This window comes from Mycolicibacter engbaekii (assembly GCF_002101585.1).
GTDB lineage: Bacteria > Actinomycetota > Actinomycetes > Mycobacteriales > Mycobacteriaceae > Mycobacterium > Mycobacterium engbaekii.
Genome location: NZ_LQOT01000024.1, coordinates 168,564 through 217,952, shown reverse-complemented (window position 1 = coordinate 217,952; position 49,389 = coordinate 168,564). Strand labels below are relative to the sequence as shown.

The 49,389-nt window shown below is 65.5% G+C and carries 49 protein-coding genes (1 of these 49 cut by a window edge); 26 read left to right on the top strand and 23 right to left on the bottom strand.

Annotated elements, in window-relative coordinates:
* Nucleotides 1-136 precede the first annotated feature (136 nt).
* The 3 genes from AWC02_RS07150 to AWC02_RS07140 are packed head-to-tail and all read right to left on the bottom strand — an operon-like array spanning nucleotide 137 to nucleotide 3,398.
* Complete coding sequence (locus AWC02_RS07150; protein WP_109560900.1) at nucleotides 137-982, bottom strand: mycofactocin-coupled SDR family oxidoreductase; 846 nt, start codon at nucleotides 980-982, stop codon at nucleotides 137-139.
* Nucleotides 979-1,776, bottom strand: coding sequence for a mycofactocin-coupled SDR family oxidoreductase (locus AWC02_RS07145; RefSeq protein WP_085128070.1), 798 nt, complete (start codon nucleotides 1,774-1,776; stop codon nucleotides 979-981). The genes AWC02_RS07150 and AWC02_RS07145 overlap by 4 nt, the downstream gene beginning before the upstream one ends.
* Nucleotides 1,776-3,398 (bottom strand): flavin-containing monooxygenase, encoded by a 1,623-nt coding sequence (locus AWC02_RS07140; RefSeq protein WP_085128069.1) that lies wholly within the window; start codon nucleotides 3,396-3,398, stop codon nucleotides 1,776-1,778. The genes AWC02_RS07145 and AWC02_RS07140 overlap by 1 nt, the downstream gene beginning before the upstream one ends.
* Nucleotides 3,399-3,518: 120 nt before the next feature.
* Between AWC02_RS07140 and AWC02_RS07135 the strand changes: the two genes are divergently transcribed.
* The 6 genes from AWC02_RS07135 to AWC02_RS07115 all read left to right on the top strand — a co-directional run bounded on the left by AWC02_RS07135 (nucleotide 3,519) and on the right by AWC02_RS07115 (nucleotide 9,032).
* The gene (locus AWC02_RS07135) at nucleotides 3,519-4,580 is read left to right on the top strand and encodes a ferredoxin--NADP reductase (protein WP_085128097.1); all 1,062 of its coding nucleotides are present in this window, start codon (nucleotides 3,519-3,521) and stop codon (nucleotides 4,578-4,580) included.
* 75 nt (nucleotides 4,581-4,655) lie between these two features.
* Nucleotides 4,656-5,837, top strand: a complete 1,182-nt coding sequence (locus AWC02_RS07130) for an acyl-CoA dehydrogenase family protein (RefSeq protein ID WP_085128068.1) — start codon at nucleotides 4,656-4,658, stop codon at nucleotides 5,835-5,837.
* A gap of 10 nt (nucleotides 5,838-5,847) precedes the next feature.
* The gene (gene bphC, locus AWC02_RS07125) at nucleotides 5,848-6,756 is read left to right on the top strand and encodes a biphenyl-2,3-diol 1,2-dioxygenase (RefSeq protein WP_085128067.1); all 909 of its coding nucleotides are present in this window, start codon (nucleotides 5,848-5,850) and stop codon (nucleotides 6,754-6,756) included.
* Nucleotides 6,757-6,853: 97 nt separating this feature from the next.
* Nucleotides 6,854-6,994 (top strand): hypothetical protein, encoded by a 141-nt coding sequence (locus AWC02_RS21870; RefSeq protein ID WP_165757860.1) that lies wholly within the window; start codon nucleotides 6,854-6,856, stop codon nucleotides 6,992-6,994.
* A 212-nt stretch (nucleotides 6,995-7,206) separates the two neighbouring features.
* Nucleotides 7,207-8,088 carry an IclR family transcriptional regulator gene (locus tag AWC02_RS07120; RefSeq protein ID WP_085128066.1) on the top strand — a complete coding sequence of 294 codons (882 nt, stop codon included), beginning with the start codon at nucleotides 7,207-7,209 and terminating at the stop codon, nucleotides 8,086-8,088.
* On the top strand, nucleotides 8,085-9,032 hold the full coding sequence (locus AWC02_RS07115) for an alpha/beta hydrolase (protein ID WP_085128065.1): 948 nt from the start codon (nucleotides 8,085-8,087) through the stop codon (nucleotides 9,030-9,032). Before AWC02_RS07120 ends, AWC02_RS07115 begins: the two co-directional genes overlap by 4 nt.
* On the opposite strand, the gene AWC02_RS07110 is transcribed toward AWC02_RS07115, so the two are convergent.
* Complete coding sequence (locus tag AWC02_RS07110) at nucleotides 9,022-10,260, bottom strand: NADH:flavin oxidoreductase (protein ID WP_085128064.1); 1,239 nt, start codon at nucleotides 10,258-10,260, stop codon at nucleotides 9,022-9,024. The genes AWC02_RS07115 and AWC02_RS07110 overlap by 11 nt on opposite strands.
* Before the next feature lie 101 nt (nucleotides 10,261-10,361).
* On the opposite strand from AWC02_RS07110, the gene AWC02_RS07105 reads away from it, so the two are divergent.
* On the top strand, nucleotides 10,362-10,727 hold the full coding sequence (locus AWC02_RS07105) for a hypothetical protein (protein ID WP_085128063.1): 366 nt from the start codon (nucleotides 10,362-10,364) through the stop codon (nucleotides 10,725-10,727).
* Nucleotides 10,720-11,346: a Dabb family protein gene (locus AWC02_RS07100; RefSeq protein ID WP_085128062.1), complete on the top strand. Its 627-nt coding sequence runs from the start codon at nucleotides 10,720-10,722 to the stop codon at nucleotides 11,344-11,346. The genes AWC02_RS07105 and AWC02_RS07100 overlap by 8 nt, the downstream gene beginning before the upstream one ends.
* 5 nt (nucleotides 11,347-11,351) lie before the next feature.
* Here AWC02_RS07100 and AWC02_RS07095 read toward each other — a convergent pair whose 3' ends face one another.
* Both AWC02_RS07095 and AWC02_RS07090 read right to left on the bottom strand, forming a co-directional pair.
* Nucleotides 11,352-12,239 (bottom strand): SDR family NAD(P)-dependent oxidoreductase, encoded by an 888-nt coding sequence (locus AWC02_RS07095; protein ID WP_085128061.1) that lies wholly within the window; start codon nucleotides 12,237-12,239, stop codon nucleotides 11,352-11,354.
* Nucleotides 12,236-14,158 carry a flavin-containing monooxygenase gene (locus tag AWC02_RS07090; protein WP_085128060.1) on the bottom strand — a complete coding sequence of 641 codons (1,923 nt, stop codon included), beginning with the start codon at nucleotides 14,156-14,158 and terminating at the stop codon, nucleotides 12,236-12,238. Before AWC02_RS07090 ends, AWC02_RS07095 begins: the two co-directional genes overlap by 4 nt.
* Nucleotides 14,159-14,276: 118 nt before the next feature.
* On the opposite strand from AWC02_RS07090, the gene AWC02_RS07085 reads away from it, so the two are divergent.
* The 10 genes from AWC02_RS07085 to AWC02_RS07040 all read left to right on the top strand — a co-directional run bounded on the left by AWC02_RS07085 (nucleotide 14,277) and on the right by AWC02_RS07040 (nucleotide 25,321).
* On the top strand, nucleotides 14,277-15,860 hold the full coding sequence (locus AWC02_RS07085) for an acyl-CoA synthetase (protein ID WP_085128059.1): 1,584 nt from the start codon (nucleotides 14,277-14,279) through the stop codon (nucleotides 15,858-15,860).
* Between the two features lie 173 nt (nucleotides 15,861-16,033).
* Nucleotides 16,034-17,152: a zinc-binding dehydrogenase gene (locus AWC02_RS07080; RefSeq protein ID WP_085128058.1), complete on the top strand. Its 1,119-nt coding sequence runs from the start codon at nucleotides 16,034-16,036 to the stop codon at nucleotides 17,150-17,152.
* Nucleotides 17,153-17,177: 25 nt separating this feature from the next.
* Nucleotides 17,178-18,602: an aldehyde dehydrogenase family protein gene (locus AWC02_RS07075; RefSeq protein WP_085128057.1), complete on the top strand. Its 1,425-nt coding sequence runs from the start codon at nucleotides 17,178-17,180 to the stop codon at nucleotides 18,600-18,602.
* Between the two features lie 58 nt (nucleotides 18,603-18,660).
* Nucleotides 18,661-19,446, top strand: coding sequence for a crotonase/enoyl-CoA hydratase family protein (locus AWC02_RS07070; RefSeq protein WP_085128056.1), 786 nt, complete (start codon nucleotides 18,661-18,663; stop codon nucleotides 19,444-19,446).
* Nucleotides 19,446-20,597: an acyl-CoA dehydrogenase family protein gene (locus AWC02_RS07065; protein WP_085128096.1), complete on the top strand. Its 1,152-nt coding sequence runs from the start codon at nucleotides 19,446-19,448 to the stop codon at nucleotides 20,595-20,597. Before AWC02_RS07070 ends, AWC02_RS07065 begins: the two co-directional genes overlap by 1 nt.
* On the top strand, nucleotides 20,594-21,631 hold the full coding sequence (locus AWC02_RS07060) for an acyl-CoA dehydrogenase family protein (protein ID WP_237160351.1): 1,038 nt from the start codon (nucleotides 20,594-20,596) through the stop codon (nucleotides 21,629-21,631). Before AWC02_RS07065 ends, AWC02_RS07060 begins: the two co-directional genes overlap by 4 nt.
* Before the next feature lie 109 nt (nucleotides 21,632-21,740).
* On the top strand, nucleotides 21,741-22,247 hold the full coding sequence (locus tag AWC02_RS07055; protein ID WP_085128055.1) for a nuclear transport factor 2 family protein: 507 nt from the start codon (nucleotides 21,741-21,743) through the stop codon (nucleotides 22,245-22,247).
* A 3-nt stretch (nucleotides 22,248-22,250) separates the two neighbouring features.
* On the top strand, nucleotides 22,251-23,141 hold the full coding sequence (locus tag AWC02_RS07050; protein WP_085128054.1) for an SDR family NAD(P)-dependent oxidoreductase: 891 nt from the start codon (nucleotides 22,251-22,253) through the stop codon (nucleotides 23,139-23,141).
* A gap of 10 nt (nucleotides 23,142-23,151) precedes the next feature.
* Nucleotides 23,152-24,108, top strand: a complete 957-nt coding sequence (locus AWC02_RS07045; protein WP_109560899.1) for an alpha/beta hydrolase fold domain-containing protein — start codon at nucleotides 23,152-23,154, stop codon at nucleotides 24,106-24,108.
* A gap of 136 nt (nucleotides 24,109-24,244) precedes the next feature.
* Nucleotides 24,245-25,321 carry a hypothetical protein gene (locus AWC02_RS07040; RefSeq protein WP_085128094.1) on the top strand — a complete coding sequence of 359 codons (1,077 nt, stop codon included), beginning with the start codon at nucleotides 24,245-24,247 and terminating at the stop codon, nucleotides 25,319-25,321.
* 64 nt (nucleotides 25,322-25,385) lie between these two features.
* Here AWC02_RS07040 and AWC02_RS23010 read toward each other — a convergent pair whose 3' ends face one another.
* A complete protein-coding gene (locus AWC02_RS23010; RefSeq protein ID WP_085128052.1) occupies nucleotides 25,386-25,676 on the bottom strand; it encodes a hypothetical protein in 291 nt (96 codons plus the stop codon).
* Nucleotides 25,666-26,847, bottom strand: a complete 1,182-nt coding sequence (locus tag AWC02_RS07030; protein ID WP_419179210.1) for a 3-ketosteroid-9-alpha-monooxygenase, oxygenase component — start codon at nucleotides 26,845-26,847, stop codon at nucleotides 25,666-25,668. The genes AWC02_RS23010 and AWC02_RS07030 overlap by 11 nt, the downstream gene beginning before the upstream one ends.
* Nucleotides 26,848-26,973: 126 nt before the next feature.
* Here AWC02_RS07030 and AWC02_RS07025 point away from each other — a divergent pair, with 126 nt between their 5' ends.
* Together AWC02_RS07025 and AWC02_RS07020 are read left to right on the top strand one after the other, a co-directional pair.
* Nucleotides 26,974-28,653, top strand: a complete 1,680-nt coding sequence (locus tag AWC02_RS07025) for a 3-ketosteroid-delta-1-dehydrogenase (protein WP_085128050.1) — start codon at nucleotides 26,974-26,976, stop codon at nucleotides 28,651-28,653.
* 40 nt (nucleotides 28,654-28,693) lie between these two features.
* Nucleotides 28,694-30,322 (top strand): FAD-binding protein, encoded by a 1,629-nt coding sequence (locus tag AWC02_RS07020; protein ID WP_085128049.1) that lies wholly within the window; start codon nucleotides 28,694-28,696, stop codon nucleotides 30,320-30,322.
* A gap of 58 nt (nucleotides 30,323-30,380) precedes the next feature.
* Here the strand turns inward: AWC02_RS07020 and AWC02_RS07015 are convergent, their stop codons facing one another.
* Complete coding sequence (locus AWC02_RS07015; protein WP_419179214.1) at nucleotides 30,381-30,980, bottom strand: PadR family transcriptional regulator; 600 nt, start codon at nucleotides 30,978-30,980, stop codon at nucleotides 30,381-30,383.
* A gap of 198 nt (nucleotides 30,981-31,178) precedes the next feature.
* Here AWC02_RS07015 and AWC02_RS07010 point away from each other — a divergent pair, with 198 nt between their 5' ends.
* The 3 genes from AWC02_RS07010 to AWC02_RS07000 are packed head-to-tail and all read left to right on the top strand — an operon-like array spanning nucleotide 31,179 to nucleotide 33,866.
* Nucleotides 31,179-31,715, top strand: a complete 537-nt coding sequence (locus tag AWC02_RS07010; protein WP_085128047.1) for a flavin reductase family protein — start codon at nucleotides 31,179-31,181, stop codon at nucleotides 31,713-31,715.
* Entirely contained in the window at nucleotides 31,708-33,255 is a 1,548-nt protein-coding gene (locus AWC02_RS07005) for an FAD-binding protein (protein ID WP_085128046.1), read from the top strand. The genes AWC02_RS07010 and AWC02_RS07005 overlap by 8 nt, the downstream gene beginning before the upstream one ends.
* Complete coding sequence (locus AWC02_RS07000) at nucleotides 33,252-33,866, top strand: PaaI family thioesterase (protein WP_085128093.1); 615 nt, start codon at nucleotides 33,252-33,254, stop codon at nucleotides 33,864-33,866. Before AWC02_RS07005 ends, AWC02_RS07000 begins: the two co-directional genes overlap by 4 nt.
* Before the next feature lie 8 nt (nucleotides 33,867-33,874).
* On the opposite strand, the gene AWC02_RS06995 is transcribed toward AWC02_RS07000, so the two are convergent.
* The 4 genes from AWC02_RS06995 to AWC02_RS06980 all read right to left on the bottom strand — a co-directional run bounded on the left by AWC02_RS06995 (nucleotide 33,875) and on the right by AWC02_RS06980 (nucleotide 36,132).
* Complete coding sequence (locus AWC02_RS06995; protein ID WP_419179209.1) at nucleotides 33,875-34,423, bottom strand: hypothetical protein; 549 nt, start codon at nucleotides 34,421-34,423, stop codon at nucleotides 33,875-33,877.
* Nucleotides 34,420-35,202 (bottom strand): hypothetical protein, encoded by a 783-nt coding sequence (locus tag AWC02_RS06990; protein ID WP_237160350.1) that lies wholly within the window; start codon nucleotides 35,200-35,202, stop codon nucleotides 34,420-34,422. Before AWC02_RS06990 ends, AWC02_RS06995 begins: the two co-directional genes overlap by 4 nt.
* Before the next feature lie 140 nt (nucleotides 35,203-35,342).
* Nucleotides 35,343-35,744 carry a hypothetical protein gene (locus tag AWC02_RS06985; RefSeq protein WP_085128045.1) on the bottom strand — a complete coding sequence of 134 codons (402 nt, stop codon included), beginning with the start codon at nucleotides 35,742-35,744 and terminating at the stop codon, nucleotides 35,343-35,345.
* On the bottom strand, nucleotides 35,737-36,132 hold the full coding sequence (locus tag AWC02_RS06980; protein ID WP_085128044.1) for a hypothetical protein: 396 nt from the start codon (nucleotides 36,130-36,132) through the stop codon (nucleotides 35,737-35,739). Before AWC02_RS06980 ends, AWC02_RS06985 begins: the two co-directional genes overlap by 8 nt.
* Before the next feature lie 142 nt (nucleotides 36,133-36,274).
* Between AWC02_RS06980 and AWC02_RS06975 the strand changes: the two genes are divergently transcribed.
* On the top strand, nucleotides 36,275-36,787 hold the full coding sequence (locus AWC02_RS06975; protein ID WP_085128043.1) for an Rv2253/PknI dimerization domain-containing protein: 513 nt from the start codon (nucleotides 36,275-36,277) through the stop codon (nucleotides 36,785-36,787).
* 42 nt (nucleotides 36,788-36,829) lie between these two features.
* Here the strand turns inward: AWC02_RS06975 and AWC02_RS06970 are convergent, their stop codons facing one another.
* The 8 genes from AWC02_RS06970 to AWC02_RS06935 are packed head-to-tail and all read right to left on the bottom strand — an operon-like array spanning nucleotide 36,830 to nucleotide 46,060.
* Nucleotides 36,830-38,368, bottom strand: a complete 1,539-nt coding sequence (locus AWC02_RS06970; RefSeq protein ID WP_085128042.1) for an MCE family protein — start codon at nucleotides 38,366-38,368, stop codon at nucleotides 36,830-36,832.
* Nucleotides 38,368-39,600 carry an MCE family protein gene (locus AWC02_RS06965; protein ID WP_237160358.1) on the bottom strand — a complete coding sequence of 411 codons (1,233 nt, stop codon included), beginning with the start codon at nucleotides 39,598-39,600 and terminating at the stop codon, nucleotides 38,368-38,370. Before AWC02_RS06965 ends, AWC02_RS06970 begins: the two co-directional genes overlap by 1 nt.
* A 5-nt stretch (nucleotides 39,601-39,605) precedes the next feature.
* A complete protein-coding gene (locus AWC02_RS06960; protein WP_085128041.1) occupies nucleotides 39,606-41,069 on the bottom strand; it encodes an MCE family protein in 1,464 nt (487 codons plus the stop codon).
* Complete coding sequence (locus AWC02_RS06955; protein ID WP_085128040.1) at nucleotides 41,066-42,148, bottom strand: MCE family protein; 1,083 nt, start codon at nucleotides 42,146-42,148, stop codon at nucleotides 41,066-41,068. Before AWC02_RS06955 ends, AWC02_RS06960 begins: the two co-directional genes overlap by 4 nt.
* Entirely contained in the window at nucleotides 42,148-43,179 is a 1,032-nt protein-coding gene (locus AWC02_RS06950; protein WP_085128039.1) for an MCE family protein, read from the bottom strand. Before AWC02_RS06950 ends, AWC02_RS06955 begins: the two co-directional genes overlap by 1 nt.
* Complete coding sequence (locus tag AWC02_RS06945; protein ID WP_085128038.1) at nucleotides 43,176-44,369, bottom strand: MCE family protein; 1,194 nt, start codon at nucleotides 44,367-44,369, stop codon at nucleotides 43,176-43,178. Before AWC02_RS06945 ends, AWC02_RS06950 begins: the two co-directional genes overlap by 4 nt.
* A 16-nt stretch (nucleotides 44,370-44,385) precedes the next feature.
* Complete coding sequence (locus tag AWC02_RS06940) at nucleotides 44,386-45,234, bottom strand: MlaE family ABC transporter permease (protein ID WP_085128037.1); 849 nt, start codon at nucleotides 45,232-45,234, stop codon at nucleotides 44,386-44,388.
* A gap of 13 nt (nucleotides 45,235-45,247) precedes the next feature.
* On the bottom strand, nucleotides 45,248-46,060 hold the full coding sequence (locus AWC02_RS06935; protein ID WP_085128036.1) for an MlaE family ABC transporter permease: 813 nt from the start codon (nucleotides 46,058-46,060) through the stop codon (nucleotides 45,248-45,250).
* A gap of 225 nt (nucleotides 46,061-46,285) precedes the next feature.
* Between AWC02_RS06935 and AWC02_RS06930 the strand changes: the two genes are divergently transcribed.
* Nucleotides 46,286-46,699 (top strand): hypothetical protein, encoded by a 414-nt coding sequence (locus tag AWC02_RS06930; protein WP_085128035.1) that lies wholly within the window; start codon nucleotides 46,286-46,288, stop codon nucleotides 46,697-46,699.
* 19 nt (nucleotides 46,700-46,718) lie between these two features.
* Here the strand turns inward: AWC02_RS06930 and ppk2 are convergent, their stop codons facing one another.
* Nucleotides 46,719-47,549: a polyphosphate kinase 2 gene (gene ppk2, locus AWC02_RS06925; RefSeq protein WP_085128034.1), complete on the bottom strand. Its 831-nt coding sequence runs from the start codon at nucleotides 47,547-47,549 to the stop codon at nucleotides 46,719-46,721.
* The gene (locus tag AWC02_RS06920) at nucleotides 47,546-48,940 is read right to left on the bottom strand and encodes a WS/DGAT/MGAT family O-acyltransferase (RefSeq protein ID WP_085128033.1); all 1,395 of its coding nucleotides are present in this window, start codon (nucleotides 48,938-48,940) and stop codon (nucleotides 47,546-47,548) included. Before AWC02_RS06920 ends, ppk2 begins: the two co-directional genes overlap by 4 nt.
* Nucleotides 48,941-49,142: 202 nt before the next feature.
* On the opposite strand from AWC02_RS06920, the gene AWC02_RS22480 reads away from it, so the two are divergent.
* Nucleotides 49,143-49,389, top strand: partial view of an Rv3235 family protein gene (locus AWC02_RS22480; protein WP_237160349.1) — the start only. Its footprint extends 287 nt past the window's final position; 247 of the gene's 534 nt are visible here — the first part of the coding sequence; it begins with the start codon at nucleotides 49,143-49,145; the stop codon falls past the right edge of the window.

Below are 49,389 nucleotides of genomic sequence, written 5' to 3'. Positions count from 1 at the left end.
CGCGACTGAGGCCTTGGCAGCCATGAACGCTCCTCTATTCGAAAACCAGCCGGACTGAACCCAGCCCGGAAAACTCGCTGCACTGTTTGCCGATCCGCCGGCGGACGGGACGCCATCGTCTGTTCACCGGAGGTCTTCATCTCCCCTGTCGCTGGGTGGCCCCGGCATCCACCGGAAGGGCGACGGCCGTGATGTAACGGGCCTCGTCAGACACCAGGAACAGAGACGCGTTGGCCACGTCCACCGGCTGCACCCACGGGACGTCGAGCATGTTCATCGCCTTGGCCGCGTCGGCGAACTCACTTCGCGTTGGCGGATGTTGCAGGTCGGGGCGAAAGGCGCACCGCACGGAGTCGTTCTGAATGAGCGGAGTGTCGACATTCGTCGGATGGATCGTGTTGACCCGAACGCGGTGCGGGGCCAGTTCATTGGCGAGACTGCGCATCAGCCCGACCACGCCGTGTTTGGCAGCGCTGTAATGGGCGACGCCCGCCAATCCTCGCAGGCCCGCGATGGAGCTCACCAGAACCATTGCACCGCCCCCGCGGGCGATCAGGTGAGGTGCGCTCACCTGACAGGTGTGGAATACCCCGGTGAGATTGACGTCCAGCATCGTGCGCCAGGTCTCTTCCGACAGTTCGACCGCAGGACCACGGGAGGTGATTCCCGCTGTGGCGCACACGATATCGAGTCCCCCGTGTTGACTGACCGCCTGGCCGACGGCTGCACACAGCGCCGCTTTGTCGCGTACATCGGCGACCGCCGATGTCATCCTGCCACCAACAGCGCCTACCTGCCGGGCGGTCTCCGCAAGATCGTCGAGAGTCGCGTGCGGTACCCGGACCGTATCCACCGGACCACACAGATCGACACCGATGATCTCAGCGCCCTCCTGAGCAAAGCGCACCGCCTGCGCGCGCCCGATTCCACGTGCCGCGCCGGTGATCAGCGCGACCTTTCCCGCCAGCCGAGGAATGCTCATGATTTCTGGGTCAATCCGGCATCGACCACCAGTTGGGCTCCGGTGATGTAGCGGGCGTTGTCGGAAGCCAGGAACACCGAGGCGTTGGCGACGTCGTGCGGCTGCACCCACGGCACACCCAGGAGATTGCGTGCCGCGAGAACTTTGATCGCGTCCGCTTCGGTCGGAATGTCGAGATCAGGGCAGAGTCGTCGGTAGGTCGCTTCGTTGCGGACCATGGGCGTGGCCACCGCTCCGGGGTGCACGGTGTTCACCCGGATCCCGCGCGGTCCCAGTTCGTTGGCGAGTGCGCGGGCCAGACCTACCGCGGCATGCTTGCTGGCAGTGTAGTGCGCCGTATCGCCAGGGCCGCGAATTCCGCTGGTGGAATTGATGATCACGATCGAGGCGCCCGGCAGCAGGTGTGGTGCGGCAGCCTTGACGGTATGCCACACGCCGGTGAGGTTGATGTCGAGCGCGTCCTGCCAGACCTCGCCGGGCAGTTCCCACACCGGAGCTCCGGGAGCGTGGACTCCGGCATTGGCGATCACGATGTCCAGGCCGCCCAGCGCTTTCACGCCCGCACCGACGGCGACCGACACCGAACAGAGATCCCGGACGTCGGCGATGGCGGTAAAGCATCTGCGGTCCTTGTCGGCCAGTACCGTCGCCATGGTCGACAGATCGTCTGCCGCGCTGGATCGGTCAATGGCGATGATGTCTGCACCGGCCTGCGCCAGCTGCTCACAGTGCGCACGCCCCGTACCGCGCGCAGCGCCGGTGACCACGGCGACTTTGCCGGCGAGGTTCGGCATCAGGATGCCTTGATCAGGGTGAACCCCTTGTACCCCGCGTCGGCGACCTCGGTGCAGATATCGAGGTAGGTGGCGAAGCCGCCGATGAAGAGCATGAACACGCGGGGCTTTCCGGGCACGTTGGCCCCCACATACCAAGAGTTCGCCTTGGGGAAGAGGGTGGCATCGGCCAGGCGATTGCATTCCGCAACCCAGGCGTCGACGGCACCGGGGGTGGCCTCGATCGCCGCGTAGCCATGCTGGTCCAGATAGGCGATGGCCGCGGAGATCCACTGGATGTGCGCCTCGGCGTGCAGCACCATATTGGCCAGCACTGCCGGTGCGCCGGGACCGGATACCAAGAACAGATTGGGAAATCCGTCGACACCGAGCCCGAGGTAGGTGCGAGGACCATGTGACCAATCATCGGCCAGCTTCTGACCGCCCCGACCGACGATATCGATCTTGGCCAGTGTGCCGGTCATGGCGTCGAAACCGGTCGCCAGGACGATGGCGTCGAGGTCGTAGTGCATCTCCGACGTCGCGATGCCCGATTCGTCGATCGCCTCGATCGGGGTCCTGCGAACACTGACCAATGTGACGTTGGGGCGATTGAAGGTTTGGAAATAGTTGGTGTCGGTGCAGATTCGCTTCGTGCCGATCGGATGGTCCTTGGGGATCAGCAGGTCGGCGACTTCGGGGTCATCGATCACGGCGCGAATCTTGCCTTCGTAGAACTTTCGGGCCTCCTCGTTGGCCTCGATGTCGATCATCTGGTCAGCGAAGGTCTTGGAGAACAACACCCCACCCAGCTGCCAGCGTTCCTCGAAGGCCGCACGACGCTCTTCGGGCGTGGCCTGCATGGTCAGCTTCGGATGTGGCACATGCGGCGACCCACCGCCACTGCGCCAGGACATCTGGCGCCGTTCGTCGTAGGTGGCCTTGGCGTGAGCGATCTCCTCGGCGGTCAACGGACGGTTGCCCGCGGGCACGCTGTAGTTCGGGCTGCGCTGGAAGACGACCAGCTGTGCGGCCTGCTCGGCGATGATCGGAATCGATTGCACACCAGAAGAACCGGTCCCGATGACGCCGACCCGCTTTCCGGTGAAATCCACGTCTTCGTGCGGCCAGTGCGCGGTGTGATAGATCTCGCCGCCGAAGGTCTGCAGCCCCGGGATGTCCGGAGTCAACGGTGAGGACAGCGGCCCGGTGGCCATCACCACGAAGCGCGCGTCGACGGTTTCTCCGGTGTCGGTCGCGATCGTCCATCGCATCGTGTCCTCGTCGAGAACAGCCGATACCACCCTGGCGTTGAAGGTGATCCCCTGCCGCAGATCCAGCTTGTCGGCGACCCAGTTGATGTAGTCGAGGATCTCGGACTGGGTGGCGTACTTCTCTGTCCAGGTCCACTCCTGCTGCAGCTCGTCGGAGAACGAGTAGCAGTAGTCCAGGCTCTCGACGTCGCAGCGCGCTCCCGGATACCGATTGAAGTACCAGGTTCCGCCGACCTCGGGTGCCGCTTCGAAGACGCGCACCGACAGCCCCTGTTGCCGGAACTTGTGCAGGGCATACAGGCCACCGAACCCGGCACCCACCACGATGACGTCGACATTGCTTTCGGTCGCGCTGTTCACGGCGGCCACCGTAGGCAGTCACCGAGCGTTCCGGCGCCGACACTTCCCGGTCAACGGGCATCGGGAAATTTCTCCCGGCCACCGGTGAGGCATCCGGCGGAAGTCGCGCGCTCCCTCACAATGTCGGCCATGACCGATGCAGAATCTGCCGAACGAGCCGGGGGCGGCACACGCGGCGTAGCACTGACCGTCACAGCCGTCATCGAGGAGAGCCACGACGCGAAGTCGGTGGTGCTGGCGATTCCCGACGAGCACCGCGCCCGATTCGACTACCGGCCGGGACAGTTCCTGACGATGCGCGTACCAAGCGACCTGACCGGGTCGGCCGCCCGCTGCTACTCGCTGGCAAGTTCTCCGCACACCGATGATGCGCACAAGGTCACCGTCAAGCGGACGAACGGCGGCTATGTGTCGAACTGGCTGTGCGACAACGTTTCCGTTGGCGACACGATCGATGCCCTCCCGCCGTCAGGGCAGTTCACACCCGCGGACCTGGACGCGGACTTTCTGTTATGGGCAGCAGGCAGCGGGGTCACGCCGGTGATGTCGATTCTCAAGTCGGCGCTGGCTGCGGGCACCGGACGGGTGGTGCTGTGCTACGCCAACCGTGACGAGCGTTCGGTCATCTTCGCCGCCGAGTTGCGAGACCTGGCCGCGCGGTACGCTGGTCGGCTCACAGTTCTGCACTGGCTCGAGTCGATCCAGGGTCTGCCTACGCGCGCCCAGTTGGGCGGCTTCGCCCGGTTGTTCACCAGCTACCAGTCCTTCGTATGCGGCCCCGAGCCGTTTATGGCTGCGGTGAAAGAGGCGTTGGGCGAGGCCGGCGTGCCACGCGGCAACATCCACCTCGAAGTGTTCCAGTCGCTCACCGGTGATCCCTTTGCCGAAGTCCCGATCGAAAACATCGCCGGCGACTCGGAGGCGGCCGACGCGGAGGTCAGCATCGACGGGCAGACCCATCACCTCTGCTGGCCCAAGTCCCGCAACCTGGTTGACGTGATGCTCACCCAGGGGATTGACGTTCCGTTCTCCTGCCGGGAGGGCAACTGCGGCTCGTGTGCGGCAACGGTGCTCGACGGGCAGGTCGATTTGGGCAATGCCGCGATCCTCGAACCAGAAGACATCGCCGAGGGGTTGTTCCTGGCCTGCCAGGCACGCCCGCTGTCGAGCAGGCTGACAGTCGAGTTTTGATGTCGACGCCTGAATGTCGTCCGCTCACCGGGACGAGGCCGGCAACCGCGGACTCGCCGCGTCCACCATCGTGCCATGACTAAACGGGTGATCGACCGCGTCGCGGAGCTGGCCGACCAGCTGCGCGGGCAAGCCGAAGAAGCCGAGAAGATCGGCAAGCTGACCGACAACACAGTCAAGTCGATGAAGGAGATCGGCAGCATTCGGCTGTTGCAGTCGAAGAAGCACGGCGGGCTGGAGGTGCACCCACGTGAGTTCGCCGAAACGGTGATGGCGACCGCCGCGCTGGATCCGTCCGCGGGGTGGATCAACGGTGTGGTCGGCGTTCACCCCTACCAGCTCGCCTACGCCGATCCTCGCGTCGGCGACGAGATCTGGGCCGACGACGTCGACACCTGGGTGGCTTCGCCCTACGCTCCACAAGGTGTCGCCAGGCCGGTTGACGGTGGTTACCTCTTCAACGGCCGTTGGCAGTTCAGTTCCGGCACCGACCACTGTGACTGGATCATTCTGGGCGCCATGATCGGTGATTCCGAGGGCAAGCCGTTGATGCCCCCGCAGATGCTGCACATGATCCTGCCGCGCAAGGACTACCAGATCGTCGAGGATTCCTGGGACGTCGTGGGATTGCGAGGCACCGGCTCCAAGGACGTCATCGTCTCCGATGCCTTCGTGCCGACCTACCGCACGATGAACGCACTGGAAGTAATGGACGGCACCGCCCAACGCGAGGCCGGGATGACCGAGCCGCTCTATTTGATGCCGTGGTCGACGATGTTCCCGCTCGGCATCTCTTCGGCGACGATCGGCATCGCCGAGGGTGCGTTGGCCGCCGCGCTGGACTACCAGCGCTCGCGGGTCAACTCCAGCGGTGTGGCGATCAAAGACGACCCCTACGTGATGTTCGCGATCGGCGAAGCCGCCGCCGACATCAACGCCGCTCGCCAGGAACTCCTGGCCAACGCCGACCGGATCTATGACATGGTCGACGCCGGCAAGGAGGTCTCGTTCGAGGATCGAGCGGCCGGGCGCCGCACGCAGATTCGCGCGGTATGGCGTGCCGTCTCCGCGGTCGACGAACTGTTCGCCCGGTGTGGCGGCAACGCGACGCGGATGGACAAGCCACTGCAGCGATACTGGCGTGACGTTCACGTCGGACAGGTGCATGCCATCCACGCCCCGGGAACGGTCTATCACGCCTCGGCGCTGAGCTCGCTCGGCGTGGACCCGCAGGGCCCCCTGCGGGCGATGATCTAGGGGCCGACCTGTGAGCCCGATCAAGAGCCTCGGTTACGTGACGGTACAAGCCACCGACATCGAGAAGTGGCGCCACTTCGCCTTCGGCGTGCTGGGTTTCGCCCAGGGCAGCGGACCCGATCCGGATTCGCTGTACCTGCGGATGGACGAACGCGCCGCCCGGGTCGTAGTGTCCCCGGGCGAAACCGACAAGATCGTGACCGTCGGCTGGGAAGTGCGTGACCATGCAGAACTGCAGACGCTCGCGCAGACGCTCGAGGCCGCCGGCGTCCCGTACAGGCAACTGTCACTGGCCGAAGCAGACGCCCGCCGTGTCGAAGCGGTCATCGCATTCGAAGACCCGGCCGGCACTTCGCTGGAAGTCTTTCACGGACCGGTACTCGATCACAGCCCGATCATCACGCCGTTCGGCGCACGATTCGTGACGGGCGACCAGGGCCTCGGACATGTGGTGCTGCCCGCCCTCGACGTCGAGGGCTCAGCTCAGTTCTACACCGAGGTTTTGGGGTTCCGGTCACGCGGCGCCTTCCGGGTGCCCGTCCCGCCGGAGTTCGGACCGGTACGCGTGCGCTTCCTCGGTGTCAACGAGCGTCATCACAGCCTGGCGCTGTGCCCCGCAGCGACGCTGCGCGATCCCGGGCTGATCCACCTCATGGTCGAAGTCGACAGCCTCGACAGCGTCGGCCAGGCGCTTGACCGCGTCGCCAAGGACGGCTTCCAGCTGTCTTCCACACTGGGTCGGCACACCAACGACAAGATGGTGTCGTTCTACGTCCGTGCACCCGGGGATTGGGACATCGAGTTCGGCACCGACGGCATGCGGGTCGACGACAACTACTACACCGCCGAAGAAATCACGGCAGACAGCTACTGGGGACACCAGTGGGTGGACGACCTGCCTGCGGCGATGCGCCCCTGACCCCTGACTTCACTCCCCGGCCGGCCATCGACGTGGCCCGCTGAGACGGCAACGTCGACGTCACCGACGCAGGCCCGGCGCGACCAGCGCCGGCTTCATGGCCCACATGGACGCCGCCGACGTGCCCACATTCATCGATCCGGAGCACTGGGGCGTCGACAACATCGCCGACCTGGAATCTCTGTTGAGGACAGCTGCTTCGACCGGCCCGGCGGGGTTCGGTGCGGGTTGCGCCTGACCAAAGCCGCGCCAGCTACACGTTTGCCGGTGCGCACCTAAGTCCAGCCCCGGCCCGTCAATCGGGATTGCTGGCTGGGCCCCTGGCGTAGCGGATCGCGGGTGTGCGGGCGCACCAATTCAGCCGGAAGTGTGACAGCAGCAACACCGATGTGGTAGGTATATGACCATTAGTCATATGCCTATTAGGACTATGTCCGGGAGGATCTCTCAATGCCCGCGTCAGCCGCATTGCCCATGACCGCCGCCAAGGATGCGCCGAACGAAACCCCCAGCGCCGTCATCGACCGGGTATCCCTGGTCCTCGACGCGTTCGACGGGCCCGGCCGCCTGACTCTGGCGCAGATCGTGCGCCGGACCGGGCTTCCCCGATCGTCGGCGCATCGCATGCTCGAGCGTCTGGTTCAGCTGCGCTGGCTGCGCCGCAGCGGCCGGGACTACGAACTGGGCATGCGCCTGGTCGAACTGGGATCCCTGGCGGTACACCAGGACCGCCTGCACAAGGCCGCGCTCCGCAAACTGCACGAACTTCACGCCGCGACCGGCCTGGTGGTTCACCTCGCCGTCCTCGACGGACCCGACGTGGTCTACATGGACAAGGTCGGCGACCGCATGGCGGCGGCAATTCCGACCCGTGTCGGTGGCCGCCAATTGGCGCACTGCACAGCAGTGGGGAAGGCGATGCTGGCGTTTGCCGACGAGGGCGACATCGACGCCTTGAGCTCCGCGCCGCTGCACCGTCGGACCAAGTATTCGATCTCCACGCACGCCCAACTCCGCAACGAACTGCTCAAAGTCCGCTCTCACGGCTTCGCGTTCGACCGGGAAGAGTCGCTGCCCGGCTTCGGCTGCGTCGCCGCCCCCATCGGCGACCCGGGCGAGGCGGTCGCCGCCATCTCGGTCTGCGGGCCGATGAACCGGATAAAGCTGGACCAGCGGTTGGTCGCTCCGGTGCGCATCGCCGCGATGGGCATCTGGCAGGCGGTCGACTGCGGGGCCGTTCGAGTGTCTCCCACCCTGCAGCAGATGCGGCCGCTGCGCGGCGGTCCGACCGCGCGATCGGCGGCCGGCGCCGGGACCCTGCACCTCGCATGATCCTGGATTCGCAGATCGCACGGATCATCGAAGTGCTCAACGCGGGGTTCCCGCCGGTGCACACGATGACCGGCGCCGAGGCCCGAGCCGTCATCCGCTCACGATTCACTCCGGTGGCCGATCCCCGACCGGTGGCGCAGGTAGCTGACCGAACCATCGCCGGACCGGAAGGTCCGATCGACGTCCGGATCTACCGCCCGCGCGCCGCAGACACCGACGCGGTCCCGACTCTGGTGTGGGCTCATGGCGGCGGGTGGGTGTTCTGCGACTTGGACAGCCATGACGACCTATGCCGTGACTTTGCGAATCAGATTCCTGCCGTGGTGGTTTCCGTGCACTACCGGCGTGCGCCCGAAGAAGGACGGTGGCCCGCCGCGGCCGAGGACGTGTATGCGGCCACCGTTTGGGCGGCAGAGCACATCACCGAACTCGGCGGCGACCCGAACAGGCTGCTGGTCGGCGGCGACAGCGCCGGGGGCAACCTTGCCGCCGTCACCGCTTTGATGGCACGCGACCGCGGCCAGCCGCTGCTGAGCGGTCAACTGCTGCTGTACCCGGTCATCGCTGCCGACTTCGACACGCCCTCCTACCGTCAGTTCGGCCGCGGCTACTACAACCCGAAGCCCGCATTGCAGTGGTACTGGGATCAATACGTGCCCACCGTCGCCGATCGGTCCAACCCCTATGCGTCTCCCCTACAGTCCACGGACCTGTCCGGACTGCCGCCGGCGGTCGTGGTGATAGCGGGCCATGACCCGCTACGCGACGAGGGACGCGCCTACTGCGAGGCGCTGCGCGGCGCGGATGTTCCCACCGTGGTGCGCTACTTCGAAGGCGGCGTGCACGGCTTCATGACCATGCCCAGCCTCGACATCTGCCACCGGGCCCGAGCCCAGGCGTGCGCATCACTGATCGAGCTCCTGGGCCCGTCCGTCACGACGTAACCGACGGGTCTTCGGACGGCACGCTCATGGGCACCGCTTGGCCGTAGCGCTGTTGCGGATCGAGGACGCAGTGTGTGCGCGTGAAAACGGTCACCATGCACTTGTTGTTGTGGTCGCAGCGGCTGCGCACCTTTGGATCGCCGATCATCTTGTTGACCAGATCCGGTTCCCGTAGCAGTGCCCTGCCCATCGCCATGAAGTCGAAACCCTCACGCATGCCGGTCTCCAGATGGTCACGGTTGGTGATGCCACCGAGAAGAATCAGCTTGGTGTTACCCATGATCGGCACGAACTGACGTGCTGCGGGCAGCATGTAAAGGTCTTCATAGGGATAGTCGCCCATCGCCCACTTGCCCATCACACGTACGCCGGGGCGCAGCGCAGGTGGCATCACCCGGGCGAACTCGCGCACCGGCACGTCACCGCGAAACAGGTACATCGGTTTGAACACCGATGAGCCCTGGGTCAATTCGATGGCATCCAGTGTCCGATCGGCGTCCAGAAGCTGTGCTGTGCGCAGCGCCTCGTCGATCCAGATGCTGCCGGGCAACCCGTCGTCCATGTCCAACTTCGCGATGACGGCGATCCGCTCGCCGACGACCTCGCGGACGCGACGCGCGATCTCCCGCACGAACCGCGACCGGTTGTCGATATCGCCCCCGTACTCGTCCTTGCGCCGGTTGATCAGGGGCGAAAGAAACGAGCTGGGCAGGTACAGGTGGCCGAAATGCAGCTCGACGGCGTCGAAGCCTGCATCGACTGCCACCTGCGCCGCAGCGCCGAACTGATCTATGACGGCGACGATCTCATCGCGCCGTATCTCCCGGCAATAGGCGAATGAGGTGGGATTGACAAAGCGGCTCGGCGCGACTGCGGTGACGCCGGTCAGCTTCTTCTGAGCGACCACACCGGCATGGCCGAGTTGAGCGGAGATGGCGGCGCCCGCCTCATGCACCGCGTCGGTGAGCTTCTTGAGGCCCGGCAGAGCCTTGGCGTCCATCACGATCTGCCCCGGCGCGCTGGCCCCCTGCTTGGACACGCAGCAGTAGGCGACCGTGGTCATGCCAACCCCACCGGTGGCAAAGCTCAGGTGGAAATCGATCAGATCGTCGGTGACCAACCCGTCGGGTGAACGGCCTTCGGATGTCGCGGCCTTGATGACGCGATTGCGCAATCGGACCGGGCCGAGCTGAGCCGGGGCGAACGGATTCGGGCTGAGATCGTTCATCGCCCAACCGTCCTCGCTGCCGAGGGCGTCCGTCAACGCCTGTCTCCCGATGTCCGGGACTGCAGCCGGTCTCACGACTGGCCCGCCCCTAGCCTGGTCGCATGGCTGACGGTGAAGTCTTCGTCATCGACCGGGTGCTGACCAAACCGGGGCAGGCGCGAACGTTCGTCGATCGCTACCTCGCCGAGTACGCGCCCGGGGCCACGCATCGCGGGATGACACTGCGAAGTGTGCTGGTCAGTCCGCCCATCTGGTTCGACGACGAGTCGAACACCGTCACGATCACGTGGGCGTTGCCCGGCCCGCTGGCCTGGTGGCAGATGACCTGGCAGGGCCGCAATGATCCGCAGCTGGGTCAATGGTGGTCGGAGATCGATGAATTGGTGGCCGAGCGCACCCGCTCGGTTGCGGCCGCGGCACCCGATGTCGACACGCTGTGTGCGCTCGAGAAAGAAGCCGATGTTTAACGTCACCAGACTCCTCGACGTCGAGCCGGGCGAACTCGACCGGGTGCTGGCCGGCCTGCGAGCGTTGGCCGAACACAGCGGGGCCTTGCGTTGGGTCATCGAACCCACCGAGCCCGGCTCGCGAAACGGTGGCGACATCGTGGTGCACCTGCGCTTCACCGAAGAGCAGGTATGGCGCAGGGTCGAGTCGCGGCTTGCCGCGGCGCTGGAGGATGCCGCGATCACGCGAGTCAACGGCGCCACGTACCGAGGCGGCCCGACCAGAACGGGCCGGACCGGTGCGGTCTATCGGACCCTCCTGCTGAAAGTACAGCCGGAGACACCACCGCAGACCGTGGCCCGATTCGAGGCGGAGCTGAAGTCGATGGCCGACTATGTCAGCACCATCTGCGCATGGCAGCTGAGCACAGTGAGTGAGGCGACGGGCACCACCGCCTGGACGCATGTGTTCGAGCAGGAGTTCACCGATGTGGCCGGGCTGGTGGGCCCGTATCTGATGCACCCGATCCACTGGGCGGTGGTGGACCGCTGGTTCGATCCTGAGACCACCGACGTGATCGTTCGCGAGCGCGTCTGCCACAGCTTCTGCACAACAGACCGTGGCGTCCTACAGCCGTGACGGCATCACAGCCCGGCGGGCAGGATGTTCGGATTGGCGGTCTGCGGAGGTTCCAGGGGCGGAAGCACCGTTGCCCCATCGAGGCTGTGCACTGCCAGCTTCTGCGACCACGGGTAGTGCAGGCTGAAGGCCACCAGTCCGGTGCGCTCCGCCGCCGGAAGGTGGCACATCGCCAAGACCGTCTCGGCCAGGTACTCCACCGGCTCGGTGGGAAACGAATCAGGTATCAAGGCGGCCGCACCGGGGGTGCGCACGGCGCTTGACGGTCCGACGGCGTTGACGGAGATGTTGGAGTCCAGCAATTCGGCTGCCACCCCCTGGGTGAATCGGTGCAAGGCGGACTTCATCGACGCGTACACGACGTCACCGGCTGACTTGTTGTATTCGCGGTAGGGCCGGGCCGGGGCAAGCCCGGTGACAGAGCCGATGTTCACGATCCAACCCGCGCCCTGTCGCCGCATGTGCGGGATGGCCGCCTGGGTCAGCGCGAACGGCGTGCGCAGGTAGTGTTCGACAGTGCGGTCGAAGGTATCCATCGACATGTTCTCGACCACGTCGTAGTCGGCATATCCGGCGTTGTTGACCAAGATGTCGATTCGACCGGTTCGCTCGACCACCTTGTCGACCAACCCGGCTCGCTGCTGTCGATCCTCCAAGTCCGCGGCAATGCCAAATGCCGTACCGCCGGCCGCCTCTATGAGCGCGACGGTCTCGTTGATCGTGCCCGGCAAGGCCTCGGTCTGACCCGCGCGTGTCGACAGCGAAGTCTGATGGGAGCGCGCGGTCACCGCGACCGTCGCCCCTTCCGCGGCCAGCCGCTGCGCGATCGCCCGTCCGATCCCGCGACTGCTGCCGGTCACCAATGCTGTTCTTCCACTGAGCAGTCGCGTCATCGAAGGATGAGGTCTTCCTCGATCGGCGCACGGTGACTCTGCCACACATCGATCAGCCGGAACGGGAACGCGGTGACGATCCGCCCACCGCCGGAGCGATAGTAGGTGTGCGCGGTGGGTGTGTGGCACCAGACGGTGTCTGCCATCGCTTGGTCGATCTGTCCGACGTAGCTGGTGAACGCCTCCGGCGTCACCTCAATGGTCGCGACGCCGCGCAACGCCATGAGCTGCAGGCATTCCATCACGTAGTGGACCATCACCTCCACGCCGAAGTTATGTCCGGCGCCATGACCCGGACTGTAGTTGGGTGCCGACGAGATGAACAGGTTGGGGAAACCGGGCACCATGCCACCCCGGTATGCGCTCGGACTGTCGCCCCAGACCTCACTGAGCCTGATGCCGTCGCGGCCCCGGATATCCACTGTCGACAAGAAGTCCAGGTGGTAGCCGGTGGCGTAGACGATGACGTCCAGGTCTATCTGTCGACCGTCTTGAGTGACGATTCCGCGCTCGTTGACCCGAGCCGGCTCACTGGCCTCCACATCGACATGCGACTTGGTCAACGCTTGGTAGTAGCCACCGGGGTCGCGGATGATGCGTTTGCCGTACGGCGCAAAGTCGGGGGTGACCTTCTTCGCCAGCTCCGACCCGGCGCCGAAGACCCGATCGATGTAATCCAGGCACATCTGCAGCAGCCGGTCGTTGGCCGGTGAGATCGACAGGTGGTCTGCCGCCCACTCGGGGTCCCGCACGATGACCGGATAGTTGTTGTCAGCGGTTCCCCAGAACGACTTGAGGCGAGTCCAATTGGCGTAGAACGGGATATTCGTGTTGAGCCACCTGCGGTATTCGGGCACGTCATCGGTCAGGCGCTTGCGGGGCGCCACCCAATGCGGCTGCCGCTGGAACACCGTCAGATGCTCAACGTCGCCGACGCAGGCATCGACGATCTGTACCGCGGTACAGCCCGCCCCGATGATCGCCACCTTCTTGCCGCGCAGGTCAAGGTTCGGGTCCCATTCGGCGGAATGGATGCTCACGCCGGCGAAGGAGGCTGCCCCGTCGATGTCGGGCAGTCGCGGACGGTTGAGGTAACCGGCCGCTGGGATCACCACGTTGGCATAACTGATATCCCGACCGCCGTCGGGACCGACAGTGTGCACCTGCCACTTGCTGAGCTGCTCGTCCCACCACAGCGCCTCGACCTCGGTGCTGAACCTGGTATGGCTGCGCAGATCGTTGTCCGTGGCGACCGATTCCAGATACTTCTGATACTCAGCGCCTTGCGGGTAGTAGCTCGACCACCCTGCGTTGATGTCACGCGACAGCGAGTAGTAGGCCGACGGAGTGTCGACACCGATCCCCGGGTAAACGGTGGTGTACCAGGTTCCGCCCACCTCGTCGTTGCGGTCGATGATCTCGTATTCGATTCCTGCGGCGGCGCATTCCAGGGCAGCGGCCATGCCGGCGATTCCGGCGCCGACAATGACGACGTTGAACTCCTTCGGGAGCTCAGCGGTACGCGGCAACACCGGCTGCGACGGGTGAAACCCGCCCTGCTCCAACAACAGCCCCACATACTCCGCACCCACCTCGGTGCCCAGTGCCAGTGGCGCGATCCGGGCAAAAAGTCCGGGATCATCGCTGGGCAGCACGCCGGCACGGCGCGGTCGGCTCAGTGCTCCGATCACCGACTCCACCAGCTCTTCGCGGGTCTCGGGGTCGGTGACACCGACCTGCTCCGGGGGGTCGGGCTCGAACGAGATCTTGTCGGCGAACCGTTCGACCACGGCGGGATCTCCGGTCAGTTGCGCCAGTACCGCAACCAGGACTCCGGCGTCGGCTTGGCCCAGATATTCGCGCATTTCGCCGGGATCCGAACCCCCGTGGTCGGCTGATACGGTCGCGTCCGTCGTCATCGAACCTCCTTGCTCGAAGCCTGAGTATGTGTTCGCCCGCTGCTGTCCGCCCACGTCCTGTCTACTCAGCGGGACGTGGCTTGGCGGGGGCCCACCCGCCGGCCCTACAGTCCAGGCCATGAACGAGCCGGATGACATGCTCGCCGCGGCACGCAGTCACGCACTCGGTGACATCCCGCGACGCTCGGCGCGCAAACAGCCGGACAAGATCGCGGTGATCGACGGCGATGTCTGCCTGACTTTCGCCGAGTTCGAGCACCTGGTCGATCGCACCACGGCGGCGTTGCAGGACAACGGGTTCAGCTGTGGTGACCGCGTCGCGGTGCTGGCGCACAACTCTTGGCAGTATGCGGTGCTGGCGTTCGCCACCGCTCGGGCGGGTGTGGTGTTGGTACCGATCAACTTCATGCTGACCGCCGAGGAGATCTCGTTCATCCTCGAACACAGCCGAGTGGTCGGTCTGATCGCCGAAGCCGACCTGGCGTCCACCGCCGCCGACGCGATGCGGCTCGGCGGCAACGTGCGAACTACGGCCGCGTTTGCCCTCCCCGGACAGACCCTGCCATCGGGCTGGGACGACTTCAGCCGATGGGTGCAGACCACATCCACCGCGCCCCGAACACCCGTCGCCGACGATCAGCTCATTCGGCTGATGTACACCAGCGGTACGGAGTCGCACCCCAAGGGCGCGATGCATTCCAGCCGAAGTCTGATGGGCAACTACATCAGTACGATCATCGCCGGGTCGATGACGGGTACCGACATCGTGGTGCACTCACTGCCGCTGTATCACTGCGCGCAACTGGACAATTTCTTGATGCCCGCCGTCTACCTCGGTGCCACGAGTGTCATTCTGCCGCGACCGGAACCCGAGTTGGTGCTCCGGTCGATCGAAACATACAGAGCTACCAGCTATTTTGCGCCGCCAACAGTGTGGATCTCGCTGCTTCGATCCCCGCTCCTCGAACAGGTGGACCTGTCCAGTCTGCGTAAGGGGTACTACGGCGCGTCGGCGATGCCTGCGGAAATCCTTGCCGAGATGCGCGAGCGGCTGCCCGAGCTGCGGTTGTGGAACTTCTACGGCCAGACCGAGATGGCCCCGTTGGCATCGGCTCTGGGACCCGAGGAACAGGACACCCGAGCCGGCGCTGCGGGGAGACCGGTGATCAATGTGGAAACGGCGATCGTCGACGATGACAACATCTCCGTCGACCCCGGCGTCGTCGGCGAGATCGTCCATCGAAGTCCGCATCTGATGCTCGGCTACCTCGACGACGAGGAGAAGACGGCGGATGCGTTCCGCGGCGGCTGGTTCCACTCCGGCGATCTCGGCTACTACGACACGCACGGACTGCTGCATGTCGTGGACCGCAAGAAGGACATGATCAAGACCGGCGGCGAGAATGTCGCCAGCCGCGAAGTCGAAGAGGTCATCTACCGTCATCCCGGCGTTCAGGAAGTCGCCGTATTCGGGCTGCCTCACCCGCGTTGGGTGGAAGCGGTGGTCGCCGCTGTGGTGGTACGCGACGGAATCGTGATCACCGAAGACGAACTCTTGGGACACTGCCGGACACACCTGGCCGGGTTCAAGACGCCCAAGCAGTTGTTCTTCGTCGACTCGTTGCCCAAGAACCCCAGCGGAAAATTGTTGAAACGCCAGTTACGGGAGCGGTTCAGCCTGACCCGGGCCTCAGCCGGCTGATCGATCCAGGGTCGCTCACGCGATGACCGCTGGACGGGAAGCGTGAATCCGCATCCTTGGCAACACACATAGTCTGCCCGACGGGGTCGCGCTCGGTCGCTTCCGGACTTCGATGATCTCGCCGCAACCGGCGCCCGAGGTCGAGTCCGAGTTCAAGGGAAAGGAACTCAGCTGTGAGTCCACGCCAACAAACGGGTCGCATCGCCCGGTTCGACGAACCCGGAAAGCCGTTCGAGATCGACACGGTCCCGTTGCCCGAAGTCGGCCCTGGCCAGATCCTGATCAAAGTGACCCGGGCCAACATCTGCGGTTCCGATGTGCACGCCTGGCACGGAACTTTCGCCACCCGCGGCCTGGGCGGGCAGCTTCCCACGGTTCTCGGCCACGAGATGGTCGGATCGGTGGCCGAACTCGGCGAGGGCGTCACCGCTGACTCCAACGGCAGGCAACTCGGTGTCGGCACGCGAGTGGTCTTCCCGTACTTCTTCTGCTGCCACACCTGCCGCAACTGTCTGGCCGGGCGCCGCAACGCCTGCCTGAACCTGAAGATGGCGATGCTGGGCCGCGCCGACGAACCGCCGTACTTCGTAGGCGGCTATGGCGACTACTTCCTGCTACCGGCCGGCGCGGTGGTCTACACCGTCCCGGACTCCGTCTCCGACGAGATCGCTGCCGGCGCCAACTGCGCTCTGTCGCAGGTGATGTACGGGCTGGAACGGGTTGAGCAGCAACTGGGCGAGTACGTGGTCATCCAGGGCGCGGGCGCGCTCGGCCTGTATGCCGTCGCAGTGGCCAAGGCCCGCGGCGCCGCCAAGGTGATCGCCATCGACGGCATCCCGGAGCGACTCGAACTGGCCAAGGCGTTCGGCGCTGACTTCGTCATCGACATCACCGAAGTCACCACCGAGAAGGAACGCGCCAAGCTCGTCCGCAAGCTCACCGACGGGCAGGGCGCCGACGTGGTGGTCGAAGTGGTCGGTCATCCCTCGGCGATCGACGAGGGCCTCAAGCTGCTCGGCCAGTTCGGCCGTTATGTCGAGATCGGCAACATCAACATCGGCAAGTCCTTCGAGTTCGATCCGTCTCGTTTCGTCTTCGCGAACAAGACCATGGTCGGGGTCTCGCTCTATGACCCGGCCGTGCTGTCTCGGGCCCTGGACTTCCTGGCGGAGCATCAGCACAGATTGCCCTTCGAACGGCTCGCCGCCGCCTGCTACTCGCTCGACGACATCAACGATGCCTTCGCCGCCGCCGAAGGCAGACGCGATGTCCGCGCCAGCATCGTCCCCTAGAAACGCAGATGAGCGGAGAGCAACCATGAGCAACAACCACGACTACGCGCGCACCAAGCTCTTCATCGACGGGCAATGGGTGGACCCCGAGGGCACGGGCACCGTCGAGGTGATCGACCCGGCGACGGAGAAGGTCTGCGGCCACGTCCCCAGCGGTACCGAAGGCGACGTCGACGCCGCGGTCACTGCGGCACGCGCCGCGTTCGATCCGCTGATCAGCGTCACCGAACGGCGAGAGCGTCTCGATGCGGTGATCACTGCAATGGAACGGCGGCTGCCCGACATCGCCGAGACGATCACGCGCGAAATGGGCGCCCCGATCCGCATCGCGCAGGGCGTGCAGACGCAGGTTCCGCTTGCCGTCGCTCGCGGATTCGCCGAGGCCCTGGCCACGTTCGAATTCGAGGAGAGGATCGGCAATTCACTGGTGGTGCGGGAGCCCTACGGTGTGGTCGCGGCGATCACCCCGTGGAACTACCCGCTGTATCAAGTGGTCGCCAAAGTCCTGCCCGCCATCGCAGCCGGTTGCACTGTCGTGCTCAAACCCAGCAACGAGGCTCCCCTGTCGGTATTCGAGTTCGTCGACGCGATCGCGGATGCGGGTCTGCCTCCGGGGGTGGTGAACCTGGTATCGGGACCCGGCCGGATCATCGGCGAGCGGATGTCGAGCCATCCCGATGTGGACTTCGTCTCGTTCACCGGATCCACCGCGGTGGGAAGCCGAGTCGGGGAACTGGCCGGCAAGTCCATCAAGAAGGTGGCGCTGGAGCTCGGCGGCAAATCGGCCAATGTGATCCTCGACGGCGCCGACTTAGCCACCGCGGTCAAGGTCGGCGTCGGAAATGCCTTCCTCAACGGCGGCCAGACCTGCATGGCCTGGACTCGGATGCTGGTGCCGCTGTCCCGATACAGTGAAGCCTTGGAGCTGGTGGAGGCTGCGGTGTCGAAGTACTCCGTCGGGGACCCGTGGGATCCGGGCACCCGGCTCGGTCCGTCGGCGTCGGAAGCTCAATATCAATCGGTGCTCGGCTTTATCGAGCGGGCGCCGCAGGATGGCGCCCGCCTCCTGACCGGGGGCGGCCACAAGCTGCCCGATGTGGGCTACTACATCGCTCCCACCGTCTTCGCCGACGTCCACCCGGACTCCGAACTGGGCCAGGAGGAGGTGTTCGGGCCGGTGCTGGCTGTCATTCCGTTCCGCGACACCGACGAGGCGCTGAGCATCGCCAACGGCACGCCCTACGGGCTGTCCGGTGCGGTCTGGGCGGCCGACGATGACACCGCGATCGCCTTTGCCCGCCAGGTAGAGTCCGGTCAGATCGATGTCAACGGCGGCAAATACAACCCCGCGGCACCCTTCGGCGGCTACAAGAAATCCGGGATCGGACGGGAGCTGGGACGTATCGGATTCGAAGAGTACCTGCAGATCAAGTCATTGCAGCTGCCCTGATCGGCACTGCCCGCACCGCGACGACCCGCTCCGCCGCCCGAATCGAGGTATTCCCATCATGAGCACAACTACCGGTCCGCTGGCCATCGCGTCCGAAGGCGCCGTGCAGGTGTGGACCATCAACCTGCCGCACCTGGGCAATGCCATCACCGACCAGGACTTCATCACCGCTTTCGAGGGCGCGGTCGACGCCGCCAATTCCGACACCGGCGTGCGGGCGGTGATCCTCACCGGTGCAGGAAAGATCTTCTCAGCCGGCGGCAACGTCAAAGACATGGCCAACCGAGAGGGCATGTTCGGGCTGGAAGCGATCGAGCAGCGTTACGCCTACGTCGACGGCATACAGCGCCTGCCACGAGCGCTGGCGCGTCTCGAGGTTCCGATCATCGCGGCGGTCAACGGCGCGGCGGTCGGAGCCGGCTGCGATCTGGCCACCATGTGCGATATCAGGGTCGCCTCCGAACGTGCCTCCTTCGCCGAGAGCTTCGTACAGATCGGGCTTGTCCCCGGCGACGGCGGCACCTGGTTTCTGCAACGGGCTATCGGCTACGAGCGGGCCGCCGAGATGACCCTGACCGGCGACCGCATCGATGCGACCACCGCCCACGCGTGGGGGCTGGTCAGCCGAGTGGTTCCCCATGAAGATCTCATGAGCGCAGCGATGGAGCTCGCGGAGCGGATCGTCAAGAATCCCCCGCATGCGCTGCGCATGGCCAAGCGTCTGCTGCAGGAATCACGAACCGGTCTGCTGGAGTCCACGCTGGCCATGGCCGCAGCGATGCAGCCCCTGGCGCACCGCGACGCCGAGCATGAGCGGCGCATCGCCCAGTGGCGGAGCGTCTGATGGCCCTCCCCCGCCTGGTCCCCGCGGCGACCGCGGAGTCGGCGGACACCGCTGCACTGCGAGCCGAAGTCCGGGCGTTTGTCGCCGAACAGCTCTGCGCGGGCAGTTTCACCCCGTCGGTGGATGCCTGGTTGTGCGGTTGGGACGAAGACTTCACCTTGGCGCTGGCCGCCCGGGGCTGGTTGGGCATGACTGTGCCGAAAGAATATGGCGGACACGGGCGTTCCTTTCTGGAGCGATTCGTCGTCACCGAGGAGCTGCTGGCGGCCGGCGCGCCGGTGGCGGCGCACTGGATCGCCGATCGCCAGATCGTCCCCGCACTGCTGAAGTACGGCACCGAAGCACAGAAGCGCGAGTTCCTACCGAAGATCACGGCCGGTGAGTGCTTCTTCGGTATCGGCATGAGCGAGCCGGACTCCGGTTCGGATCTCGCCAGCGTGCGGACCCGTGCGGTTCAGACCGACGGCGGTTGGAACTTGACCGGCACAAAGGTCTGGACGTCGGGAGCACACCGCGCCCACGCGTTCATCGTGCTCGCTCGCACCGCGCCGGTCGATCCCGCTCACCGGCACGCCGGACTCAGCCAGTTCATCGTGCGGTTCACCGACCCCGGCGTCGAAGTACGGCCCATCGTCTCGATGAACGGCGGCCACCACTTCAACGAAGTCATCCTCGATGACGCATTCGTACCCGACACCATGGTGTTCGGTGCGATCGGCGATGGGTGGCACCAGGTCACGTCCGAACTGGCCTTCGAGCGAAGCGGGCCCGAGCGAGTACTCTCCACCTTCGCGCTGCTGGCCGCTTCCGCGGAAAGTATGGCCGGCCAGGCGATCGGCCACGATGCCGATCTGGGTCGTCTGGTGGCCAGGGTCGCGGGGCTGCACCGGATGTCCACCGCTGTGGCCGGTGCCCTGGAGCGACGTGAGCCCGCCGACGTCGCGGCCGCTGTGGTCAAGGTGCTCGGCACGACTACCGAGGGCGACATCGCCGATTTCGCCGACCTGTACGTCGGCGACGACTCGACCATCGGATCCCGGTACCGCGAGCTGCTCGGGTCCGCGGTGGATCAACGCCCCGGCTTCACGCTGCGTGGCGGCACGAACGAGGTGCTGCGCGGCGTGATCGCGCGCGGATTGGGACTGCGATGACCAACACTGCGGCCACCGACGCCACCGTCGACCTCGATCTGGTCAAGATGATCGATGCGGTGCTGGCGGAACACCGCGCAACCCGGCCCAGCAGCGCACCGGTCACTCGCGACATCGACTTATGGTCGCGCCTGGATCAATTGGGACTGGTCCGACTGTCGGGTTCGGAGCGATCCGGGGGAAGCGGTGCGGGCTGGTATGAGGCGGCCGAGCTGATCGCCGCGGCGGTCCGCCACGGCGTACGCGCTCCGTTGGCCGAACATGACGTGTTGGCCTGCTGGCTGCTCGAAGCCGTCGGCGCCCCGGTCGACGGGGTCGCACGCACCGTCTGCATCCTCGATGCGGCCGGCACCGCAACGGCGGTGCCGTGGGCCTCGACGGCTGACCGGATCGTGGTCGTCTGGCCGGACGGGCCGGACTACCTGATGGCTGACGTGGATCGCACGGACCTGCGAATCACCCCGGGCGCCAACCTTATCGGAGAGCCCCGCGACACCGTCACCGCCGATATCGCTGCGCTGCGCGGGAGGGCGGTCTCCGCGGATCTGGTCACGCAGCTGCGGCGCAAGTGTGCGTTGGTGCGAGCGATCCAGGTCTGCGCGGCATTGGACAGCATCCTCGAGTTGTCCGTCGAATTCGCGGCGGCACGCGTTCAATTCGGCCGGCCGCTGTCGAAGTTCCAGGCGATCCAGCATCTGATCTCCGATATAGCCGCAGAAGCAGCACTCGCGCGCGCGGCCACCGAAGCTGCCCTGGCAGCGGCTGTCGCCAGCGACTGGTCGGCATCCAGCTTGGGATTCCTCGTCGCCGTGGCGCGCTCCTGCGCCGGGCACGCCACCTCAGTCGCGGTCCGAAACGGCCATCAGATCTTCGGCGCCATCGGTACCACCGTCGAACATCGACTGCACGAGTACACCCGTGCCGCACTGGCCTGGCGTTCGGAGTACGGATCCGTCCGGCACTGGGACGAGGAGGTCACGCGTGCCGCACTGGTCGCCGGGGCGTCGGGTCTGTGGAGCCTGATAGCCGACTGACCCGATGTTCCACTGATCGGTTACCTGCCTGCCATCGGCCCCGGGTTCCCGGTTGACTCCCAAGAGCCCACCTTCGGGTTCCGCACGATCGACACCGGGAGACGACTTCGTGAGTACTGACGCTGCTATCTCGCTGGCCGAGCTGCAAAGCTTTATCGGCCGGTTCTGGTACCACTACGATCAGGCCGACTACGCGCAGATGGGTGCAGCGTTTGCCGGCGATGCCGTCTACCTCAGCCGCAGCGACTCCGGGTCGTGCCCGTTCGAAGAGTCCCTCGCCGCGGACCTGAGCACCGCAGCGGAGATCGTTCCCTGGTTGACCGAGCACCGTCAGGCCAGCCCGTACCCGCTGCGGCATCACACCACCAACCTGCACATCACCGGCACCGACGGCGACATCACGTCAGCCCGCTTCTACATCTTCGTCAATCAGGTGACGAACTTCGTGCCGTTCGCCGTGTCCAGCGGGGTCGCCGAGGTCGATGTGCGCCGCAGGGGCAGCGGCTCCGGCGAGCTGGAGTTCACCAAGATGTCGGTCATCCTCGACGTGACCAACTCCGAACCGCTCTCCGGCGCGGGGCTGCAGGGCGCCGCGGATACGTCGGCGAACAGCTGACCGGTGGGTACCACTGAGACGAGCCCAGCCGAGATCTTCGGCGGTGGTGTCGCCGTCATCACCGGGGCCGGCGCCGGAATCGGCGCCGGTCTGGCCCGTCACGCTCACCGCCTGGGGATGTCGGTGGTCCTGGCCGATGTCGACGGCGCTGCCATTGCGGCGATGCGCGACGAAATCGTCGCCGACGGCGGTGCGGCAGTCGACGTGGTCTGCGACGTACGCGACCCCGAGGCGGTGGCCGCCCTGGCGGAGCGCACCCAGCGCGAGATCGGACCGGTACGGCTGCTGGTCAACAATGCCGGCGTGGAGCAGTTCGGGTATCTGTGGGATACGCCGGTAGCCAACTGGAACCGCGTGATGGACATCAACGTCAGCGGTGTATTCCACGGCGTCCGCGCCTTTCTGCCCAGGATGATCGCCGCCGGCGAACCGGCCTGGATCTGGAACCTGTCGTCGATCGGGGGCGTGGCAGCCGTTCCGCTGCAGACCCCCTACATCGTCAGCAAACACGCAGTCCTGGCTCTGACCGAATGTCTGCGCCTGGAGGTCCAGTTGGCCGGTCATGATGACCACATCCATGTCCAGGCGGTGCTGCCCGGTGCGGTGAAGTCCAACATCTTCGAGGCGGCGGGCGGCGTGAGTGCCGACCTCGACGGCGCGGACGTCGATGCCGCAGACTCACAACGCGACGCGATGTTGGCGATCAAAGCGGGGGCGATGGATCCTCTCGAAGCCGCCGAAGTGATTTTCGAGCAGTCCGCTCAAGGCGCGTTCTATGTGTTGACGCAGCCCGAGTATGTGCGATCGGCGATGGCCGAGCGTGCTGAGGTACTGCGAACCCTCGTCCCGCCGCAGTTGCGCAACAAGAGCCGCTTCAATCCTGCCGAACACTAGGAGCCCCAACGTGAACGGGCCGTACCGTCCTGCGCTGGACCCCGACGCCGCCGCCAGGGTCGCGGCCTTCGGTCCACCGACTCCGATCCGGGAACGCGGACTCGACCAGGTACGCGCCGCCCTGGAATCCGCGCCCCTGCCGCCCGACATGCCCGAAATGGCCGATGTCGCAGACCTGGCGATACCCGGGCCGGGCGGGCACATTCCCGTTCGGATCTACCGCCCTTCGCCCGACGCCGGACCGTCACCGGCGATCGTTCACCTGCATGGCGGTGGACTGGTCATGGGTTCCAACCACTCTTTCGAGCCGATGGCCCGTGCGCTGGCGGCCGCCAGCGGTGCCGTGGTGATCGCCGTCGACTATCGACTGGCGCCGGAGAATCCGCCGCCGGCACAGTTCGAAGATGCGATGGCAGTCACCGAATGGGCAGCTGCCCACGCCGGCGATCTCGGTCTGGATCCACAACGACTGGTCGTCGCCGGCGACAGCGCCGGTGGCGGCGTGGCCGCGGCGATCGCTTTGGCGGCGAGCGACCAGGGCGGTCCCCCGCTCTTCGCCCAGCTCCTGATGTACCCGGGAGTGGACCGCGACATGGCTGCGGCCTCGGTGCTCCGCAACCTCGATGCACCGATGCTCTCCCACGACGACATCGTCTATCTGCATGAGGTTGCCGATATCGGGGCGGTCTGCGCCCACGACATCCGCCGGGTTCCCGCCTATGCCACCGACTTGCGTGACTTACCACAAGCCGTCGTCGTCACCGCCGAGCTCGATCCGATCAGCGACTGGGGCGAACGCTACGCCGGTCGCCTGCGCGATGCCGGTGTGCAGACGACGATCACGCGCTACCCCGGCATCTACCACGGCTTCCTGATGCGCTCAGAGGCGACTGCGCGAGGACGGCTGGCGATGGCCGAGATCGGGGCGCTGATGCGCGCCAAGTTTGCTCATCCGTTGCCGTTCTAGACGATCGGGCTTCACCCCACGGCGACTGGCGTCCCGATGGTTGGACACCTGGGTTCGCGATTCCCGTGGCGCGGCACACAATCGAGTCCAGCAATGGCGTAGTTCAACGCCGGAACCGAGTAAAGGAGTACGGGTGATACTCACCGAAGAGCGGCGAATGGAGCTGTCCGACATCCTGCGCCCCGCTTCGCCCCCGCGCGAGATCGCCGACGTCTACACCGACGATCAGCGAGAGCGTCTTCTCGACGTGGTCCGCAGGGACGGTCCCTGGAGCTTGATCATCGCCCAGCACTTCGCATCTCCGGAAGAGCTGATCGCCACGATGAGCGGCAGGTTCCCGGAGGGGTTCACGCCGACCCTGGACTTGTTCTTGACGCCCACTTTTCGCGGCTTCCTGGCCAATCACGGCACAGTGCTCTACCCCGAGCTACACGACTGCTTCTACAACGCCGGGTTTTTGGACATGGCCAAGTCGTACTGGAACGCCGAGTACGCCAAGCCTCAGATGATGTTGTTCAACATCAACGGCCCGTGCGCCAATCGTGACCCGGGGCATCTCGATTCGCCGAGTTTTCGCGGTGTGCGTTACGAAAACGCCCCGACCTGGCTGGTCAGCGTCATGGGCAAGTCCGGCCTGTTCGCCGACTACATGATCAAGATGGCACAGGTCATCACGTGGTTCTCCTTGGACCAAGGCAGCGGGTTCACCTACTGGCCCAACGGTCCGCTGCGTGCACCCGAACGCATTCGCCCGCCGGTCTACAACCGTGGCGTGGTGGTGCAGAACGAGATGCTCGTGCACCGGGGCGAGGCAAACGGTCCGCTCGAACAACAGGTTCCCGCCGGACTGGCATTCGACACGGTGTTCGCCGGCGACTCGGAGTCCCGCGACCACTGGGTGCTCAAGAATGGCGACGACATCATCGCACGCCATCACACCGACGAACTCCGATTCCTGGTGCACTGGTCATCTGAGGTCTACCAGGACTACGACGAGCTCAAGAAGAACATGGATCACTCCGACGATCTGACGATCGACAAAGCCATCGACATGATGGTCGATGACTTGAGCAAAAGAGGTTACAAACTCGACATCCCGAGCGAACCGCTGCACGACCCCGCGTTCATCGGCGCACTGAACGCGGGCTACGACCTGGGCGGCCCTGCGGTGTACCCGCCAGAAGCGCCGTTGAGCGCCTTCCAGCTCGCTTAACGTCTCTCGGATTGCGGTGGGGCGCCATGGATCTGCCTTCCATGGCGCCCCATCGCTCGAGCGGTCAGGATTCGTCGAGAACAGGCAGTGAACCCGTCTGCGCGGCGTGTTCTATCGAAGCGCGCAACATCGGGCACACCAGGAAGGTCCCGGACCGGAGGAGCGCGCCGTCAGTCGCGGTGAATGCACGGTGCTCCCCCTGGCGCGGGCGCTCAAGGCAAGTGCCCATCGAGTCGCCGCTCCACTGCACACTGGTCTGTTCCCAGCTGCTCTTGCGCACCAACACCCGGGCACCGCACGATTCGCAGCTCACCGGCGTCATCGGCGCATCGCTCAACCGGTTGTCAGGACACATGCTCTGAGGTCGTCAGACCTACCAGCCGCGGCAGCCGATTGGCGGCGATGTTGTCCTGCACTTCGCTCATCCAGGCCTCACGGGGACGGGTGGTGTCGATCTCGAACTCGAATCGATCAACCATGTCATTGGTGACATCGTCGACATCGACATAGAACTGCTCGTACCACCGGCGCACCTGATAGACGGGTCCGTCCTCCTCGCACAGCAGCGGATTGTCGATGCGGGCTTTGCGTCGCCAGATGGCCACGTCCTGCTCGAAACCCATCTTCACGAAGTCACCGAGCGCGATGGCCATCTGCATCGCGGCGTCCTCAGGCAGACCCTCCGACTTCTCCACGGTGATGCCGTACTGCAGAACAAACGAATTCGCATCAATCGGGTAGTGGCAGTTGAGCAACACGGTGCGTTGATCGCCGTGCTCGTAATGGTAGGTGAGGTCGTCGATCATGAACGAGGGGCCGTAGTAGGACGCCACCGATGTCGTTCCGAGAATCGCGGCACCCTCACCGGAGCCGAGATCCGGTCGCGCTTCACTCTTGTAGTACTGCGTGGCGACGTGGCCCTCGAACACGTTCTTGAAGGCGGTCGGAAGACCGCCGTGAATGTAGAAGAAGTGCGCCATGTCGACGATGTTGTCGATGATCTCGCGGCAGTTGGTGTGCACAACCGTGCTGTACCAATGCCAGTCGGTCCAGGTGCCCGTACCGACTCCCTCGATACGGGGGATCGTCACATCGGCGGGCGGGGCATTGCGCTCCGGGTCGTTCCAGACGAACAACATGCCGTCCTGCTCCATGGTCGGCCAGGTTGCGGTGCGGGCCAGTTTGGGAACCCTACGGCTGTAGGGAATCTTTTTGCACCTGCCGTCACCTCCCCAGCGCCAGTCATGGAACGGGCAAGCGATCTCGTTGCCCTTGACCTCCCCGTCAGACAGATCACCCCCCATGTGCCGGCAGTAGGCGTCGAGGACGTTGATCCTGCCGTCCGCACCGCGGAAGACCACCAACTTGCCGCCGAAGGCATTGATCGAGTGCGGCTTTCCGTCGCCCAGATCACGGGTCAGTCCGAGGCAATGCCAGCCTCGCGCATAGCGCGCCGGGGCGGCCTGCGCCTCGATCTCACGGACCTCTACGGAGCCGTTGTGCTCTGACGGTGTCATTCCGGCCATCCTCGCTGTTCATCGCCTGCAGGAGCTGCTCTCGTTCTAGCACCGCACGAGGTGATGAACCCGGCGGTGTTCCACTGACCGGGCAGGGTGGCGATGTCTCGTAGTTGCCCGTCGGACAATCAGTCGGTGACCGATCCACACAGCATCACTGTCGACCTACTCATCGTCGGTTCTGGTACCGGAATGGCGGCGGCACTGGCTGCACACGAGGCGGGCTTGTCGACACTGATCGTGGAGAAGACCTCTTACGTCGGGGGGTCGACCGCTCGCTCGGGCGGCGCGTTCTGGATGCCGGCCAATCCCATCCTGACCGCCTCGGGATCTGACGACACCGTTGCCGCTGGACGCACCTACCTCGAATCGGTCATCGGAGAGGCCTCGGCTCACGACCGGGCGCATGCCTTCCTCCACTACGGCGGATCAACGGTGCAGATGCTGCGCCGCACCACGCCGATGAAATTCCAATGGGCCAAAGGCTATTCCGACTACCACCCGGAGAAGGCCGGGGGAAGTGCACTCGGCCGCACCTGCGAATGCCGCCCGTTCAACACCGCAGTTCTCGGCTCGGAGCTGACGCGGCTACGTCCAGGCGTGATGAAGTCGTCGTTCCCCATGCCGGTGACCGGAGCGGACTACCGTTGGCTCAACCTCATGGTCCGGGTTCCGCGGCGGTCGTTGCCTCGCATCATGCTGCGCGCCTTCCAGGGCATTGGGGGGCTGGCGTTGCGCAGGCGGTACGCCGCCGGTGGCCAAGCTTTGGCGGCAGGCATGTTCGCCGGGGTCCTACGTGCCGACATTCCGGTGTGGACCGAATCACCGGTCACAGAGCTCCTTGTCGACAGCGGCCGCGTGACCGGCGCCGTGGTGAACCGCAACGGCACCGCGGTCAGGGTGGTTGCCCGCCGCGGTGTGGTGCTGGCGACCGGCGGCTTCGACCACCGCATGGACTGGCGGCGCACGTTTCAGTCCGCGCGCCTTGAGGAGCACGCCAGCCTGGGAGCCGAGGGGAACGTCGGTGACGGCATTCGCCTGGCTCAGGACTTGTGCGGCGCCGACACCGCGCTGATGGACCAAGCCTGGTGGTTTCCGGCCTTTGCGCCGCTGCCGGGCGGCGAGCCGACCGTGATGCTCGCCGAACGCTCGCTCCCCGGTTGCCTGTTGGTCGACCAGAACGGGCAACGCTTTGTCAACGAGGCCATCGACTACATGTCCTTCGGGCAGCGGCTGCTTGAACGCGAGCGGGCCGGCAACCCGGTAGAGGTCATGTGGATGGTCTTCGATCAGAAGTACCGCAACAGCTACCTCCTTGCCGCAGAGCTGTTTCCCCGCATGCCGATACCGGCAGCGTGGTACGAGGCGGGCATTGCGCACCGGGCCGACGATCCGGCTGAATTGGCCCGTGCGATCGGAGTGGATCCGGCGGCATTCTGCGCGACGATGGATCGCTTCAACGCGTTGGCCGGCTCCGGTATCGACTCCGACTTTCACCGCGGCGCGAGCGCTTACGACCGCTATTACGGCGACCCGACCATCGCGCCGAACCCCAACCTGCGTCCACTGCGCTCGGGACCGCTGTATGCGGTGAAGATCGTTCTCAGCGACCTGGGTACCTGTGGCGGACTTCGCACCGATGTGCGCGGGCGGGTGCTCCGCGAGGACGGATCGGCGGTCGAGGGGCTCTACGCGATCGGCAACAGCGCGGCCAACGCCTTCGGCGCGAGCTATCCGGGCGCCGGGGCGACGATCGGTCAGGGCTTGGTGTTCGGGTACATCGCAGCGCAGCATGCGGCCGGCAGACTCGACTGAGTGACACGGCGATGACGCCCGCGCAGAAAGGAACTCGGACATGAAGGGCCGGACGTCACCGTCTCGTGAATACGACGTCATCGTTGTCGGATTCGGTGCCGCCGGCGCCGCCGCATCGATCGAGGCTGCGCGTTGTGGGGCGCGTGTGCTGGTGCTGGACCGTGGCTACGGCGGGGGCGCGACGGCGCTCTCGGGTGGGATCGTCTACGCCGGGGCGGGCACACATGAGCAGCGCGTGGGCGGCTATGAAGACTCGGTCGAGGACATGCTCGCCTACCTGCGCCAGGAGGTCGGAGACGCGGTATCCGAGGAGACCCTCCGCCGGTTCTGCCAGCAGAGCCCGGCGATGATCGAATGGCTCAAGGCGGCGGGCGTTGAGTTCCGGGGCGGAAAAGTCTCGTCGTATAAGACCTCCTACCCCACCGACGATTACTACCTTTACTACTCCGGAAACGAGAAGGCGCACCCTTATGCCCGGCATGCGCGCCCGGCGCCCCGCGGACACCGCGTCCTGGCGCCCGGGATGAGCTCGGGCAAAGCATTGTTCGCGCATCTGCGCAGAACCGCGCAGGAGAGCGGCGTCGACTTCATTCCACTGGCCCGCGTCCACGACCTCATCAAGGATGAGCACGGGCGGATCGCCGGGGTGCGTTACCGCAAGCTGGATCTGTCCCATCGCAACGTCCGCCAACACGCCCTGTTGACCAGACTGACCGGCAAGGTGGGCAACTGGCTACCCGGCTTGGTCAAAGGGGTGGTTGGGCGAACGGAGCGACTCTGGGCCGAGGGCGCGGCGGAAGGCGAGGCACGTGGCCGCGCCGTGGTGCTGGCGGCGGGCGGATTCGTCCACAACCGCGCATGGATGCAGCAGTTCGCCCCGGCCTTCATGAAGGTCTCGCCACTGGGTACAGCCGGCGACGACGGCTGTGGCATCGGGCTCGGTCTGGCCGCCGGCGGCAAGACCGACAAAATGGGCAACGTCACCGCGTGGCGGTTTCTCGCGCCGCCGAGCGCCTTCTTGGAAGGTCTGACCGTCGGCGCCGACGGACAGCGCATCGCCAACGAAGACCTTTACGGCGCAACCCACGGCGATGTGATGATGCGTCACTTCGGGGGCATCGGCTGGGCCATCTACGACGCCCCGACATGGAAGAAGATCCGGGACCAGATCACCGACCAGACCCAGCTGTTCCAACGACTTCAATTGCTCTACCTGCTGACCGCCGGCCACAAGAAGGCCGCCACCATCGAGGGCATCGCGCGCAAGAACGGCATAGACACCGAAGGCCTGCGGCGCACGGTCGATGCCTACACCAACGGCATCATCAGCGGTGCGGGCGATCCAGCCAGAAAGGACCCGGACCTGTGCCCGCCGATGCTGAAGGGCCCGTTCTATTCGATCAACATTTCGGCGGGCTCATCGATGTTCTATCCGATTCCCGGGCTGACGCTGGGCGGACTCGTCGTGGACGAGGCGACAGGCGAAGTGGCGCACCGCGCCGGCGGGGTCGTTCCCGGACTGTACGCTGCCGGCCGAAACGCGGTGGGCATCTGCTCCAACAGCTATGTGAGTGGGCTTTCGATCGCCGACTGCATCTTCAGCGGGAGACGCGCCGGGGTCCACGCGGCGCACCGCTCGGGGTGTCAACCGGCGCATCGCGAGCGCTGACGGCCGCGTGTCGTCGCCCGGCCGGCGGTAATCGCCTGGGCGTGCGGCGCCGAAGCCGTCAGGCCTGGCCGTCTTCGGCGGCGATACGCCGTTCGACCTCATACCAGTAGTCGCGCACCGGGAACTTCGTGCCGTCCTCGCCCCCCTCGGCGAATCTCTCTTCGACCTCGTCGAGGTCTTTGATCATCTGAAGCGCCAGCTCCCGCTCGGCCGCGTAGTACTCCTCGGACCACCGCAACGCCAGACGCGCGTACGACCACGCCGGCTCCTCGCCCGCCCAGCGCGCCTCGGTCGCCGCCGCGCGGTGCATCTGCTCGACGTGGGCGACGTGTTCAGCCAGAATCTCCCTGAGCCGGCCCGGATTCATCAGATGACCGAGGATGACCCGCATCAGCGGATTGTGTTTGAGAGTTGGCGGTTCAACGGGTTCGTCGTTGGCCCATCGCGTAACCGCGGTCAGACCCGGATCGGTGATCTTGTACATCCGCCTGCTGCGGACACCGGCGTCCACACGCGAGGTGACCAAACCCCGCTGCTCAAGCCGCTTCAACTCCGAATAGATCTGGCTGTAGGCCGGACTGGAGTAAAAGAACCGAATGGTCCAGTTGAACCACTTCTTGATGTCGTAACCGGAAAGCTCGTCGCCGCCCGAAAGCATCCCCAAAAGCGCCCACCCGGTGGGCGACACGCTCGACGCGTCGTTGGCACTGTTGGGGGCTTCGCTCACTGCACAAGGCTAACAACGAATGGTTTCGCGGAAACGTCCCAACTACCGCTGACCGGGAACTGGCGTTGCACCGGCGACTGCCAGGGCCGACAGTGTCAGGCGGAAAGTTCCCCCCGCGCGAGGAGAGCCATGTTCGACAAAGCCGCCCGAGACTCACCCGGTGACCTGCTCGTACCGCTTGCTCCCGAGATGCGGCACGTCCTGGGGCACTTCTGTACGGGTATCGCCGTCATCACCGCACACGACGGACGCCGTCCTCTGGGTTTCACCTGTCAATCGGTGACGTCGGTGTCCCTGGACCCGCCGTACGTCTCGTTCTGCGCCGCCAACACCTCGAGTAGCTGGCCCCTGATCCGCGAAGTCGGGAAGCTCTGCCTCAACATTCTCTCGGAGCATCAGACCGAGGTCTCCACGCAGTTCGCCGTCAGCGGAAGCGATAAGTTCGACAAGGTGACCTGGTCTCCGGGAGTCAACGGGGCACCCGCCCTAGACGGCACGCTCGCCTCGATCGAAGCAGATCTTCAGTTCGAGCACGAGGCCGGCGACCACACGATCGTGATAGCGCGTGTGACCGGTCTGCGGGCGCATGGGCAAAGGCGCCCCCTGCTGTTCTACCGCGGCGGATACGGCCGCTACATCGGCCTGGAGGGCGGCCGTCATGCCTGACTTCGATTCGGTCTTCGATGTGGTCGTCGCCGGCTCCGGCGGAGGCATCGCCGGTGCCTATACCGCTGCCCGCGAAGGCCTTTCTGTCCTGCTCGTGGAAGCCACCGATCAGTTCGGCGGGACCACCGCATACTCCGGCGGCGGTGGGGTGTGGTACCCGTGCAATCCCGCCCTGAAACGCGCCGGCGCCGACGACGCGATCGAGGAGGCCCTGCGCTACTTCCACGCGGTCGTGGGCGATCGCACTCCGCGTGACCTCCAGGACGCCTACGTTCGCGGTGGTGCGGGATTGATCGAATACCTGGAACAAGACCCGGGGTTCGAATTTGTGGCCTTCCCCTGGCCGGACTACTACGGGTCTGTTCCCGGCGCCCGCGCCGACGGCTACCGTCATACCGTCCCGGTGCCAGTGCCCGATCAGGAGCTCGGCAGCTACCGCGGGTCGGTGCGCGGGCCCCTGGATGCCGAACGCCTCGGCAGCCCGGCCCCGGACCTGCTGACCGGCGGCCGTGCACTGGTCGGACGCTTCCTGGCCGCACTCGACAAGTTCCCGAACGCCCTGTGCTGGCGAAATGCGCCGCTCACCGAGTTGATCGTCGAGGACGGCTCCGTGATCGGTGCGGTCGTCGAGCGCGACGGCAAGCCTGTACGCGTTCGGGCCACGCGCGGAGTGCTGCTTGCGTCAGGTGGCTTCGAACAGAACGCGGCCATGCGCGCGCGGTACCGCGTGCCCGGCAGCGCACGGGACACCATGGGCGCACCGGGCAACATCGGAACCGCCCACCTGGCGGCCATCGCGGTCGGGGCCGACATCGATCTGATGGATCAGGCCTGGTGGTCACCGGGGATGATTCACCCCGACGGAAAGGCAGCCTTCGCGCTGTGGTTCACCGGTGGCATCTTCGTCAACCACGATGGCAGCCGATTCGTCAACGAATCGGCCCCCTACGATCGGCTCGGGCGCGACGTGCTGGCGCAGATCGCCTCCGGCAAAGCGTCATTGCCATTCTGGATGATCTATGACAACCGGACCGACGGTATTCCCCCGGTCGGCGCGACCAATGTGTCGATGGTCGACGCCGCCGACTACCACCGAGCCGGCCTGTGGCATTCGGCGGACACTCTGCACGACCTCGCCGAGGCCATCGGCGTTCCGAGCGCCCAGCTGACGGCAACCGTCGAGCGATTCAACAAACAGGCAGCAGCCGGTGCGGATGAGGACTTCGGTCGAGGAAACGAAGCCTATGACCGGGTGTTCACCGAGGGCGCCTCGCCGCTGGTCCCCATCGACACCCCTCCGTATCACGCCGCCGCGTTCGGCGTCTCGGATCTGGGCACCAAGGGCGGGCTGCGAACCGATGCACGCGCTCGGGTCTTGACCGCCGATGATTCCGTCATTCCGGGGCTCTACGCCGCCGGGAACACCATGGCTGCTGTCAGCGGCACCACCTATCCCGGCGGCGGCAACCCGATCGGCGCCTCAATGCTGTTCAGTCATCTCGCGGCGCTGGACATGGCAGCACAGGAGGACCGGTGCTGAGCGAGCCGATCACGCCGGAAGACGTGCAGCGCGCACAGGCCGTCTTCGAACCGTTGACCCAGTCCCTGCGTGAACTCATCGACGTCACGATTCGCAGCCGCGTGGACGAGTCCGAGGTGCGCAGGGCGCACGCACTGATCCAACAGGCCGGCGAGATACTGGGATCGCGACTGGACCCCGTGCCCTTCGGGGTCCGCACTGCCACGGATGGGCGGACACTGCCCTGGGGCAACGTGGCGATCGGCATGCGCAACGCCATAGCACCGCCGCTGCGCGTTGACCGTGACGAAGCGGGGCAGCGCGCCGTGGCCGACCTTGTGCTGGGCGCCGCCTACGAGGGCCCTCCGGGACTCGTCCACGGCGGCGTGTGCGCGTTGATCCTCGACCACCTGCTGGGCGCCACCGCACACCGGCCCGACCGTCCCGCCTTCACGGGGACACTGACGCTTCGCTACGTGGCGCCGACTCCGCTGGGCAGATTGCGGGTGGAAGCCTGGGTGGAGCGCGAAGACGGCGGGAAAACGTTCGCCGAGGGGAACCTTCTCGATTCCCAGGGTCGCGTCACCGTCCATGCGACGGGGATCTTCATCAGGCCGGTCGCCAAAACCTGATTACCGAATCACACCGGGTCGAGCGCCGAGATCAGCCATCGGGCATCGACTTTGGCCAGACTCACCACCACGCTGCTGGCAGTGAGCGCAGGCTCTGGCCGTTCACGGCTGACCGTTTCCTGGTTGAGAAACACCAGCACCTTCGCCTCATTCGGCCGGATCTCCATCAGGCCGGCATTCACCACCTGGGCGGTCGCCTTGATTCCCTTGGTGCGCACTGCCGGTGCGACGACATCAGTGGTGAACTTGCTGTAATAGGTCAGAAAATCGCCGGACATCAGAGTCCGGGACCGTTCGATGTCCTGATCGAGAGTCTCGGGCGCATACGACAGCAATGCCACCGTCGCCGATGACGCGGCGCGGACGGCCGCGTCGCCGGCCGCATCACCGGACTGCTGAACTGGACGGTAGACGGTCACATAGAGCACCGTCGCCAACAGCGCTGCCACCGCCAGGATGAGACCGAGGAAAAGCGCCTTGCGGCGTGCCCTGAGCACTACCTTGGCTCGGCCGACCACTCCGGGTGTCGGCACGACGGCGGCTTGCTCAACCGTCACGGTACGAACTCCACTTTTGACATCTTGATCTGGTCTCCTTCCCGCCGCAGGTCAACGGTCAGACGCCAGCTGCGGGGGGATTCGTCGGCGCCGGCAGCATTGGTCACCGTGGACGAGGCCGACACCAGGACCACAGCGGAGTCCGGGGTCATCGATTCGACCGCGGCCGCCGTCGCCGTGGCTTTGGTGGTCACCTTGGCATCCTTGGCGACTCTGCTGAAGTCGTCCGCAGCGCCCAGGAATTCATCCCGGAACGGACCCGTCGAATTGTCGACGATTCGCTGCACACTGCCCTGCGGATCGTTGAAATCAATCGACATCAGGGTCACCACGGCCTGCCGCGCCGCGGCGACGAACTCAGCACGGTTGCGCTCCTGTGCCTGCGCCGTCTGCTGAGATCTGAGCATCAACGCGCTCGCCACGAGCAGTACGCACGCGCCCAGCACGATGACGGCGGTGGCCAGCTGTCCCCACCGGAGCCCAGAAAGGCGAGCCCGAGTTCGCGTAAGCCATGACCGATCACCGCCAACCGCCGCGGGCTCGTCACGTTGCTCGGAAACCGGCACGACCTCGGAGAACGAGGCGAGATTCTGCGCTTGCTGCTGCAGGCGGATGACACGGGCCCGCGCTTGGGCTGCCACGGCTTCTGCCGCAGCGGCCTCGGCCTCGGCTCGTTCCACCAGTACGCCGGCATCTTCGGCGGTCGACTCGGCAGAATCGACCGCCCGGGGCGCCGCGGGGGAAGCCACCGCGCCCGGCCTGGTCTCGGTTTTCGTCACAGCGCCCACCGGTTTCCCTTCATCGCCGGGTCGGGCCGACAACGGCCGACCTCGGCACACTAAGCCCGGCCACTGCTGCCGTGGCGACGCTCTCCCACCCAGCGGGCGGGCTCACCCGGGACCGCCCGCCGGGCGGTTGATCACCAGTGGCGCAACGCGCACAGTGCGCCCTTCGGGCCGTCTGAGGTGGCGACCACGGTTCCGTCCACCTTCAACTCACACCGAAACCCGGGCTCCGTCGGCGAACGGCCACTCGTGGCCGTCACCATCGCCCACCGCTGCGGATCGACCAACGTGGCACGCAGCACCCATGGTCGGCCAGGTCCGACGTCGGCCCGTACTTTGGGGCTGAACTCGTAGGGATTGTGGCTGTAGTCGGCCCACGTCGGCGGATCTGTGTCCCGGTAGTAGATGTCCGCGGCTACCGGGGACTGCGTGGTCACGGTGTAGACGACCTCGTGCGGACCGGGAGGGTCGGCGTGTGCGGGCGCACTCGGAAAGACCAAGACGGCCAGCGCCGCCGCCAAGGGCTTCCTAGCCATCGCCGCGGCTCCATCGCGGGGCGCCGTTCTTCGACTGACAGCTGAGAAACAGGCCATCGGGAGCCTGAGCCACCCAGTTCTCGTATCCGGCACAGCTGGAACCCAGTTCTTTGATGCCCGCCATCGACGGGGAGCGGAAGTATCGCGGCTCGTAGCGTCGCGGCGATCCGCAGAACACCAGCCTGTCCGGCTCCAGCGAGGGTCCTGCCACAGCAGTCCCGAAAACGTAGTAAGCGGTATCGTGACACGCCTGCCCCAGAACGACTCCCGTGGTCAGGCCCGGTACGCACGACGGGTCATCACACGAGACGGGATCTGCCCCGGCAGGGGCCGTCGTCACCAACGCCACCACCAAGGCCGCCCCAGCCAATAGCGCTCTTCGCCGCATACCTGGCAACTTTGTCAGGGCGCTGCCGCTCCGAGATGTTGACAGTCCACTCAGTGGACATATTGGCCTGCGGATGTCCCGGATCGGGGTTTACTGCGGACGCCGAAGGCTCGCTGTGCCAGACCGATTCGAGGAGCATGCCATGCCCCGTGGGCCCGCCATTGCGGTCACCGTCGCTGCGGTGGCGCTCACCGGCACAGCCTCCGTTCCCGTCGCGCAGGCCGATCACCCCGACTGGGGCCTCAACGGCACCTACACCGCCACCTCCAACGGCGAATGGGCGCGCAAGAACGAGGTTTTCTACGATCAGCCCAGCCATCGCAGCACCTGGACCATCAGCACCCAATGCAGCTACCCGGGCGAGTGCACCGGGACGGTGCGTAGCGACGAGACCTGGACAGCACCCATCTACCAGAGAAGTTCGGTGTGGTACGTCAAGCGGCCCATCGACAACTGGGTCCCGTGTCCGGATGGCAGCACCGCTCCGGGACTGCAGACCTTCCGATTCAAGGCGATGACCCCCGAAGGCGCGAACGCGGACCCGACGTCGACCACGCTGGTCGGCGAAGACATCACCACCGGCCCCAGCGGCGCGTGTGGGTCGAACAAGCCGGTGTACATCAACATGCCGTTCAAACTCACCAAGATCGGATGAATCGGCGGATCTGATGATCCTCTGTCCGTTGCGGACGGGCGCTCATTTCGGGAGCATGTCTTCCCAACTCCGCGGCGCCGGACGCACCAGGTCCGATTGGCTGTACACCTTGCCGTCGGGCGCCGCGTACTGTCCGGTCCGGGGGTTGTAGGTGGCAAATGCCACCGAGGGGCCGGCGGTGCCCGCGGCATAGCCACTCGGCGCAACAGCGGCGGATCCCTCAGGAGGCGACGCCTTTACCTCCGGCGACGCCGGATCACCCTCGGCGGCCCCCGGAGCCGGGTTCTCGGCGGGGCCGAAGATTTGGTCCCCGAAGGTGATCCGATCATCCGGCGGAACACCCTGAGCGATCAGTGCAGGGTCGATCGGATAGGGGCCGGTAACATGCTGGCGCATGGCCAGCGGCTCGAAAGGCTGGTCGCTCTCACAGATCTCGACCGTCGGCGCGCGCTTTCCGGGCTGATCCATGCACGGAAAGTTTCTTGCACCGCGAACCCCGATGGCAGAATCCTGCGGCAGTTTGCAGTACAAGCCGTCCGGCGTATCCACATCGCTCAGGTCCGCCGGGGACCGCCATGACGACGGCGGCAAGAACCCCACCGTGCATGCGGGCGGGTCGCCGAGAGTAAGGCTGAACTCCGAAAGCGCCATCCCCGTCGGATTGTTCAGAGAAGACCCGTAGGACTGGGTGGCGGCCAAATACGGTGGCAACAGCACCAGCAGCTGCTCGATGGATCGGTGGTAGACGAGGCCGATCTGGCCGACTGTGGTGAGATTGGCCAACAGCAGCGGCAGTGTCGGCTTGATCTCGGACAACAGGCGGGACGCCTCGTCCGCGGCGCCAGATCCGGCGCGAAGGATGGTCCGGATCTCCGAGTCGCGAGCATCCACCTGTCGGGTGATGCCGGCCAGGCTGCGCGCCCAGGTTCGGATCGCGTCAACGCTGTCTGCCTGACCCTCCAACAGCGGCCGACTGTCGTCGATCAGGCCGCGCGTACGGTCGGCGGCTCCATTGAGCCGGGCGGCCAGCTCGCTCGATGACTCGAACAGAGAGCCGAGATCGTTACCTGTTCCATTGAGCGCCTTGAACGATTCGTCGAGTAAGGCCCCCAGCTTGCCGGTGGGGATGCTGGTCACCAACTCGCTCATCTGATCGAGCATCGGGCCAACCGGCTTCGGCAGCGACACGTTGTCAGCGGTTATGGTGGAACCGTTTTCGAGGTAGGGACCGGCATCGGTGCGCGGTACCAGATCCACGTATTGCTCGCCTACCGCCGATACGCTTCGCACATCCGCCTGCAGATCTGCCGGAATCCTCGGCGAGGACTTCAACGACATCGAGACGTGGGCGCCGAGACGGGTTGGCCGGACGTCGGTGACCTTGCCCACCTCTACACCTCGGTAGGTCACGTTGGAGAACTTGTACAAGCCTCCAGTCGTCGGCAGTTGGAGCGTCACCGAGATGCGCCCGATGCCCAGCAGGACCGGCGCCTGCATGTAGACCAAGACCATCGAGCTGACGCCGATCACCGAGGCGATGGAAAAGATGATCAGTTGGCTGCGAACGAAACGAGTCAGCATCAGCTTCCGCCTTGGGCCGGTGGGGACGACACGGGGCCGTCTTGTGGTGAGCTGACGGGTCCGTCCGTGGCCGCGTCACCGTCGGTGTCGGCGGCCGTCAGCGGCGGCAGGCTTGCCACCTCGGTCGGCGGCGGTCCCAGGGGTGCGTGCAGCGGGTCCCGCGTATAGGTCGAGTACCACGGATCCCCGGGCGCCGGTACGAGTGAGGTGCTCGCGTCACCCCACCGGGTTCCGAGCAATATGCCCCTCTTCATACGGGGAATGGTGAAGTCGAACACGATGAACTGGTTCATATAGTCGCCGCGGATGCCGCGGTCGATAAACTCCTGCGTGTAAGGGTAGGTGGGCAGGTAAGAAATCGCGGTGGTCAGGTCCGGCCCGATGTCGGCGAGTGCGCGCACCGTCGGCTCGAGATTCTTCAGGTTGCGAACGATGTCGTCCTGTGAGTCGGTGATGAGTCGGTTCGCGGTAGCACTGAAGTCGCCCAGCTTGTCCAACGCAGTGATCAGTCGCGGCCGCTGTTTGTTCAACACCTCGAGGGCGGGAGGAATCCGGTTCAGTGCGCCGGTCAGTACGTCGCGTTGTCCGGCGAACGTCGCCGCCATCCGGTTCAGCGACGAGATCGTGGCGATGATGTTGTCGTGCTGACTGTCCAGCAGCGTGACCACCGTGTTCATCCGGGTCAGCAGATCCCGGATCTGAACTTGCCGGCCGTCGAGGGCCGCGTTGAAGTTATGGACGATGTCGCCGATGCGAGTGAGGCCACCGCCGTTGACCACCACCGACAGCGACGACAGAGTCTGCTCGGTCGAGGGGTATGTCGAGGACTTGGACAAGGCAATGGTCGCACCGGGAGCCAACCGCCCCGTGGGTGCCTCGCCCAGAGGCGGGTCCAAGGCGAGGTGCATCGACCCCAACAAACTGGTCTGCCCCACCGCTGCGACCGCGTTTTCCGGAATCACCACATCAGGCCGGACCGAGATCTCGACGTCGGCCCGCCAGTCCTGGACGTTCATCCGGCGAATAGCGCCGACAACCACGTCGCTGACCATCACCGGTGAATTCGATTCCAACGTGCCGATGTTGGCAATCTGCACGTGGTAGGTCACCGCGTCGGAACCGGTTCCGACCGTGCCGGGAAGCGGCAGCGAGTTGAGCCCGTCGAAGGAACAGCCCGACGCGGTCAGGGCCGCGCAGCAGGCGGCGATTGCCAGCCTCCGGATCGACATCATCCTCGTCACGGCGCACCCCCCGGGGCTGACAGGCCGGCTCCCGGCGGTAACAGCAGCTCGGTCACATCCGAGGCGGCCGGCACCGCTGGCGGCGCCACCCCGGGCGGAATCGGCGCACCCGGATACAGGCCCGGGTGCCGATGCGCGGGCATACCGTCGGGTGCGTACGCCCCCGGCGGATGTGCCGGATCGGTCCACCCCGGCGGCGGGGGCACGTCGCCGACACCGGTATAAGCCGAGACCGCCGGCGGGATCTCCTGCGGCCCGCGATCGGTTCCCCCTCCCCCTGGAGCCAGCGCGGGATCCGAATAGATCACGTTCTTCGGGGACGGACCCAGGTAGGCATTGAACGGCAGCGGAAGATAGTTGAAATTCATCAGCCGCAGCGCGGGTCCCAAGTACTGGGCGCAGGCCTTACCCGACGCTTCGGCGGTGACGTTCTCCACGGCTGCGATCGCCGAACAGATCGTCGCGACGGGATTCGCGAAATTGTTCATCGCGAACGATCCTCGGGGACCACCGGTGTCCGGGTTGTAGATGTTGTAGCCGTTGACCAAAGCATTCGGCGCCGCGTGCAGCACGTTCTTGACCACCATGCTGTTGTCGGAGAGCACCTGCGTCACATTCGCCAGTCGCTCGACCTGTTCGACGGTCTGATCACGCGAACCCGCGATGAACCGTTGAATCTTGCCGACGACGGCCGACAGCTCGGTGATGGCCGAGTCCAGATCCGAGCGGCTGCCGTCGATCACGCTCGTCACATCGGCGAGGCGACCCTGGAACTCCACGATTTGGGTATTGCTGTCACGTAGCGCGGCGACGAAGGTCTGGAGATTGGTGAGCACCCCGACGATGTCGCCGCTCCCCTTTCCCAGAACCCTGCCGACATCGGCCAGCTGAGTTATGGTCTGGCGCAGTTTGTCACCATTTCCTGCCATGGCGTCGGCGGTGGTGTCGATGAAATGTCCCAGCGAAGTGCTCGACACGCCGCTGGACGGGCCCAGGTCGGAGGCGAGCCTGGTGAGCTGCTCTTTGATCTCGTCCCACTCGACCGGTACGGCGGTCCGGTCCTCGCCGATCTCGGCACCGTCGGGCAAGGTGGCACCACTGGCCGCAGGACTCGATTCATAGGCCGGCGTCAGCTGTACATAGCGAGCCGACACCAGGTTGGGCGCCACGATGATCGCCTTCGCGTCTGCGGGAACGGGCACCGCTCGGTCCACCGCGAGGACCATCCGGGTGCGAGTTCCCAACGGCTCGATGGATTTGATCGTTCCTACCCGCACGCCCACCACGCGGACCTCGTCACCGGGATAGATAGCCGTTGCCGACGTGAAGTACGCGACGATCGTCCTGGGCCCCATCAGCTTCTGACAGCCGACGAACACGACGGCAGCGGCCATCAGCAGCGCGATACCGAGGGCGGCCAGTTTCTTTCCCCGGCTGTCGAGCACTGTCCTGACGCTCATCGCGAACCTCCGGGAATCCCGTTGTAGGGGAACGGGAATTCCGCCCGCGGACCGGCGTTGTCGGGTGGCTGGCCCGCGTCGACTCCGCGACGGAATCCGAGTGCGTAGTCGAGGAACGGCTGGATCGCCGGCCCGGGAAGCAGGTTGGAGGCAAATCCGTAGTAGTAGAACCCGTTGTTGACGGCCTCACCTTGCGTCAGCTGGTATTTGGCCAGGCCTTTGAGGGACTTCTCCAGATTGTCGCGGTTGCGTTCAAGCATCTCCGCGACCTTGTTGAGCTGCGTGAGCGTAGGAGCCAGTTCCTGCTCGTTGTCATCGACGAGCCCGGAAAGTTGCTGTGCCACGGCGGAGGTATTGGCCAGCAGGTCGACAATCGCGTGGCGACGATCCTGCAGCACCGCCAGTAGGTCGTCGGCATTGAGGATCAGCCGATTCACCTGCTCACTGCGTTCGGCCAGGACCCCGGTGACATCGGCGGCCGAGGAAAGCAGGGCGCTCAACGATTCGTTTCGGTTGTTCAGCGACTTGGACAACCGACTCACCCCTTCGAAGGTGGGGGCCAGTTGAGGCGCCAGTCGCTCGATGGTCGCCGACAACGTGTCCAGAGACTGGTTGATGGTCGCGGTGTCGGTCGCCGCGGTGTTCGAGGTGAACTCCCCGAGCGCGTCGGTCAGCGAATACGGCGAGGCGGTACGGGTCAGCGGAATGACGCCGAGAGCGCCGATACTGCCGGGACCGCGCGGTTCGATGACCAGGACCCGCTCACCGAGCAGCGTCGCGATTCCGATGTGCGCTGTGGTGTCGACGCCGAGTCGCACCCGACTGTCGACGGCAAAGCTCACCCGCGCCTTGCCGTGATCGAGGGAAACCCTGGATACCGTGCCGACGTTGACGCCCGACACCTTCACATTGTTGCCGGCAGCCAGGCCGCCGGCCTCGGCGAACAACGCCTGGTATCTGATCGACGTCGCCATCGCCAGGAGCTGCTTGGGTTGCAACCCGACCATGATGATCAGCACTATCAGCACAAGACCAACGAATCCCAGACGAACAAGCGATGATTCCCGGTACTTCAACATCAGGGCTCTCCGCACCTTCCGGTGTTCTGGACGACCCAGGGGAAGTGAGCCGTACGGCCCTGCAGATCAGTGACCCGAACCGAGACGCCGCAGATGTAGAGGTTCAGCCAACTGCCGTACGAGCCGAGACGGACCAGCTTGCGATAGTTCTGGGGAGTCTTCTGCATCAGCAGGTCGAGCCTGGCCAGGTCGGTTTCGTTCGCCAGCAGCGGGGCCAGTCTGGTCAGCTGATCCACCGTTCCCGACAGCGGTGAGCGGGCCTGGGTCAACAGGCCGGCCAACGAGGCCGTCCCATTGTCGAGCGCCGTGATCGCTGTGCCGATCGGATCGCGCTCGGCGGCCAGACCGCTCACCAGGCGCTCGAGGCCATCAACTGCGCCGGAGAACTTCTTTCCGTCCTCCGACAGCACCGCCAGGGTGTCGTCGAGATTGGCGATGAGCTGCTCCACAACGTTTCCGTTGTCGGCCAATGCGTTTGTGAACGACGATGTTCTGGTGAACAACGACTCCAGGTCACCGCCCTGTCCCTGCAGGATCTGAATCAACGAGCTGGTCAGCGAGTTGACATCGTCGGGATTGAGACCCTGGATGACGGGCTTGAGACCGCCCAGCAGCAGGTCGAGGTTCAGGGCCGGCTCAGTCTGTTCGACACCGAAGCGAGATCCCGGTGGCCGGATCCTGGTCGACCCTGGCTCGTCGATGAGCTCCAAGTAGCGGTCGCCAACCAGATTCAGGTAGCGAACAGCGACTTTGGTGCTCTCGGTCAGCCGCACATTGTCGTCGGCGTCGAAGGACACCAGGACGGTGTTGTCGCGCTGCAGAGCGATCTTGCGGACGGTGCCGACGCGAATACCGGCGACGCGCACAGAATTTCCGGCCTTGAGGCTGGAGGCATCCTGGAAGACCGCCGAGTAGGCGTTGGTGGCGCCGGATCGGTACTGGCTGAAGATCGCGAGAATGACAGCGGTCAACATCACCATCGTCAAACCGAACGCACCGAACTTGGCCGCCGTCTTGCCGAGGCCGCTCATCCCGGCTGACCGATCTGTGCGCTGTTTCGTGGTGGTCCGTCGATCGGCCCGTACAGCAGCTGCTTGAGTCCGTCGGAGTTCAGCAGAATCCCCTCGTTGCCGTATTGCGCGGGGTTTGCGTTGACGTCGGTGATCACGAACGGTGGGATCTTCTGGAATCCGACCTTGGGGAGGTCGGTGCACTGTGGCCCGCCCGTTGCGGCGACCTTCGGCAGGTTCTGCGGATACCGGTAGCGCTCTTGACCGAAAACCACGGTCTGCAGGAGCAGGCCGCCGGGTACCGGTGTGCCCGGCGCTTTGGCGAGCTCCACCGCGCCGCCCAACCCACAGGTCAGTGCCTCGTGGTACTGATTGGTGAGGTCTGTGGTCGGGCCGAACAGGTGCATGACATCGGTGATCGCCTCACGGTTGGTCCCCACGACGTCATTGCCCGTATCGGCTAGGCCGATCGCGCTGAGCAGCAGCGTGTCCAGGTTGTGCTGTTCGCTGACAATCGTCTGGCTCATCCGGGTCGTTGCCGCGGCGGCGGCGGTCAGGTCAGGTGCCGCGTCGGCATAGGCATCGGCCACGGCAGGTGCGACTGTGAGCTCGCGCTCCAATGCCGGCAGGCTCGAATCGGTTCGCGCCAGGAACTCATCGAGGTCGCTCATCATCTGACCGATCCGGTCGCCACGGCCGTCCAATGCGGTGGCCAGCGCACCCAGGGTCTCGTTGAGTTTGGTGGGTTCGATCTTCTGCAGCACCGAGGACAGGCGCTCGAAGACCGAGTTGATCTCTACCGTGACATGTTCGGCATCCAGCACCTGTCCCGTCCGCAGCGAGTCAGCCGAGGGTTCTTCCGGCGGAACCAAGTCGACGAACTTCGAACCGAACACGGTGGATGAGGCGATGCCGACGCGCACGTTCGCGGGGATGACGTCCAGGTAGGAGGGGTTCATCGCGAGGTGCAACGCGGCGCGCCCATCGGGTAGCGATTCTATTGACTTCACCGAGCCGACTTGGGCCCCGTGCAGTTTCACCTTTGCGCCGGTGTCCATCACCAGGCCGGCGCGCTGCGACAGCACCGTGACGGGAACGGTCTTGGTGAAGCTGCCCCGGAAGAATCCCAGGGCTACCGCGACGGTGGCAACGGCCACCGCCACGGTGGTCAATCCCAACAGAATTCGCCGTGCCTTCGAAGTCGTCGCCATCAGTGCTGTGCCGTTCCTAGCCCGACAGGTTGAAGTTGCCGTTGGATCCGTAGACCGCCAGCGACACCAACAGTGTCACCGAGATCACGACGACCAGTGAGGTCCGCACCGCTGCGCCCACGGCCACCCCCACTCCCGAGGGCCCGCCCGCGGCGAAGTAGCCGAAATAGGTGTGGACCAGCAGTACCGCAATCGCCATCAGGATCGCCTGCAGAAACGACCACATCAGGTCCTGCGGATTGAGGAACGTGGCGAAGTAGTGGTTGTACAGGCCTGCCGACTGTCCGAACATCACCACGGTGGTCAGCTTGCTGGCGGTGAACGACAGAATCACGGCGATCGAGTACAGCGGTGCGATCGCGACCATTCCGGCCGCAATTCGTGTGCTCACCAGGTATTCGACGGCCCGGATGCCCATGGTCTCCAGTGCGTCGATCTCCTCGTTGATCCGCATGGCACCCAACTGCGCCGTGACGCCGGCACCGAACGTCGCCGCCAGGCCGATTCCGGCAACCACCGGCGCCGATATCCGAACGTTGATGAATGCGGCCAGAAAACCGGTCAGGGCTTCGATGCCGATGTCGCCGAGCGAGCTGTAGCCCTGAACCGCCAACGTTCCGCCCGCGGCCAGCGTGAGAAACCCGACGATGACGACGGTCCCGCCGATCATCGCCAAAGTACCCGCGCCCATGCTGATCTCGGCAATGAGGCGGATCACTTCATGACGGTAGGTCGATGCCGCGCGTGGCACACCGGCCAGAGCGCGCCCGTAGAATGCGGTGTGATCGCCTATCCGGCTGATGACCTCGATCGGTCTTGTCAGCTCCCGCGTCAACTGCGGGTGAAGTACGCGTATTGCGGCCATCGCGATAACCCGGCTAGTCCGACGTCATCTGGATGCCGATGGCGGTCACCACCACGTTCACCACGAACAGTGCCATGAAGGCATACACCACTGTCTCGTTGACGGCGTTCCCCACCGCCTTGGCCCCTCCTCCGCTGATGGTCAGCCCCCGATAGCAGGCCACCACCCCGGCGATCAGGCCGAACAGTGCCGCCTTCACACACGAGATGATCACTTCCGGAACCCCGGTGAGCAGGGTGATCCCGGCAGCGAACGCCCCGGGGTTGACACCCTGAATGAAGACCGAGAAGGTGTAGCCGCCGAGAATCCCGATGATCACCACCAGGCTGTTGAGCAGCAGTGCGACGATGCCCGCGGCCAGCATCCTGGGCGCCACCAGGCGCTGAACCGGGTTGATACCGAGCACCTCCATGGCGTCGATCTCTTCGCGGATGGTGCGCGATCCCAGGTCAGCGCACATCGCCGTTGCCCCGGCACCGGCCACGATCAACACGGTGACCATCGGTCCGACTTGAGTGACCGCGCCGAACGCCGCCCCGGCTCCGGACAGGTCCGCGGCCCCCAACTCGCGCAACAGGATGTTCAGCGTGAAGCTGACCAGGACGGTGAACGGGATGGCGACAAGAACGGTGGGCATCAGTGAAACCCGGGCCACAAACCAGGACTGTTCCAGAAGTTCTCGGCCTTGGAAGGGACGCCGGAACAGGAACTTCACCGCGTCGGCCGACATGGCCAGCAGGCCGCCGACGGCCTGCATGGTTCCGGCTCCGCCAGTACCGAGCACCCGCAGTCCGGACGACCAGCGGTCCTGGGCACCGTTCACCATGTACCGCAAACCCTTCGCTGGTGGTTCGACCTGTCACCGTTCCGCCCGACTCGGCGGCGGCCACAGGACACGTTGACAGCCGAAGGTGTCCGCCGACACACGATGTCCCACCTACCGGGAAGCGTCGCGGCGCCGAGGCTGGTCGGGCGGGAACGTATCCCCCAAGACCTGCGATGGAGGATTCAGGTGAAGACTGCGCGCCTCTTCGGTGCCCTTTCAGCGCTGATGATCCCTTTGCTGATCGCGGCACCGCTGAGCCACGCCGAGCCGTTCTTCGCCAACTACCAACTGGTTATCCCGGAGCGCAACGACTTCCACACGTGGACCTGGGCCGTGTCTCGATGTATCAGCGGTCGGACCGACTGCGTGCACATCAGCGCGATACCCATGCCGGTGGCCAAGGCGTTCGAATACTCCGGCGACGCGCGTATCTCCGACGGCCGTTACACCCTGGCCGTCGACGTTCCCGATGGGCTACGGTGCGGCAACATCTACTACGGTCCGGTCATCGCGACCCACGATGTGTACTCCTGGGATGCGAACACGTTGCAGGGGACGCTGACGTCGTCGTTTGCCACCGGCTGCGATGGGGCGCCGGCGGGTAGCTTCAGCTATCCGTTCACCCTCGTCCGGCTCTGAGCGGGTCACGCGCCGTTCCTCACGAGTCGTCGAGCAGGGTGGCGGCGTAGTCCTCGACGTACCGATAGTGGCTGCGGTCGGGACGCTGGTAAAAGCCGGTGACGACCGGCTTTTTCGGCAAGTCCACGCGCTGGCGCTCCACCTCCCGATACGGAATCGACCGCAGCAGGTGCGCCATCATGTTGAGCCGGGCATGGGCCTTCACCTCGGACTCGACCACGTACCAGGGGCTTGACGCCGTATCGGTGTGGGCCATCATCTCGTCGCGGGCCCGCGAATAGTCCTCCCAGCGGTGCAGTGCCTCCAGATCCATCGGCGAGAGCTTCCACTGCCGCAGCGGATCGTTGCGACGCTTACGGAACCGGCGCAACTGCTCGGCCTGAGAAACCGAAAACCAGTACTTGCGCAAGAGGATTCCGTCGTCGATCAGCAGCTGCTCGAACACCGGCACCTGCTTGAGGAAGCGCGCATGCTCATCGGCGGTACAAAAGCCCATCACCTTCTCCACCCCGGCCCGGTTGTACCAGGACCGGTCGAAGAGCGTGATCTCACCGCTGGCCGGCAGGTGTGCGACGTAGCGCTGGAAATACCACTGGCCCCGTTCCCGCTCGGTAGGTGCCGGAAGGGCGGCGATGCGCACCGTGCGTGGGCTCAGGTATTCGGTGATGCGCTTGATGACGCCGCCCTTGCCGGCGGCGTCACGGCCTTCGAAGATCACCACCACCCGGGTGCCGGTTGCGCGAACCCATTCCTGGAGTTTGACGAACTCGCTCTGCAGGCGCAGCAGTTCTTTCTCGTACACATCGTCGGCGAGCCGCCTTGAGGCGGAGGCAAATTCGTCGTCGCTCACTGTGCTGACTCCAACAGTTCGGCCAAGGACTCGTCCAGCAGGGCCGAGACCATGCCGACATCGCTCATCGCCTTGCGGTCGGCATTGACACCGAAGTACAGCGTGCCGTTGTAGGACGTCACCCCGATCGCCAGGGCCTTGTTCGGCAGCAGCGGCGGCACGCTGTAGGTCTCGAGCAACTTGGCGCCGCACACATAGAGCTGTCGTTGCGAACCCGGCGCATTGGTGATCAGCAGATTGAACACCCGCCCGGAGAACCCGGCATAGGCGGTCGCGACCCGCACACCCATCGCGTGCAGGGTCGGTGGGGCAAAACCCGCCACCGTCAGGATGGTGCGGGCATCCACCAGCCCGGTCGAGGTGGGATGCGATTCGGTGGCATAAGCGATCTGGGAGAGCCGCACTACCGGATTGGGTTCTCCCACCGGAAGATCCACTAGGAAAGGCGTCACGGCACCGATGGGCTGGCCGGCGGAGTCGATCTCGTGGCCGGGGTACACCGACAACGGCGCCAGGGCCCGAACCGTGCGCGTCGGCCCGACCGGCTCCCCACGGGCCAGCAACCAGTTCCGCAGCGCTCCGGTGATCACGGCGAGCACGACGTCGTTGATGGCGCACTCATAGCGAGCCCGGACCTTTCGGTAGTCCTCCAGCGAGCCGCGTGCCACCGTGAACAGACGGTTCTGCGAAACCTGGGTGTTGAGCGGGCTTTCCGGAGCGGTGCCGCGGACGATGGCCCGCAGCGCATCGAAGGTCTTGCGGCCCGCCCAGGCCAGCGGACCGCCCACCGTCGTCCCCACCGCCTGCAGCTGGCTGCGCGGCTCGGCCACCCAGTCCCCGAGCGCGCCGAGAACCAGTTCCACGGCGCCGGGCTCGTCGCGTGGCACCCAGATGTCTTCGTCGAACGGTGGCGGACGTTGAGTGCGGTCCACCAGCACATGCCCCATCGCCGGAGCCGCCATGCCGTTGACCAACGCCTGGTGCGACTTGATGTAGACAGCGATCCGGTTGTCGGCCAGCCCTTCGATCAGGTAGACAGCCCACAGCGGCCGGGCCCGGTCCAGCGGTTGTTGTCCCAGCCGCGCGATCAGCTCATGCAGCTGCCGATCGCTGCCGGGGGACGGTACCGCCAGATGCCTTACGTGATAGGTGATGTCGAATTCGTGGTCGTCGACCCACACCGGGCGGGCCAGGCCCAGGGTGACTTCGTGGATGGTCTGCCGGTAGCGCGGGATCTGCGGCAACCGCTGCTCGATGGTCTCCAGCAGTTTGTCGTAGCCCAGTCCGCCACGCGGGTTACGCAGAATGAACAGCGACTGCACGTACATCGGCGTGGTGGTGTTCTCCAGCCGGTAGAAAGAGGCCTCCGACGCCGACAGCCGGTTCACCATCGCGGCCCTCCCTGCTGAATCGATCCGGCCGGGCGCTGAACCAGCCCCGGGGATCGGAGAAATACACTGCCGCTCACGGTAGCCCGCCCGCCCGATGCGGCGCACGCGAATACGCGCGTGCCGCCGTTGTGCGATGATCGGGCGCACACGCCCTGCCACTCTCCAGCAGGCCCGCCGCCCGGACCGAATGTGGAGAGTTGCCGTGCCTGCCGACCCCTGCCTGCCCCAGCGCCCGACCGTCGCGCCGTTGGGCGACTACGAACCACCGGCCCGCCCGGCACCACCGGCTCGGCCCGGACGTTCAGCGGTGCCCTCGGCGTGCGTCCGGGTGCGCCACGGGCATCCTGGCCGGACTCGTCCCGCACGTCCGGCTCGCACGGTGCTACCGCCGCAGTTGCGATCGGCGGCGATGTTCGCCGACGCCGCCCTGCGCCGCGTCCTGGAGGTAC

Bases quoted from the DNA above. Each gene is read 5' to 3' on its own strand.
- AWC02_RS07130 (WP_085128068.1), top strand. From the start codon at position 4,656: ATGACTAAACGGGTGATCGACCGCGTCGCGGAGCTGGCCGACCAGCTG.
- AWC02_RS06980 (WP_085128044.1), bottom strand. From the start codon at position 36,132: ATGCGGCGAAGAGCGCTATTGGCTGGGGCGGCCTTGGTGGTGGCGTTG.
- AWC02_RS06985 (WP_085128045.1), bottom strand. From the start codon at position 35,744: ATGGCTAGGAAGCCCTTGGCGGCGGCGCTGGCCGTCTTGGTCTTTCCG.
- AWC02_RS07120 (WP_085128066.1), top strand. From the start codon at position 7,207: ATGCCCGCGTCAGCCGCATTGCCCATGACCGCCGCCAAGGATGCGCCG.
- AWC02_RS07135 (WP_085128097.1), top strand. From the start codon at position 3,519: ATGACCGATGCAGAATCTGCCGAACGAGCCGGGGGCGGCACACGCGGC.
- AWC02_RS06950 (WP_085128039.1), bottom strand. From the start codon at position 43,179: ATGAGCGGCCTCGGCAAGACGGCGGCCAAGTTCGGTGCGTTCGGTTTG.
- AWC02_RS07090 (WP_085128060.1), bottom strand. From the start codon at position 14,158: ATGACGACGGACGCGACCGTATCAGCCGACCACGGGGGTTCGGATCCC.
- AWC02_RS06960 (WP_085128041.1), bottom strand. From the start codon at position 41,069: ATGAGCGTCAGGACAGTGCTCGACAGCCGGGGAAAGAAACTGGCCGCC.
- AWC02_RS07105 (WP_085128063.1), top strand. From the start codon at position 10,362: ATGGCTGACGGTGAAGTCTTCGTCATCGACCGGGTGCTGACCAAACCG.
- AWC02_RS07070 (WP_085128056.1), top strand. From the start codon at position 18,661: ATGAGCACAACTACCGGTCCGCTGGCCATCGCGTCCGAAGGCGCCGTG.
- AWC02_RS07085 (WP_085128059.1), top strand. From the start codon at position 14,277: ATGAACGAGCCGGATGACATGCTCGCCGCGGCACGCAGTCACGCACTC.
- AWC02_RS07010 (WP_085128047.1), top strand. From the start codon at position 31,179: ATGTTCGACAAAGCCGCCCGAGACTCACCCGGTGACCTGCTCGTACCG.
- AWC02_RS06955 (WP_085128040.1), bottom strand. From the start codon at position 42,148: ATGTTGAAGTACCGGGAATCATCGCTTGTTCGTCTGGGATTCGTTGGT.
- AWC02_RS06970 (WP_085128042.1), bottom strand. From the start codon at position 38,368: ATGCTGACTCGTTTCGTTCGCAGCCAACTGATCATCTTTTCCATCGCC.
- AWC02_RS06945 (WP_085128038.1), bottom strand. From the start codon at position 44,369: ATGGCGACGACTTCGAAGGCACGGCGAATTCTGTTGGGATTGACCACC.
- AWC02_RS07065 (WP_085128096.1), top strand. From the start codon at position 19,446: ATGGCCCTCCCCCGCCTGGTCCCCGCGGCGACCGCGGAGTCGGCGGAC.
- AWC02_RS07060 (WP_237160351.1), top strand. From the start codon at position 20,594: ATGACCAACACTGCGGCCACCGACGCCACCGTCGACCTCGATCTGGTC.
- AWC02_RS21870 (WP_165757860.1), top strand. From the start codon at position 6,854: ATGGCCCACATGGACGCCGCCGACGTGCCCACATTCATCGATCCGGAG.
- AWC02_RS07020 (WP_085128049.1), top strand. From the start codon at position 28,694: ATGAAGGGCCGGACGTCACCGTCTCGTGAATACGACGTCATCGTTGTC.
- AWC02_RS07100 (WP_085128062.1), top strand. From the start codon at position 10,720: ATGTTTAACGTCACCAGACTCCTCGACGTCGAGCCGGGCGAACTCGAC.
- AWC02_RS07115 (WP_085128065.1), top strand. From the start codon at position 8,085: ATGATCCTGGATTCGCAGATCGCACGGATCATCGAAGTGCTCAACGCG.
- AWC02_RS07015 (WP_419179214.1), bottom strand. From the start codon at position 30,980: ATGCTTTCGGGCGGCGACGAGCTTTCCGGTTACGACATCAAGAAGTGG.
- AWC02_RS06930 (WP_085128035.1), top strand. From the start codon at position 46,286: ATGATCCCTTTGCTGATCGCGGCACCGCTGAGCCACGCCGAGCCGTTC.
- AWC02_RS07110 (WP_085128064.1), bottom strand. From the start codon at position 10,260: ATGAACGATCTCAGCCCGAATCCGTTCGCCCCGGCTCAGCTCGGCCCG.
- AWC02_RS23010 (WP_085128052.1), bottom strand. From the start codon at position 25,676: ATGTGTCCTGACAACCGGTTGAGCGATGCGCCGATGACGCCGGTGAGC.
- AWC02_RS07030 (WP_419179210.1), bottom strand. From the start codon at position 26,847: ATGGCCGGAATGACACCGTCAGAGCACAACGGCTCCGTAGAGGTCCGT.
- AWC02_RS07150 (WP_109560900.1), bottom strand. From the start codon at position 982: ATGAGCATTCCTCGGCTGGCGGGAAAGGTCGCGCTGATCACCGGCGCG.
- AWC02_RS06935 (WP_085128036.1), bottom strand. From the start codon at position 46,060: ATGGTGAACGGTGCCCAGGACCGCTGGTCGTCCGGACTGCGGGTGCTC.
- AWC02_RS07095 (WP_085128061.1), bottom strand. From the start codon at position 12,239: ATGACGCGACTGCTCAGTGGAAGAACAGCATTGGTGACCGGCAGCAGT.
- AWC02_RS06940 (WP_085128037.1), bottom strand. From the start codon at position 45,234: ATGGCCGCAATACGCGTACTTCACCCGCAGTTGACGCGGGAGCTGACA.
- AWC02_RS07145 (WP_085128070.1), bottom strand. From the start codon at position 1,776: ATGCCGAACCTCGCCGGCAAAGTCGCCGTGGTCACCGGCGCTGCGCGC.
- AWC02_RS07005 (WP_085128046.1), top strand. From the start codon at position 31,708: ATGCCTGACTTCGATTCGGTCTTCGATGTGGTCGTCGCCGGCTCCGGC.
- AWC02_RS06975 (WP_085128043.1), top strand. From the start codon at position 36,275: ATGCCCCGTGGGCCCGCCATTGCGGTCACCGTCGCTGCGGTGGCGCTC.
- AWC02_RS06920 (WP_085128033.1), bottom strand. From the start codon at position 48,940: ATGGTGAACCGGCTGTCGGCGTCGGAGGCCTCTTTCTACCGGCTGGAG.
- AWC02_RS06965 (WP_237160358.1), bottom strand. From the start codon at position 39,600: ATGATGTCGATCCGGAGGCTGGCAATCGCCGCCTGCTGCGCGGCCCTG.
- AWC02_RS07075 (WP_085128057.1), top strand. From the start codon at position 17,178: ATGAGCAACAACCACGACTACGCGCGCACCAAGCTCTTCATCGACGGG.